The organism is Nocardia sp. NPDC019323, from assembly GCF_044389845.1.
In the GTDB taxonomy this organism is placed as follows: domain Bacteria; phylum Actinomycetota; class Actinomycetes; order Mycobacteriales; family Mycobacteriaceae; genus Nocardia; species Nocardia implantans.
Map to the genome: position 1 here is coordinate 115,343 of NZ_JBIRYN010000011.1, position 56,068 is coordinate 171,410.

Consider the following 56,068-nt stretch of genomic DNA (forward strand, 5'->3'; position numbering starts at 1 on the left):
CGCCGTCGGATCCGGACTGCGCAGCGCGTCGATGGTCGAGGGCGCGTCGGCCACGCTCACCGCGACGTCGGTGACCTCCCTGGTGGTGGTGACGTCGCTGTCGTGCCTGGCGTCCAGCACCGCGAGCACAACGCCGATCCCGATCATCAGCGCGAGCACGACCAACTGGAAGACGAACGCCTGCCCGGCGAGGGAGAGCCGACCGCGTCTCACAAGCTCTTCCTCCGCTGAACGTAATGCACCAAACAGTGACCGGGATCACCCGGCCGACCATCATTCTGCCTGGAAGGCGCGAGCCGCCTCGCGCCGGTACCTTTCGAAGGGAAATCCTCGCTATGAGCGACTCGACTCGAACGCGGCACGACCGCACCCATTGGCTGTATCTGGCCGTCATCGTGGCTGTGGTCGCCGGCGTCCTCGTCGGCTGGCTGGCGCCGGGCGTCGCGCAGTCGTTCGCTCCGCTGGGGACCATCTTCGTCAACCTCATCAAGATGATGATCGCTCCGGTCATCTTCTGCACCATCGTGCTCGGGATCGGCTCGGTGCGCGCCGCGGCCACCGTCGGCAAGGTCGGCGGGCTGGCCATCGGCTACTTCCTGGTCATGTCGACCATCGCGCTGGGAATCGGTCTCGTCGTCGGCAACCTGGTGCAACCGGGTACCGGACTGAATATCGCCACGTCGGCCAAAGCGGGTCACACGCTGGCCGATACCGCCCACAGCGCGGGCGGGACCTGGGAATTCATCCAGAACATCGTGCCGTCGACGCTACTGTCCTCGCTCACCACCGGCAACGTGCTGCAGGCGCTGTTCGTCGCGCTGCTGGTCGGATTCGCGGTGCAGGCCATGGGCGCGACGGGCGAGCCGATCCTGCGCGGCGTGGCGCTGCTGCAGAAACTCGTGTTCCGGATCCTGGTGATGATCCTGTGGCTGGCGCCGGTCGGCGCGTTCGGCGCGATCGCCAACGTGGTCGGCAAGACGGGTCTGGATGCCGTGGCGAAGCTGGGGACGCTGATGCTCGCGTTCTACCTCACCTGCGTGGTCTTCGTCTTCGGCGTGCTCGGCACGCTGCTGTGGGCCGTGTCCCGGGTGTCGATCTTCAAGCTGGTGCGCTACCTCGCGCGGGAGTACCTGCTGATCGTCGCGACCTCGTCGTCGGAATCGGCGCTGCCACGGCTGATCGCGAAGATGGACCACATGGGCGTCGAGCGCACCACCGTCGGCGTCGTGGTCCCGACGGGCTATTCATTCAATCTCGACGGCACCGCCATCTACCTGACCATGGCATCGCTGTTCATCGCGGAGGCGATGGGCAAGCCGCTGTCCATCGGGGAGCAACTCGGGCTGCTGGTGTTCATGATCGTCGCGTCCAAGGGCGCCGCCGGCGTCACCGGCGCCGGGCTGGCCACGCTGGCGGGCGGGTTGCAGAGTCATCGGCCCGAGTTGCTCGACGGCGTCGGCTTGATCGTCGGCATCGACCGCTTCATGTCCGAGGCGCGGGCGCTGACCAACTTCTCCGGCAACGCGGTCGCCACGGTGCTGATCGGCACCTGGACCAAGACCGTCGACGTGGACCGGGTGCGCGAGGTGCTCGATCGCGAACTTCCCTTCGACGAGCGGACCATGGTCGACGACGGCCACGGGACGCCGGCGCAGGCGCAGGAATCCGAGACCAAGGATCTGGTCGAGGCGTAGCGCGCGCACGACGAAGGGCTCGCGGGATCCGCGGGCCCTTCGTGATGTCCGGGGTCAGGCCGTCCATTTCTCCGGGTGCAGGTAATGCTGGGTGAGGGCGCTGGCATGGCCGTGCCCGAACCCGTGCTCGGTCTTCAGCCACTCGACCAGCTCCTTGTGCGAGCTCGAGCCGGTCTCGCGCATGGCGGCCTTCCATTCCTCGATGGAGCGGCCGTACTTGGCCTCGATGGAGGGGAAGTAGGACGCGGGGCCGTGCGGCTTGGTCGCCATTGGTCGATCTCCTTGCTCGTCGTGCGTTCGATGGTGCAGACGGGACGGATGCCGCGAAGTCATCGGATTGCCGGGAGAGTGACCGGGATCATGGTCGCCTGGAGTTGCCCGCACGGCCTGGCCACACTGCACCGGAACGGACGGCTGACCACGGAACCGCGAATTCGGCGCCTGACCCGGTGGTGGCGGAATGGCTCGCCGCCGTGGGCGCGGCGCGAGCCTGACGGCCGCGTCGGCGAGCCCGCCGCCGGTAGCGTGGGGGTATGGCTGATGTGGTGGTGGTCGGCTCCGGACCGAACGGCCTCGCCGCCGCGGTGATCCTGGCCCGCGCGGGGCTCGCCGTGGAGGTGTACGAGGCCGAGGCGACGGCAGGCGGTGGATCCCGTACGGCGGAACTGACTTTGCCCGGTTACCGGCACGACGTGTGCGCGGGCGCGCATCCGATGGCGGCGGCCGCGCCGCTGTTCCGCGCGTTCGACCTGACCGCGCACGGCGTGGAGTTGCTGGCCCCCGAGGTCTCCTACGCCCATCCGCTCGACGGCGGGGTGGCCGGGCTGGCCTGGCGAGACCTGGAACGGACGGTCGACGACCTCGGTCCCGACGGTCCGGCATGGCGCGAACTGTTCGCTCCGCTGGTGCGGCACTGGCCGGACGTGGTCGACCTCGCGATGTCGGATCTGCGCCGCATTCCGTCCGGGCTGGCGACCTCGATCCGTTTCGGCCTGCGCACCCTGGAGCAGGGCTCGCCGCTGTGGAACATCAGATTTCGTGACCAGGTCGCACCCGCCTTGCTGACCGGCATCGCCACGCACGCGATCATTCCCCCGCGCGCGATCACGGCCGCGGGCGCGGCGCTGCTGCTCGGCACGCTGGCCCACGTCGGAGGCTGGGTGATTCCGCGCGGCGGCAGTCAGGCGATCCCCGACGCGCTCATCGCCGAACTCGAACGTCTCGGCGGCCGGGTGCACACCGGTCATCGCGTCGACTCCATCGACGAGTTCGCCTGCGCCCGCGCCGTGCTGCTCGACCTCGCCCCGGCCGAACTACTGCGCATCGCCGGGCACCGGTTACCCGCGCGGTACGCGAAGCGGCTGCGGCGTTTCCGGTACGGCGGCGCCGCGTGCAAGATCGACTTCGCGCTCTCCGGGCCGGTGCCGTGGCGGGCCGACGGCTGCGAGCTCGCCGGAACGGTGCACGTGATCGGCACCCGCGCCGAGGCCATGGCCGCCGAGCACGCCGTGGCCATGGGAAAACACGCCGAACGGCCCTACGTGCTGTCCATCCAGCCCGGTGTGGTCGATCCAACGCGCGCGCCGGCGGGCGGCCACACCTTCTACACCTATGCCCACGTGCCCAACGGTTCCACCCGCGACGTGAGTGAGGAGGTGATCGGCCAAGTCGAGCGGTTCGCCCCGGGGTTCCGCGACCTGATCGTCGCGAAGAACGTGATCACAGCGGCGGAAATGCCCGCGCACAACGCCAACTACATCGGCGGCGACATCTCCGCGGGCGCGATGACGCTGCGCCAGTTCGCGTTCCGGCCCGCGCCACGCTGGAACCCCTATGCCACACCGATTCCCGGCGTCTATCTGTGCTCGTCCGCGACGCCGCCGGGTCCGGGAGTCCACGGCATGTGCGGGCTGCACGCCGCCCGGCACGCCCTGCACGACCGCTTCGACGTCCGCACCGACCCGCTCGATCTCCTGCGCGCCCCGGCGGTCCAGCACCGCTGAGCGCTGCCCGCGGTCGCCGGATCGTCAACTCTGGGCGGGCTGGGTGCGGTAGAGATCGGGTTCGAGGTAGATGACGCGCGCTGCGGGCACGGCGGTGCGAACGCGGGATTCGGCGTCGTCGATGGCGCCTGCGATCGCCGCGATGTCGAGGCCGGGAACGACGCCGACCTTCGCGGCCACGAGCAGTTCCTCGGGCCCGAGGTATTGCGTCTTGAGGTGGATCACCCGATCGATGCGGGTCTCGTCGATCAGGTTCGCGCGGATCAACCGGTTCTCCTGCGGCGTGGCGCCCTCGCCGATCAGCAGGCTCTGCATCTCCACGATCAGCACGATCGCGATGACGCCCAGCAGCCCGCCGATGGCCAGCGTGCCGATGCCGTCCCAGACCGGGTCGTCGGTGAGCATGGTCAGGCCGACGCCCGCGAACGCGAAGATCAGGCCGATCAGCGCGCCGGTGTCCTCCAGCAACACCACCGGCAGCTCGGGGCTGCGCGAATTGCGGATGAACCGCCACCAGCTCGCGTCCCCCTTCAGCGGCGCGGACTCGCGTATCGCCGTGGTGAAGCTGTAGGTCTCCAGCGCGATCGCGATCACGAGGATGACGACAGCCACGATCGGCGAACTCAGCTCCTCCGGATGCTGGATCTTGTGGATGCCCTCGTAGATGGCGTAACCCGACCCGAGGGTGAACAGCACCAGCGCCACGATGAACGAATAGAAGTAGCGGTTGCGCGCGTAGCCGAAGGGGTGCAGCTCGTCGGCTTCCTTCGCGGCGCGCCGCTGGCCCAGCAGCAACAGCCCCTGGTTGCCCGTGTCGGCCACGGAGTGCACGGCCTCGGCGAGCATCGACCCCGAGCCCGTGATCGCCGCACCGACGAACTTCGCCGCGGCGATCCCCGCGTTCGCGGTCAACGCCGCGACGATCGCCTTCTTGCCACCGCCAGCCGACATGGAAGCGTGTCCTCTCTGTTTTCGAGATACCAGCGAACAGACTAGGACACCCGGAAACCGGCGTTCCGGATCGGTCAGCCGATCGCGCCGACGGACGCGCAGAACAGCTGGACGGCACCGTCCACCGCCTGCGCGCGAATATCGGTGTCGGCGGCGGAGATCCACGCCGCCGCACCCCGGGTGAGCTCCAGCGACGAGTCGTTCCGCAACAGCCGCACCGTGCCCGCCGTGCACAGTACGATCGCCGGGCCCGCCGGGGTCAGCGGCACCCGCGCGGAACCGGCGACCAGATCGAAGCGGCGCAGCGCGAACTCCGACGTGGGCGTGCGATAGCGCACCGACCCGTCACCGGCGGGCTCGGGCAGCACCGCGGGCAAGTCGATCGGCTCGAAATCCAGCACGCGCAACAATTCCGGCACGTCGACGTGCTTGGGGGTGAGGCCGCCGCGCAGCACATTGTCGGAGTTGGCCATGATCTCCACGCCGACCCCGCGCAGGTAGGCGTGCAGATTCCCGGCCGCGAGGAACAATCCCTGGCCCGGCTCCAGGGTCACCCGGTTCAGCAGCAGCGCCGCAAGCACGCCCGCGTCGCCCGGGTAGGCCTCGGCCAATTCGAGCGTCGTGCGCGCCTCGGCCGTGAACTCGCGGGCGCCCTTGCCCGACAGATACCGCACGCAGCCGTCGAGCACCTCGGGCAGCAGCGTGGCCAGCACCTGCTGCGGCAGCGTGATCCACGTGGTGAACAGGGTGCGCAGGCCGGCCTTGTCCGGTTGCGCGGCAAGCAGTTCGCAGTAGGAGCGCAATCCGTCCACCGCCAGCGCGCGCAGCAACGCGACGGTGCGGTGCGGATCGCGGAAGCCGGCCAGCGCCTCCAGCCGGTCCAGCGCGACGATCAGCTCGGGTTTGTGGTTGTCGTCGCGGTAGTTGCGCAGTGGCGAGTTCAGCGGCACCTTCGCGCGGTTCTCCCGCTCGAAACCGGCCCGCGCCTGCTCCGTGCTCGGGTGGGCCTGCAGCGACAGCGGCTCCTCGGCGGCCAGGATCTTGAGCAGGAACGGCAGCTTCTCGCCGAATCGGGTTGCGACCCAGCCCAGTTCCCGGCTCGGGTCGGCGGCGATCAGTTCCTGCAGCGAGACGGCGTCGGTGCCGGCCTTCACGTACGCCGGATCGGCCGGGTGGGCGCCGAACCACAGTTCGGCCTCCGGATGCGCCGACGGCACCGGCCTGCCGCACAGCTGAGCGAGCGCGGTGCGCGAGCCCCAGGCATACGAGCGCAGCGCACCAACGAGTTCGTGCACTAGTAGCTTCCCCCGTACTGCTCCTGGCTGTCGGCCGGTGCGGTGCGCGAGCCGATCAGCCGCAGATAGGCGGCCGCCATCTCCAGTCGCAACGCGAGCACCGCGAGCTGTTCGAGTTCGGTGCCGTTGGCGGGCACGGCCTCTTCGGCATGGGTCTGCGCGGGCGCGGCCGGGTCGGTCATCTCCGTGTGCAGCAGGTCGACGTCGGCGTTCACCAGATCGGCGTCGACCATGCTCGCCGCCTCGCCGCCGAACACCGCGATGCGCCTGCGCGCGGCCGCCCGATCGCGATCGGCGCTGAGCACGAACACCCGGATGCGTTCCACGGGCGCGGGACCGTCCAGTTCCTCGTCGTGGAACAGCGGGTCGTAGCCGGGCGCGGATTCGCCCGCCGCCTCGGCCATCCTGGTCCGCGCGGCCACGGCTTCGGCCAGATCCACCGCGGTGGCGACCTTGCCCGCGGACTGCAGCAGTACCTCGGCGCCGTGCTCGGCCAGTTCGGCGGCGGCGGGCGAATCGCCCGCGAGCACCACGCCCCGCTGCTGCATCCGGGCGGCCAGCGTCTTGGCGGGGTTGTGGAAGACCTCGTTGTGCGGGCCGTCGCGCAGCGCCTCCGCGTCCAGCACGTCGGCCAGGTCGGCGAGTTCCGGGACCACGGCTCCGGTGCGCTGGGGGTCGACCGCGCGCAGGACCGCGATTCCGGCGGCCAGGAAGCGCAGCAGGCGGTTGTACCCGAGCACCTGCACCCGGGGTTCCAGCACGGCGGCGCGCCCTGCCGCGGCGGCGCGCAGCGGCCCCTCGTGCGGCGCGGCGACGACCACCTCGGCGCCGCGGCGCAGCGCCCGGTCGACGGCGTCGATCAGGCGCGGATCGCCCGCGTCATCGCCGGAGACCAGCACGACGTCCAGCGGCCCCACCCAAGGGGGCAAGGCGGCGGCGGGCACGACGGGCAGACCCGCCCGGTCGCCGAGCGCGGCCACGAGCAGTCCGGCGGCGCGTGCGGCACGCCCGGAACCGGAGACCAGCACCACGCTGCGCGGTCGCAGATCGGCCAATCGGGCCAGCGCGTCCTCACCGACGGCCGCCGCGGTGGCGCGGACCTGGGCGCCGCCGGAAGCGGCCGAGCGAAGGGCGCCGCCTGCGTCGGCGGCCTCGAGTGAAGCGGCATCGTCGAGGTCGAGCACCGGTGTTCCAGCGATCATCGGGCGTCCCACCTCCCCTCATCGCGCTGTGTCTTTTCCGCCCCCGCGCCCACCCGGTCCAGCTGCCACACCGAGACCGAGACGGACGAATCCAAGGCCTGTGATTCCACTATTCCAGTCAGGAGCGAACGATGCCCAGGATCTCGGTCACGAGTGCGTCTACTTCCTCCGCCGATCTGGCTTCGACGTTCAGCCGGAGCAACGGCTCGGTATTCGACGCGCGCAGGTTGAACCAGGCGTTGTCGGCCAATTGCACGGTCACCCCGTCCAGCCGGTCCACCGAATGCGCCCGGTCGGCGAAGGCGTCGACGACGGCCAGCGTCCGCTCCGCGGCGTCGGCCACGGTGGAGTTGATCTCCCCGGAAGCCGCGTAGGTGGCGTAGGACGCCATCAGCTCCGACACCGGCCGGTCCTTCTCACCCAGCGCGGCCAACACGTGCAACGCCGCCAGCATCCCGGAGTCGGCGCCCCAGAAGTCGCGGAAGTAGTAGTGCGCGGAGTGCTCGCCGCCGAACACCGCTCCGGTGGCGGCCATCTCCTGCTTGATGAACGAGTGCCCGACCCGCGTGCGCACCGGCGTTCCACCCAGCTCGTGCACCAGCTCCGGCACGGCGCGGGAGGTGATCAGATTGTGGATGATCACCGCGCCGGGCTCCTTGGCCAGTTCGCGCTCGGCCACCAGGGCGGTGATCGCCGAGGGGGACACCGGGTCGCCGTTCTCGTCCACGACGAAGCAGCGGTCGGCGTCGCCGTCGAACGCGAGGCCGATGTCCGCGCCGGACTCGCGCACCAGCTTCTGCAGGTCCACCAGGTTCGCCGGGTCCAGCGGGTTGGCCTCGTGGTTGGGGAAGGTGCCGTCCAGCTCGAAGTACAGCGGCACGATCGTCACCTGGGGCAGCGCGCCGAGCACCGCGGGCACGGTGTACCCGCCCATGCCGTTGCCCGCGTCCACCGCGATGGTGAGCGGGCGGATGCCGCCGAGATCGACCAGGCCGCGCAGGAAGTCGGCGTACTCGGTCAGCAGGTCGAGTTCGGTCGCGGTGCCGCGCTCGCCCGCGTACGCGGGCACGCCGTCGATCAGTTCGTTCTTGATGGTGGCCAGCCCGGTGTCCTGACCGACCGGAAGGGCCTTGGCGCGGCACAGTTTGATGCCGTTGTAGCGGGCCGGGTTGTGGCTGGCGGTGAACATGGCGCCGGGACAGTCCAGGCGGCCGGAGGCGAAGTACAGCTGGTCGGTCGAGGCCAGGCCGATGTGCACCACGTCGAGGCCCTGGCCGAGCGCGCCGTCGGCGAAGGCGGCCGACAGCTCGGGGGAGGAATCGCGCATGTCGTGCCCGATGACGATCCGGCGGGCGCCTTCGGCGCGCATCAGCCGCGCGAAGGACGCGCCGACGTCCCTGACGAATTCCGCGTCGATTTGGTCACCGACAACACCGCGAACGTCGTAGGCCTTGATCACCGCGTTCACGAATTCGGCAGAGCGGGCGACTGTCATGCCCAACACCCTAGTGGTTGCGCCGGACCGGTCCGACACCGTCCTGGTCCGATCAGGACGGCGGGTCGGGCAGCACGCGCAGATGGCCGCGGCGACCCGTGCGCGTGGTGCGCGGCGGCGGGGGAGCGTAGTCGCGATAGCCGCGCTGCTCGCGCTCGGGAGGGCGGCGGCGCAACCCCGCTTCCCGCACCGCCTCGGCGAGCGCGGTCAGATCATCGTCATCCGGTGTGCTGGAGGAGAACCCGCCTTCGTGGCGAACCAGTTCCCAGCCCTTCGGGGCGGTGATGCGTGAGCCGTGCGTTTCGCAGAGATCCCAGGAGTGCGGTTCGGCGACCGTCGCGAGTGGTCCGACGACTGCCGTCGAGTCGGAGTACACATAGGTGAGCGTCGCGACGGCCGGATTCTTGCAGCCTGGTCGGCAGCAACGACGCATGGGAATCACGCCGATGAGAGTAACCCCCCTGGCGCGTCGATGGGGACAGACACGCTTGAAGAATCTCGGTCCGTGCGTCGCGGAACGAGGGCAGCACGAGGTTCCGCGGGGCCACGACGTGCCCCGCGGTGAATCCGGACGTCACCCGGCGCCACGCGCGGGCGCCGATGTCCGCACGCGCGACGCCAGTGGTCGGTCATGGCATGCGCACCGGAGTACCCAGCCGGTGACCGCCTACACACGCTTGCCCCCAGCGCATTCGGGTGCCGCCGCCGCGCGGATGGGTGCGATTCACTCCGCTTCCGGATCGATCACGTCCGGATCGACGCCGAGGTAGGTCGCGACCTGCTGGACCAGCACTTCGCGCAGCAGATCGACGAGGTCGTCGGGGTCGCTGGCGCGCAACTCGAGCGGCTTGCGGAACAGCACCACCCTGGCCCTGGTCGCCGCGCCGTGCCGGTCGACGCCCGCCGGGATGAGCCGGGAGAGCGGAACCGGGCCGTCGGCGACGACCTCGTCCGGCCAGGTGACCGAATCGGGATGCAGCGGACGGATTTTCGGAACGTCGTCGACCGCGATGTCGAGCTTGGTGAGCCGGTCGTGCCAGCGGGAGTCCAAGGGGGCGAACGCCTCGAGCACCAGCCGGTCGAACTTCTGGCCTCTGGTCCGCCAGGCCGGCACGGTGGGTGGCAGCATCGGTCCGCGCACTCCGCGGCCGCGGCGGATCACCGACCGCGCGGTCGGCGGTCGACGCTTACGGGAACGTGCCATGAGAGAAAATCTAGGCCAGTCGGCTCCGGCCGTCCGCATCGAGGCGGTGGGAGATCTGTCGGCCGTGTCGCGCGTGCCCGGAGCGCCCCGGTGGACGGGCGGCTCCGGGCATCGCGGATGTCTGTCAGCCGATGCCGCGCTTGAGGCGGCGGCGCTCCCGCTCGGAGAGGCCGCCCCAGATGCCGAAGCGCTCATCGTGCGCGAGCGCGTATTCCAGGCACTCGTCGCGGACCTCGCAGCCCATGCAGATCCGCTTGGCCTCGCGGGTGGAGCCGCCCTTCTCGGGGAAGAACGCCTCCGGATCGGTCTGCGCGCACAGGGCGCGCTCCTGCCACTGCTCTTCGATGGATTCGAACATCTCGTCGAAGCCGGTCACGACCAGGCTGAGCCGAGGCGCCGTGACTCCGTCACCCCCCTCTTGGTCCTTCCAGCCGCCGTTATCTGCGCAGACGCCACGTGCTGCGCCTGCTGTGGAATCGGTCGGCGAGACCATCTCGTTGGCCATCGCTCCGCCTCCTCACTGTGTGTTAGCGCAGAATGATTCTTTCCGTCGGACCAACACGCGCACCGACGGCCATACCCCGCGACGTTGTCCCGCGGACGTCCCCGAGCTTGTCACACCGATGCGAACGTCTGTTCGAAAAGTCGTTCGCGCGTTGATCTCTCGCGCGAACCCGGAATGACATGACTGTGATTAGACACGCCGGACGCGTCGATGGTCAAGCCGCCGTCGCTATTCCGTTACTATCCGCAGCCGCATTCCGAGTCCCTCTTGTGATGTGCGATAGCAAATGTATAGCAAATTTGCCGCGAACGGGAGACTTCGCGTCAGCGCATAGGCTGTGCGGATGTGACTGGACAACAAGCGGACGCCACGCCCGCGAACGGACCCCGGATCGCCGTGCTGGTCGGCGGTGTCGGTGGCGCGCGTTTCCTTCAGGGCGTCCGGGAACTGCTGCCCGAGGCGGACGTCTCCGCGATCGTGAACGTCGGCGACGACGTCTGGATGCACGGGCTCAGGATCTGTCCCGACCTCGACACCTGCATGTATACGCTGGGCGGCGGCATAGACACCGAGCGCGGCTGGGGCCGGGTCGGCGAGACCTGGCACGCCAAGGAAGAGCTCGCGAAATATCACGCCCAGCCGGACTGGTTCGGCTTGGGGGACCGTGATATCGCCACGCATCTGATCCGCACCGAAATGTTGCGCGCCGGATACCGGCTCTCCACCGTCACCGAGGCGCTGTGCAACCGGTGGCAGCCCGGCGTGAAACTGATCCCGGCAACCGACGATCGCTGCGAAACGCATGTCGTGGTGTCCGATCCGGACAACCCTGGCGAACGGCGCGCGATCCATTTTCAAGAGTGGTGGGTTCGCTACCGCGCGAACATCGACACCCATGGATTCGCCACAATTGGCGCCGATGAAGCCAAACCTGCCCCAAATGTGATCGATATCATAGAATCCGCCGACGTGGTCCTGCTCGCGCCGTCCAACCCCGTCGTCAGCATCGGCGCCATCCTCGCCGTGCCCGGTATCAGGGGCGCGCTGCGCACCACCCCGGCGAAGGTGATCGGCGTGTCGGGAGTGATCGATGGCAAGCCGCTGCGCGGTATGGCCGACGAGTGCCTGTCGGTGATCGGGGTGGAGACGACGGCCGAGGCGATCGGCCGGTACTACGGCGCCCGCTCGGCCACGGGGATCCTGGACGGCTGGCTGATCCACAGCACCGACGCCGCCGATGTGCCGGGAGTCGAGGTGCGTAGCGTCCCGTTGTTGATGACCGACCCGCCGACCACCGCCGAGATGGTGCGTCAGGCGCTGGATCTCGCTGGAGTCGCCTTGTGAGCACACCGATCGACCACGCGGCAGGAGAACTGCGCATCCTGCCCGTCACCGGGCTGCCCGAATTCCGGCCCGGCGACGACATCGCCGAGCACATCGCCCGCTGCGCGCCCTGGCTGGCCGACGGCGACGTGCTCGTGGTCACCAGCAAGATCGTCGCCAAGGTCGAGGGACGCATCGTGGAAGCGCCGCTGGATCCGCAGGAGCGCGACGCGGTCCGGCGCAGTCTCGTCGACCAGGAGGCGGTGCGGGTGCTCGCGCGCAAGGGCCGCACCCTGATCACCGAGAACAAGCTCGGCATCGTGCAGGCCGCCTCCGGCGTGGACGGCTCGAACGTGGAGCGGGGCGAGCTGGTGCTGCTGCCCACCGACCCGGACGCCAGCGCCAAGGCGCTGCGCGCCGCGCTCGCCGACCGGCTGGGCGTGACGGTCGCGGTGGTCGTCACCGACACGATGGGCCGGGCCTGGCGCAACGGGCAGACCGACGCGGCCATCGGCGCCGCGGGCCTGCGGGTGCTGCACGATTACGCGGGCGCGGTCGACGGTCAGGGCAACGAGCTGTTCGTCACCCAGGTGGCCGTGGCCGACGAGCTGGCCGCCGCCGCGGACCTGGTCAAGGGCAAGCTCGGCGGCGTCCCGGTCGCCGTGGTGCGCGGGCTTCCGATCGTCGACGACGGATCCGGCGCCGCCGATCTGCTGCGCGGCGGCACCGACGACCTGTTCTGGCTCGGCACCGAGGAGGCCATCGAACGCGGGCGCAAGGAGGCCATCCTCCTGCGTCGCTCGGTCCGCCAGTTCTCCGACGCTCCGGTCGATCCCGAGCGGATCCGCTCGGCGGTGTCGGTCGCGCTGACCGCGCCCGCTCCGCACCACACCCGCCCGGTGCGGTTCGTGTGGCTGCGCACGCCGCAGCTGCGCACCCGGCTGCTCGAGGCGATGGCGGACAAGTGGCGCGCCGATCTGGCCGCCGACGGCCTGTCCCCGGAACGGATCGAGCGCCGGGTCGCGCGCGGCCGCATCCTGTTCGACGCGCCCGAGGTGATCATCCCGTTCTGCGTGCCCGACGGTGCGCACGACTATCCGGACGAGCGCAGGCGGGCCGATGAGCGCACCATGTTCACCGTCGCGGTGGGCGCGGCGGTGCAGGGCCTGCTGGTCGCCCTCGCCACCGAGGGCATCGGCAGCTGCTGGATCGGGTCGACGATCTTCGCGCCCGAGGTCACCCGGGACGTGCTCGGCGTGGCCGAGGACTGGAGTCCGCTTGGCGCCGTCGCCATCGGTCATCCGCTCGAGGAGCTGACCCCGCGGCAGCCGGCGAGTGCGGGCTCGGGGCTGGTCGAGCTGTGAAGCGCCGCGATTCGGCGGCGGTGGGGAAGCGGCTCCGGTGAGCGCGGAATCACTGCGCGCTTCGGCCACCGACCTGCTCGAGACGTGGCGCCCGGGCACGGATCCGGAGCGATCGCTGCGTGAGGCGATGCTGGCATTCCTCGGTTCGGCGCCGCGTGGTTGCCTGCGCGAGCACGCGCCGGGCCACATCACCGCCTCCGCGGTCGTGTTCTCCCACGACGGTCGCGAGGTGCTGCTCACTCTGCACCCGCGGGTCGGGCGCTGGATCCAGCTCGGCGGCCACTGCGAAGAGCGGGACGAGACGGTCGCGGACGCCGCGTTGCGCGAGGCCACCGAGGAGTCCGGCATCGCGGGCCTGCGGCTGGAACCGGGACTGTACGGCGCCCAAGCGCATCCCATCACCTGCTCCCTCGGCGTTCCGACCAGACACCTGGACCTCCTGTTCCGCATCACCGCCCCCGCGGGCGCGCTCCCGGTGCGAAGTCACGAATCCACCGACCTGCGCTGGTGGCCGGTGCACGCCTTGCCCGCCGACGCCGACGTGCTGTTGCGCTGAGTCGGCCACCCGACGAGCCCCGGCCGGAGTCCCCTCCGGCCGGGGCTTTCTCGTTCTCTCGCCGCGTGGTTTACAAATTGCCGCATTTGTCTAGACAAGCGACAAATGTCCGTCTATCGTCCACAAGTGAGGTAATGCACGTCACATGTGGCGTGCTCTTCGGGAATGGAGACGACGATGTCGACGCACGCCGACGCGTCCGCCCAGCCGGTCGAGGTACCGGCGTGGCGGGATCGCAAGCGCTATATGTGGCTGTGGGGTCTGTTCGCCCCGGCCGGCCTGTTCCTCATCGGCCTGCCGCTGATCTGGGGACTCAACGAGTTGGGCTGGCATCGCCTCGCGCAGGTGCCGTTCTGGCTCGGGCCGATCCTGGTCTACGTGCTGATCCCGATCGCGGACATCTTCTTCGGCCCGGACGGCGACAACCCGCCCGACGAGGTGATGGAGTACCTGGAGAACGACAAGTACTACCGCTACCTCACCTACCTGTACCTGCCCTTCCAATACGCCACGCTGGTGATGGCGGCCTACCTGATCACCGCCGACGACGTGAGCTGGCTCGGCATCGACGGCGGGCTGCACGTGGTGGACAAGATCGGACTGGCGATCACCGTCGGCATGATCGGCGGCATCGGCATCAACACCGCGCACGAGCTCGGCCACAAGAAGGTGGACCTGGAGCGCTGGCTGTCGCGGATCGCGCTGGCCCAGTCCTGCTACGGGCACTTCTACATCGAGCACAACCGCGGCCATCACGTGCGGGTCGCGACGCCGGAGGACCCGGCGAGTTCCCGTGTGGGCGAGACGTTCTGGGCCTTCTGGCCGCGCACCGTGTGGGGCAGCCTGAAGTCGTCCTGGCAGTTGGAGAAGGTGCGGCTGGACCGGCTCGGCAAGAAGCCGTGGAGCCTGCGCAACGAAGTGCTCAGCGCCTGGCTGATGTCGGCGGTGCTGTTCGCGGTCTTGATCGCGGTGTTCGGCATCGAGCTGCTGCCGTATCTGATCCTGCAGGCCGTGGTGGGCTTCAGCCTGCTGGAGGCGGTCAACTACCTGGAGCACTACGGCCTGGTGCGGCAGCGCACGGCGAGCGGCCGGTACGAGCGCCCCGCCCCGGTGCACAGCTGGAACAGCGACCACATCGTCACCAACATCTTCCTGTACCACCTGCAGCGGCACAGCGACCACCACGCCTACCCGACCCGGCGCTACCAGACGTTGCGCAGCTGGGACGGCGCCCCCAACCTGCCCAGCGGCTACGCCAGCATGATCCTGCTCGCCTACTTCCCGCCGCTGTGGCGTCGCGTCATGGACAAGCGCGTGCTCGCGCACTACGGCGGCGACATCACCCGGGCCAACATCGATCCCGGCAAGCGGGAGAAGGTGCTGGCGCGCTACGGCGCGCGGAAGGCTGCCGAAGGGGACGAGGCATGAGCGCGTATCGCTGCCCCGTCTGCGACTACGTCTTCGACGAGGCGAAAGGCGCTCCGCACGAGGGCTTCCCGCCGGGCACCCGGTGGGAGACGGTGCCGGATGATTGGTGCTGCCCGGATTGCGGCGTGCGGGAGAAGATCGATTTCGAGCCGATAGGGGCAAGGAAATGACCGAGTACAAGCTGTATCAGTGCATCCAGTGCGGCTTCGAATACGACGAAGCCGAGGGCTGGCCGGAGGACGGCATCGCGCCGGGCACCCGCTGGGACGACATCCCCGACGACTGGACCTGTCCGGACTGCGGCGCCGCCAAGGCGGATTTCTACATGGTCGAAATCGAACGGTCGTGAGATTTTGACTGCGGCGGGCGCCCGTGACAGTGTCGCGGGTATGCCGCGCACCGGAACCAGGATTTCCTACCAGGAGGCCGCGCGGGACCTGCTGCGGACGTCGGTGCTGGACGCGATGCGCGAGCTGCTCACCGAGCGGGACTGGTCCAAGATCACCCTCGGTGACGTCGCGGCCAGGGCGGGGGTGAGCAGGCAGACGCTGTACAACGAGTTCGGCTCCCGCGCAGGCCTCACCCAGGCCTACGCCCTGCGCCTGGCCGACTTCCTGGTCGATCATGTGGACGCCGCCATCAACGGCAATGTCGGTGACGTCCGCGCCGCGTTCCGCGACGGTATGGCGAACTTCTTCTTCGACGCGGCGTCCGACCCGCTGGTGCAGTCGTTGGTCGCGGGTGAGGTGAAGCTGGATCTGCTGCGCCTGATCACTCTGGACGCGGGACCGTTGCTGGAGCACGCGACCGAACGTCTCTCGCGCGCCTTCCAGCACAGCTGGGTGGCTTCGACGGCGGCCGAATCGGACGTCATCGCGCACGCGCTGGTGCGGATCGCCCTCAGCTACATCCCTACTCCGCCCGGCCCTGGCCGCGACGCGCCCGCGGAATTGAGCGCGCTGCTGAGTCCCTACGTCGAAGCGATCCTCGCCGCGCGCGTGCAAAGCTGAGCCCGAATGAGCAACCGGCTCGTGACTGGCGCACATGCAGCACATTGAAAACAGACTGTGCGGCTTGTAATAGCGATCACGTCTCAACCCACGGCTTGGTTGTAACAGACAACAAGTCAAGAAGTATTCTCAGGCGACGGTGTTCGGGTCTTCTTCGAGTGGGGCAAAAGTGCAAACGGTTGGCAAATCGATGGGATCGCCCGATCCCAAGCGCCATCTGTGGGTTCTCGGCTTGCTTCCGCCCGCGTCGGCATTGCTGCCGTCGCAGCTGGTGCTGCACACCGGCCTGGACGTCTTCTGGTGGATCGGCCCGATCATCGTGCTGATCGCCATTCCGCTGCTGGACTGGTCGATCGGCGTCGACGGCACCAATCCGAAGGACGAGGACTACGAGCGGCTCTCCAACGACCGGTACTACCGGTGGTGCACCTATCTGATGCTGCCCGTGCAGCTGATCGGCTTGGTGATCGCGAGCTACATGTGGGCCGGCGACGAGCTGAGCGTGGTCGACAAGCTCGGCCTCGCCGCCACCCTCGGATTCGTCAGCGGCATCGGCATCAACGCCGCCCACGAACTCGGGCACCGGGTCGAGCGAATGGAGCGCTGGCTGGCCAAGATCGCGCTCGCGCAGTCCGGTTACGGGCACTTCTTCGTCGAGCACAACCGCGGCCACCACGTGCGGGTGGCGACTCCCGAGGACCCGGCCAGCGCTCGTCTCGGCGAGTCGCTGTGGGAGTTCTTGCCGCGCAGCGTGTCTGGCAGTTTCCGCTCGGCCATCGCCCTGGAGCGGGAGCGCCTCGCGCGCAAGGGCACGGGCTGGTGGAGCGTGCACAACCACATCCTGCAGGCCTGGTCGATGACGCTCGTGCTGTTCGGCGGCCTGGTCGCGGCGTTCGGCTATCAGGTGCTGCCGTGGCTGCTGCTGCAAGCCGTGATCGGTTTCGGTCTGCTGGAGACGGTGAACTACGTCGAGCACTACGGCCTGCTGCGGGCCCGCCGCCCGGACGGCAGGTACGCCCGCTGCTCGCCGCGCGACAGCTGGAACAGCGACCATCTGGTCACCAACATCTTCCTGTTCCACTTGCAGCGGCACAGCGATCACCATGCCAACCCGGGCCGCCGCTACCAGACGCTGCGCACCTCCGAGCAGGCTCCGCAACTGCCCGCAGGCTACGCCGCCATGATCGTGCTCGCCGCCATTCCGCCGCTGTGGCGGCGGGTGATGGACGCCCGCGTCCTCGCCCACTACGGCGGCGACATCACCCTGGCGAACGTCCAGCCGCGGAAGCGGCGCCGCTTGCTGGCGGCTCGCGGCGTCCCGGCGGGAGCCGAGCCGGAGGCCGGTCCGCGTCTGGGAGGGACGGCCGCGTAGACCGGGCCGGGTCGTGAGCGACTAGCCTTGCCTCGGTACTTGCCGAACCAGGAGAGGCTGATGACCACCTCAGAACTTCCCGCACGCACGTCGTTGACCGCCGATGTCCGCAACGGCATCGACTACAAGGTGGCGGATCTGTCGCTGGCCGATTTCGGCCGCAAAGAGATCCGTCTGGCCGAACACGAGATGCCCGGTCTGATGGCGCTGCGCCGTGAGTACGCCGAGGTGCGGCCGCTGCAGGGCGCGCGCATCTCCGGCTCGCTGCACATGACCGTGCAGACCGCGGTGCTGATCGAGACCCTGACCAGCCTCGGCGCCGAGGTTCGCTGGGCCTCCTGCAACATCTTCTCCACCCAGGACCACGCGGCCGCCGCCGTGGTCGTCGGCCCCAACGGCACCGTCGACGAGCCGAATGGCACCCCGGTGTTCGCCTGGAAGGGCGAGACCCTGGAGGAGTACTGGTGGGCCGCCGAGCAGATGCTCACCTGGCCGGGCGAGCCGGCCAACATGATCCTCGACGACGGCGGCGACGCCACCATGCTCGTGCTGCGCGGCGCGCAGTTCGAGAAGGCCGGCGTGGTGCCGCCGGAGGACGAGAACCACTCGGCCGAGTACAAGGTGTTCCTGAACCTGCTGCGCGAGCGCTTCGAGTCCGACCGAGGCAAGTGGACGAAGATCGCCGAATCGGTGCGCGGCGTCACCGAGGAGACCACCACCGGCGTGCTGCGGCTCTACCAGTTCGCGGCGGCGGGCGAGCTGGTGTTCCCGGCGATCAACGTCAACGACTCGGTCACCAAGAGCAAGTTCGACAACAAGTACGGCACCCGCCACTCGCTGATCGACGGCATCAACCGCGGCACCGACGTGCTCATCGGCGGCAAGAAGGTATTGATCTGCGGCTACGGCGATGTCGGCAAGGGCTGCGCGGAATCGCTTGCCGGACAGGGCGCCCGGGTGCAGGTCACCGAGATCGACCCGATCAACGCGCTGCAGGCGCTGATGGACGGCTACGACGTGGTGACCGTGGAGAAGGCGATCGGCGATGCCGACATCGTCATCACCGCGACCGGCAACAAGGACATCATCACCCTCGAGCACATGAGGGCGATGAAGGACCAGGCCATCCTCGGCAACATCGGTCACTTCGACAACGAGATCGACATGGCCGCGCTGGAGCGTTCCGGCGCAACGAAATTGAACATCAAGCCGCAGGTCGACCTGTGGACGTTCAAGGAGACCGGCCGCTCGATCCTGGTGCTGTCGGAGGGTCGTCTGCTCAACCTCGGCAACGCGACCGGCCACCCGTCGTTCGTGATGTCCAACAGCTTCTCCAACCAGGTGATCGCGCAGATCGAGCTGTGGACGAAGCCGGAGGAGTACGACAACGAGGTCTACCGGCTGCCGAAGCACCTGGACGAGAAGGTCGCCCGCATCCACGTCGAGGCGCTCGGCGGCGAGCTGACCAAGCTCACCAAGGACCAGGCCGAGTACATCGGCGTCGATGTCGAGGGCCCGTACAAGCCGGAGCACTACCGCTACTGAGCCCGCGTAACCACCGGGGTCGCCGGCGCCTGAAGGTGTCGGCGACCTCCGGGGTCGCGTGCGGTGCCATGGCCGCCGTACGAGGACCGGCACGCGCGTTCCCGCAGCCCCTGCTCAGCCCGGCATACACGCTGGTGAGGTGGTGTCGGTTCCTGCTGCGAGGCGGGGTATTGTGCCAGGTCATGGGAGTGCTGATAGCGGTCGAGGGGCTCGACGGCGCCGGTAAGCGGACGCTGATCGAGCGGGTGGTCGCGGAGCTGCGCGGTCGCGGGCTGCGGGTCGCGACGATGGCCTTCCCGCGCTACCGCGTCTCGGTGCACGCCGACCTGGCCGCCGAGGCGCTGCGCGGCGCGCACGGCGACCTCGCGGGCTCGGTCAGCGGCATGGCGCTGCTGTTCGCGCTGGACCGCGCGGACGCCGCGGACGAGCTGTCGAAGCTGTTGGCCGACAACGACGTTGTGCTTCTCGACCGTTACGTCGCTTCCAACGCCGCCTATTCGGCCGCCCGCCTCGGGCAGTCGGCGGACGGTGAAATCGTGGACTGGGTGGGCGAATTGGAGTTCGGCAGATTCGCCCTTCCCGCTCCGGCGCTGCAAGTGTTGCTGGACGTTCCCGTCGAACTCGCGGCCGAGCGTGCCCGCAGGCGTGGCGAACTCGACGCCGAACGCGCGCTCGACGTCTACGAGCGCGACGGCGGTCTGCAGCACCGCACCGGCGCGGTGTACCGTGAGCTGGCCGAACGCGACTGGCGCGGACCGTGGTGGACATACCGATCCGAGGACGGTCCGGCTACGCTGGCCGCGCGCATCGCCGAAATCGTTGGTCGATAAGGTTGGCTGTGCCGCGGGTTCGCACCAGTGTTGGCGTGGCGGCCCGATCCTGGCCTGGGAGATGACAACATAGTAGTTATGAAGCCGAAGATTCTGGTCGTCGACGACGATATGGCACTCGCTGAGATGCTCACGATCGTCTTGCGCGGGGAAGGGTTCGACCCGCATGTGGTCGGCGACGGCACACAGGCCCTGGCGGCGGTTCGCGAGATCCGCCCCGATTTGGTGCTGCTGGACCTGATGCTGCCCGGCATGAACGGCATCGACGTGTGCCGTGTGCTGCGGGCCGATTCCGGGGTTCCGATCGTGATGCTCACGGCGAAGACCGACACGGTCGACGTCGTGCTCGGTCTGGAGTCCGGCGCCGACGATTACATCGTCAAGCCCTTCAAGCCGAAGGAGTTGGTGGCCCGGGTGCGGGCCCGCCTGCGCCGCACCGAGGAGGAGCCCGCCGAGCTGTTGTCGATCGCCGATATCGTGATCGATGTGCCCGCGCACAAGGTCAGCCGCGGCGGCGCGCAGATCTCGCTGACGCCGCTGGAGTTCGACCTGCTCGTCGCCCTGGCCCGCAAGCCGCGCCAGGTGTTCACCCGTGAGGTCCTGCTCGAGCAGGTCTGGGGCTACCGGCACGCCGCCGACACCCGCCTGGTGAACGTGCACGTGCAGCGGTTGCGGGCGAAGGTCGAGAAGGATCCGGAGAACCCGGAGATCGTGCTGACCGTCCGCGGTGTCGGTTACAAGGCCGGACCGCCGTGATCCATGGCGTCCTCGCGCGTCTGGAACGATCGCTGGCTCCGGTGGTGGCCTGGTTCCAAGCGGTCGGCATTGCCCTAGGCCACCTGTGGCGTCGTTCGCTGCAATTGCGCGTCATCGTGTCGACGCTGACGTTGTCGCTGATCGTCATCACGATCCTCGGTGTCGTGCTGACCAGCCAGATCACCGACCGGCTGCTGGACGCCAAGATCAACGCTGCGGTCGAGGAGATGGACCGCGCGCGCAACACGGTGGAGAGCCAGCTGGCCGGTGTGCACGACATCGGCGCGCAGCCGCAGCGGCTGGAGGAGGCCCGCAACGCGCTGTCCAACCGCGGCGGCAGCGGGCAGTCCACCGGCGCCGCGGGCAGCTTCGTCTCTGCGCTGAGCGTCATCGGCGGTATGCCGCCGCAGCAGATCCCGCGCGGCCCGATCCAGGAAGTGCCCGACGAGCTGCGCCGGTTCGTGCAGCGCAACCAGGTCAGCTACCAGTTCGCCACCGTCGAGGACGCGGATGGCTACAGCGGTCGCGCGCTGATCATCGGCAGCCCGAGCGCCGAGATCCCGACCCTGGAGATCTACCTGATCTTCCCGCTGGCCAACGAGGAGCGCAGCCTGTCGCTGATGCGCGGCACCATGCTGGTCGGCGGCATCGTGCTGCTGGTGCTGCTCGCCGCGATCACCGCGCTGGTGACCAGACAGGTGGTCCTCCCGATCCGTTCCGCCGCCCGGATCGCGGGCCGGTTCGCCGACGGCAGGCTCAAGGAACGCATGCTGGTGCGCGGCGAGGACGATATGGCCCGGCTGGCCCAGGCGTTCAACGAGATGGCCGAGAGCCTGTCCAACCAGATCACCCAGTTGGAGGAATTCGGCAATCTGCAGCGCCGGTTCACCTCCGACGTCAGCCACGAGTTGCGCACGCCGCTCACCACCGTGCGGATGGCCGCCGACCTGATCCACGGCAGCAGCGACGACCTCGATCCAGCCCTCGCCCGCAGCGCCGAGTTGCTGGTGAACGAACTCGACCGGTTCGAGGGCCTGCTCAACGACCTGCTGGAGATCAGCAGGCACGACGCGGGCGTCGCCGAACTCCAGGTCGAATCGCTGGATGTGCGGATGTGCGCGCGGGCCGCGATCTCGACCGTGCGGCACCTCGCCAAGGACGCCGGTGTCGAGATCGTCAGCGACATGCCGGAGGACCCCTTGGTCGCCGAGGTCGATCCGCGCCGGGTGGAGCGAGTGCTGCGCAATCTGCTCGCCAACGCGATCGACCACAGCGAGGGCAAGCCGGTGCTGATCCGGATGCGCGGCGACGCCGAGAGCAACGCGGTCGCGGTCGTCGTGCGGGACCAGGGCGTCGGCCTTCGGCCCGGCGAGGAGAAGCTGGTCTTCAACCGCTTCTGGCGTTCTGATCCGTCTCGCATGCGCCGCTCCGGCGGCACCGGCCTCGGTCTGTCGATCAGCGTGGAGGACGCGAACCTGCACGAGGGCAGGCTCGAAGCGTGGGGCGAGGTCGGGGTCGGCGCCAGCTTCCGGCTGACGCTGCCGCTGGTGCGTGGCAAGAAGCTCGGCCCGAGTCCGCTTCCGCTGGAGCCCGCGCGCAAATCCATGCATGTGGTGGAGCCGGAACCGCCGGTCGATCGTGAGGCGACCGAATCCGAAACGGCGCGACCGGCCGCCGCCGAGCCGGGTGCCGCGCAGGTGACGAACGCCGTGGGGCAAGGCGCGCAGGCGGACGCTGCCGATCCGGTCGGTGTGCCTCCGGCCGGCGTCGAGACCACCGAGCCGGACCCGGTGCGTTCGGAGATCGGGAGCGAGTCGGCCGGGACGGGCAGCGGTGAGCCGGACGCCGCGGAGGCGGAGGGCGGCGCAGCGGCGGAGCCGAGCGCGAGTAGTCGGCCCGCAGCGGCCGAAAGCACGGTGACGCCCACCGACAACGCGCAGGCCGAACAGCAGCCCGCGTCCGGGTCGAATGGCTCGCCCGCGTCGGAGTCGGCGCAGGCCGGGGGCGGCGGTGCGCGCGAACCGGGGGACGTACAGTCATGAGAATGCGTGTCGGATCTGCGCGGATGCGGCGGCTGACCGTGCTGACAGCGGCGGTTCTCGCGGTCGTGATGCCGCTCACCGCCTGTGCCAGCCTGCCCGAGTCGTCCGCGCCGGAGGCGCTGGGCACCATCAATCGCGAGCCCACGTCCGAGGGCCCGCCGCCCCCGGTCGCCAACCGTGATCCGGATCTGCTGCTGCGCGATTTCCTCCAGGCCACCGCCGATCCGGCCAACCGGCATCTGGCCGCCCGGCAGTACATGACGCCCGCGGCCTCCACCCAGTGGGACGACGCGGCGGGCACCGTCATCGTCGAGAAACCCGACACCCTGCGGGAATCGCGCTCCGGCGACAAGGCCAACTATCTGATCCGCGCGCGCAAGGTCGGCGAGCTGTCCGCGGACGGCGGTTACCGGCCCAACGACGACATCCCGTTCGTCGAGAACAAGATCGAGCTGACCAAGATCGACGGCGAGTGGCGCATCGATGAATTGCCCGACGGTGTGGTCATGGACTCCACCGCGTTCTTCAAGTCCTACCGCCGCTACACGCTGTACTTCATCGATCCGAGCGGCAATATGGCCGTGCCGGATCTGCGCTGGCTCGCGGTGCCCAAAGCGCAGCTGACCCAGCGGTTGATCAGTTCGCTGCTGGAGGGGCCGCAGCCCACGCTGTCGTCGGTGCTGCACAGTGAGTTGACGCCGCCGATCGCGCTGCGCGGGACGATCACCAAGGCCAACGGCGACCCCGACGGCGTCGGCATCGGGCTCGGCGGCGTGCGGATCGACTTCGCCGGCGCGTCGGCGCTGAATCCGCGCGAGCGCGAACTACTGGCCGCGCAGGTGGTGCTCACGTTGTCCAGCGCCGACATCCTCGGGCCGTACATGCTGCTCGCCGACGGCAAGCCGCTGGACGAGCGTTTCGCCGCCAACGGGTGGAACGTGGCGGACGTGCAGCAGTTCAATCCGGCCGCCGCCGCCCGCAACCCCATCGGGCTGCACGCGCTGCGCGGCGGCGGGCTGGTGCAGATCGCCGACAACGGCGGTATCACGCCCACGCCCGGCTACTTCGGCGGAGTGAACAATCTGCAGTCCGCGACGCTGTCTCCGGATGGTCAGTTCGTCGCCGCGGTGGCCGAAGCGGGACGACCGCCGGGCGTGCCGTCGCGGACGCTGATGGTCGGCACCTACGGCGGCAACGCTTTTCCGGTGGCCGAGGGCTTCACCATCACCCGGCCCTCGTGGACCGCGGACGGCAGCGCGGCATGGGCGGTGGTCGACGGTGACCGGGTGATCCGCGCGGTCAACGATCGCGGCACCGGAAACGTTTCGGTACAGAACGTCGACATCTCCGGATTGACGGCGGCCTCATCGGCCACGGCGCCCCGGCTACCGATCACCGAGCTGCGCATCTCCCGGACCGGGGTGCGGGCGGCGATGATCGCCGACGGACGGGTCTACGTGGCGGTCGTCGTGCCGCAGCCGGACGGGAAGCTGGCGCTGACCTCGGCGCTGCCCGTCGGTGTCGGGCTCAGCACGGCCGCGGTGTCGGTGGACTGGCTCGACGCGGACACGATCATCATCGCGCGCGAGGGCAATGTCGACCCGGTGAGCACCGTGTCGGTCGACGGCTCGGAGCCGACCCCGCTGACGTCGCAGAATCTCACGGCGCCGGTGCGCTCGGTGAGCGCGAGCCCGGACCACCAGTACGTCGCCGACTCGCGCGCGGTGCTGGAGCTGACCTCCGCGCCGGATCAAGGGCAGCCCTACTGGCGTGAGGTGCCGGGGCTGGGCGCGAACGCCATCCCCGTCCTGCCCGGCTGAGCGGCGACCGGTCGCGAGTACGAAGGAACTCGTGCTCGGCGCGATCGCACGGGAGGTTGCGGCAGCGGTTCGTGCGCGGCGTAAACGGCTTCGCCGCAAGGTATCAACGCTCTGCTAGGCGCAATGTCGTCTGCCTGATCGAGCGAATCTGTCGGAGCGCGGGCGCACACTCGGTCGATGCGAACCTTGCTCGATCTGGTCTTGCCCGCCGCATGCGCGGGCTGCGGGCGTTCCGGAGCCGATTGGTGCGCCGACTGCGCCGTCACGTTGGCCGGTCCGCCGGTACGCGTGTGGCCGCGCAGTGACCCGGGCGTTCCTTGCTGGGCGCTCGGGCCGTATGCCGGGCCCGCGCGCCGGGCAGTGCTCGCCGCCAAGGAAAGAGGACGGCGGGACCTGGCGCTGCCACTCGGCAAGGCGCTCGCGGGCGCGCTCGCCGAGTTGCGTTCGCCGCGCCTGCCCTTGGTGCTGGTGCCCGCGCCGAGCAGGCGCGTGGCCGCGCGGCGCAGGGGCGGCGACCCGGTGCTGCGCTCGGCCTCGGTAGCTACGCGGTGGCTGCCCAACTGCCGAGTGTTGCCTGTGTTGCGGCTGGGGCGCGGGGTGCGTGATTCGGTGGGCTTGACACCCATCGAGCGCGCTCGCAACCTGGAGGGGCGGGTGACCACGGCGCCCGGTCCCGCCGCGGAGTGGGGAATACCGGCGAATGCCGAGGTGGTGCTGGTCGACGACGTGCTGACCACCGGTGCGACGGCCCGCGAGTCGGTGCGCGCGCTACTGGGCGCCGGATTGCCGACACGTGGCGTTCTGGTTACTTGTGCTGCTTGACTCCGGGAAATTTGCGTGAACACTGGCGATCAGCCCGTCGGCGGACTAGCGTCGCGGACACACACCCGAACCGCAAGTTTGGAGGTGGCGCCTCGGACGTCTAGTGCCGAGCAATCGTCGTTCGGCACGGTTCAATCCCGCCGCACTGGAATCGGTCGGTGCGGCCAGATCCGGGAGGTACGCGTGACGACTTCTTCACGACCTTCAGTGAAAGATCCCGCTGCTTCGATGCTGGAGTCCAGCACCAAGGAAGCACTCGAGCAACCCACAGCGGAACGACCACGGGCGCCACGCGGCGACATCGTGGTGAAGGGTCGCAATGTAGAGGTGCCCGATCATTTTCGTATCTACGTCGCGGAAAAACTCTCCCGATTAGAACGCTTCGACCCGTCGATCTTCCTCTTCGACGTCGAGCTGTTCCACGAACGCAACCGGCGCCAGCGCAAGAACTGTCAGCGCGTCGAAATCACCGCGCGCGGAAAGGGTCCCGTTGTGCGGGCCGAGGCTTGCGCGGACAGCTTCTACGCCGCCTTCGAGTCGGTGACCGCGAAGCTGGAGAGCAGGCTGCGCCGCACCAAGGACCGGCGCCGGGTGCACTACGGCGACAAGACGCCGCTGTCGGTCGCCCAGGCCACTGCCGATCTGGTGGACGACTCCCTGTTCGAGCGGCTCGGTGAGTCGAGCGCCGCGCACGCGCACCAGGAGCAGGAGCGGGAGCCGGAGTACGACGCCGGTCCCGGCCACATCGTGCGCACGAAGGTGCACTCGGCGACGCCCATGACCGTCGACGACGCCCTGTACCAGATGGAACTCGTCGGCCACGATTTCTTCTTGTTCCAGGACAAGGAGACCGACCGGCCGTCGGTGGTCTACCGCCGCCATGCGTTCGACTACGGCCTGATCCGCCTGGCCTGACCACATCGAAACCGCACGTTCCCCCTTCTCCGGGCATTCGGCTCACCTACCGGATGTCCGGAGAATTTCGTCGGGGCGAGGTTACCGCCGCCGGTCGCGGAAGAACGTGCGGTGCAGCAGCGAATCGCGGCGCGGTGGGCGCATGGCGTGCAGCATCACCATGTCGGCGAACGTTTCCGCGTCGCGCTCGCGCATGGTTCCGTAGTCGGTGCGGCCGAGCACGTGGGCGATCGACTCTGGCGAGATCGAGGGCAGCAGGTCGGCGACCGCCGCCACCGTCGGGGTGCTGGTGGTCGGCTCACCGGGCCGGTGCTGCTCCGGGCCGTGCCCGAGCAGCATGTGCCCCAGTTCGTGCACGATGATGTGCTCGGCGTGCCATTCGGTGGTGTCGGCGCCGTAGACGATGACGTCGCTGTCCTGCTTCGCGATCCACAGACCGCTGCCCGTGCCGCAACCGGTGCCCGCCAGTAGGGCGGTGTCGATCGGCCACAGGCTGATGCTGCGACCGCGGTGCTCCGCGACGGCATCGAGATAGGCCTGCAGATTCCATGGGTGGGGTATCGGGAGGTCCCGGGTCAAGCTCCGGAACCGGGCCTGGATGGCCATGTGATCGGTCTCCTACAAAAGCTCAGTGGCCCATGTAGAGAAGCATGCTACCGACTCGGCGGCACCGACCCTTCCGTGCTCTGGATGATCTTGGCGAGCATGGCCCGATCGATGTTCGAACCGCGCAGCGCGATGCTGGCGACGTTCGCGTCGCGCATGGTGGCGAGCAGTTCGAGTTCGCGGTCGATCGCCTCCGCCGCGGGGCCGCGGGTGAGCAGGTAGTCGGCGGCGACGCCGAAGCTGCGCGCCACCGCGCCCAGGATGTCGGCATCCGCCGCGGCGCAGGCGTCGCGGTCGTCGAACTCGCCGTCGCGCAGGCGCGCGAGGTAACCGGGCGGCACCGGGCGGCCGAGGATCTCACCGGCCTGCCGGGCGACGGATTCGGTGCTGCGCTCCGGAGCGTCGCGCGGATGCACGACGGCGAACAACCGGTTGATCTTGCGGCTGAGGGTGAGTTCCGTGGAGTTCGGTCCCTGGTCGGTCATGGTTGCCTCGTCACTCGCCGTTTCCGAACGCGGGCGGGGCCATATTGGCCGCCAGCCAGCGTGCGCGGAACCGAGCTTCGGTCGCCGCATCGATATCCTCCGATCGGCCGGCCAGCCAGCGGCGGTACCGGCGTTCCTGTAGCTCGTCGGGATCGCTGGCCGCCGCGGGGACCGCGAGCAGGTGCGCGAAGGCCATCTCCACCAGCGGGTGCAATTGCCTGCCCGGTCCGCCGTTGCGTTCCAGCATGGCGGTCGCGTACCGCGCCGACAGCTTGGAGACCACTCGGTTGAGCTCCGCGATCGCGGCGACCACCTGAGGGTCGGTGGTGCGACCGTGTTCGACGGCGTCGTTGAGCCTGCCCGACGCCGCGAGCAGCCCGGTCAGGTCGGAGATCTCGAAGCGGATCGCGTCCGGACCGGCCACCACCGAGTCGCCCGCGCCGCGCGCGGCGTTCGCGGGTTCGTCGGCGGCGGGGACGCCGCCGGCATAGGTGCGTGCGGCGCTGCCCGGCAGCCATCGCAGCGGCGCGTCGAGCTTGTTCAGCGTCTGCATGCTGATGGTCGCCTCGCCGTCCTCGATCTTCCGGATGGTCGGCGCCGAAGGTCCCCCGAGGTCGCCGATCTGTAGCTGGGTGAGGCCGAGCTCGTCCCGGCGTTCTTTGATGATTCGCCCGAATCTCTTCTGCCGCGACAGCTCCGAAGGGCTATGCATAGTGGGTTCATGGTAAGCCGATGGGAGGTATCAGGCAAACCAATAGAAACTATTTGGAAAATCGGTCGAAAGTTTGTTACGGTTCTTTCCGTCGGATGACGGAGTGCATGCGACGGTTCCGGGACGGGCAGGGGCGTTCGCCGGGACGGACGTCTCGGTCCGGCGCGCAACGGCGCGCGGCGGACCGGTCAGCGGCGGTGGAGGGGATCGCCGCTGTGTCGGGGGTTCACCGTCGGCGAAGGGGGTCGACGGTGAACTTACTTTGCAGTAAGTTTGGTGGACGTAGGCTTTCGAAAGGAAATCGCATGGCCACCAAAGCCGCTCGCCGTGCCGTGATCGTGTCCGGTGCCCGCACGCCGTTCCTGCGCGCGTTCACCGGATACACCCGAATGGATTCCATCGCGCTCGCCGATGCCGCGGTCCGGGGACTGCTGGAGCGCACCGGGCTGCCCGGCACGCAAGTGGAGGCGATCGTCTGGGGCGGGGTCATCCTGCCCGGCGCGGCGCCGAACATCGCCCGCGAGATCGCGCTCGACCTGCGGCTGGATCCTGGCTGCGAGGGCTACACGGTGACCAGGGCCTGCGCCTCCGGCTTACAGGCCGTCACCTCGGCGGCGGCCGCGATCGAGCGCGGCGAATACGACATCATGATCGCGGGCGGCAGCGATTCCACCTCGAACGCCGAAGTCAAACTGCCGCAGAAGGTGGTACACGCGGCGGCTCCGCTGGCTCTGGGCAAGCCGAAGCCGAAGGACTACCTGTCCGCGGTCGCGCGCCTTGCGCCGTTCACCGACCTGCTGCCGAGCCGGCCCAAGATCGCCGAACGCACCACCGGCGAGGTCATGGGCGAGTCGGCCGAGAAAATGGCTCGCATCCACGGCGTGAGCCGCGCGGATCAGGACGAGTTCGCCGCACGCTCACATCACCGCGCGGCGGCCGCCATCGAGTCCGGCCGGTTCGACGACGAGGTGCTGCGGGTTCGCACCCCCGAAGACGTGGAGATCCTGCGCGACGGCTTGGTGCGCGGCGACACCAGCCTCGCCAAACTGGCCGCGCTGAAGCCGGTTTTCGCCGCCGACGGCAGCGTGACCGCGGGCAACGCCAGCCCCCTCACCGACGGCGCCGCCGCGGTGCTGCTGATGAGCGAGGAGAAAGCGCACGCCCTCGGATACCGGCCGCTGGCGGCGTTCCGGTCGTGGAGCTACGTGAGCGTCGACCCGGCCGATCAGGTGCTGATCGGGCCGGCCATCTCGATGCCACGCGCGCTGGAGAAGGCCGGAATGTCCTTGGGCGACGCCGATCTGGTCGATATCCACGAGGCCTTCGCCGCCCAGACTCTGGCGGTGCTGACCGCGCTGGCCAGCGACGAATGGGCCAAGACCCGGCTGGATCGCGACACGGCCGTCGGCGAGGTGGACATCGACAAGTTGAACGTGCACGGCGGCTCGATCTCGCTCGGCCACCCGTTCGGCGCCACCGGGGCGCGCATGGTGACCACCATGGCCAACGAACTCGCGCGCACGGGAAAGAACACGGCCTTGCTCGGTATCTGCGCCGCGGGCGGCATCGGCGCGTCGGCGGTGCTCGAACGGGTCTGAGGCGGCGCGTGCGCCCCTGTCCCGCCGGGGCCTCGGTCAGGCCTTGCCCCGCCGCTTGCGTCCCTCGTCGGCCAGGATGCGCAGACAGGTCTGGTGCTTGGTCTCGCCGGGGATGCCTTCCCGGCGCAGGCGCAGCGTCGCCTGTGCCAGATCGATGCCCAGCTCGCTCGACAGCCGAACAGCATCGACATTGGCCATTGCACAAACCTCCTGGAACGACGAAACCACGATGAAGAGCACTGCGTCAGAGGCAGTTTCGCCCTTGTCGTACCCAGTGGGGATCCGATTGAACCATGAACGATCCACACAGTTGGGTAACGATGCGCGACCGGGGCCGCCGCGCGGTCAGCCGCGATAGGTCTCGCGGTGCACCGCGTCCGTGAGCGGTCTGCCCGCGCGCCAGCCGAAGCGCTCCAGGTCGGGAACGCGCTGGAACTCGCGCACCGGCCCGACGCACAGCCAGGCCACGGTGCGGACGTTCCGCGGCAGGCCGATCAGATCGGAGAGGAAACCGGGATCGTAGAACGACACCCATCCCACGCCGATGCCTTCCGCGGTGGCGGCCAGCCACAGATTCTGGATGGCGAGAACCGCCGAGTAGACACCGGTTTCGGGCACCGTGGCCCGGCCGAGCACCTGCGGTCCGCCGCGATCGTGGTCATAGCAGACCACCACCCCGGTACCGCTCTCCAGAATGCCCTCGATCTTGATCGGCTCGAAGGTGGCGGCGCGCTCGGGCGGCAGCGCGTCGCGGAACTCGAGGCGCTTGCCTGCCACGTGATCGGCGAACTTGCGCAGCGTCGCCGGATCGCGGACCACCACGAAATCCCATGGCTGCGAATTGCCCACGCTCGGCGCCCGGTGCGCGGCGTCCAGCAGCCGCCACAGTGTCGCGTCCTCGACCAGTTCGCCGGTGAACTCCGCGCGTACGTCGCGGCGGCGCCGGATGGCCTCGTAGACACTCAGAACCTCAGCATGCACCGCCCGAGTCAATCAAACCCGGCGAACTCACCGCGCACGGCGTCGGCCGCGCGGGACGTGGAACTCAGCGCGCCGCGGCCACGCCGCGCCGGGCGAGCCTGCGCCGTCCGTTGGCCAGCGCGGTGCGCAGACCGCGGCGACGGCCGGTCACCGGGTCGATGGTGGCCGTGGTGCGGCCGCCGAACTTGCGCTCGGAGGCGGTCTCCGGCGCGTCGTCGGCGGTGGCCCGCAGGTACTTGTTCGGCAGCGACAGCTTGAGAATGGTGCGCCACGCCTTGAAGTACTGCACCGGCAGCGAGCCGGTGGTGTAGGGCAGGTCGTACTTGTCGGCCAGCTCGCGCACCCGCACGGCGATGTCGGCGTACCGGTTGCTCGGCAGGTCGGGGAACAGGTGGTGTTCGATCTGGTGGCTCAGATTGCCGGTCATGAAGTGCATGACCGGGCCGCCGGAGATGTTCGCGCTGCCGAGCATCTGGCGCAGATACCACTCGCCCTGCGTTTCGCCGTCGATGTCGGCCTTGGTGAACTTCTCCGCGCCGTCGGGGAAGTGCCCGCAGAAGATCACCGCGTTGGACCACACGTTGCGGATGGCGTTCGCGGCCAGGTTGGCCGTCAGCGTGGAGAAGAACGCGCGACCGGTGAGGGCGGGGAAGATCACGTAGTCCTTGAGGACCTGCTTGCCCATCTTGGTGAGCGCTTCGTCACGCCTGCGCTCGAAGTCGGCGCGCTCGGGGGTGCCCGGCTTGTACCGGCCCGCGACCAGCTTGCCCAGCTCCAGGTGCTGGATCGCGACGCCGTATTCGAAGAACAGCTGCAACACCAGGTTGTAGACCGGGTTGCCCAGGTTGAACGGCTTCCAGCGCTGGTCGCGGGTCACCCGCAGCAGGCCGTAGCCGATGTCGTCGTCCATGCCGAGCACATTGGTGTACTTGTGGTGCAGGTAGTTGTGGGTGTGCTTCCAGTGCTTGGCCGCGCCGGTGTTGTCCCATTCCCACGAACTGGAGTGGATCTCCGGATCGTTCATCCAGTCCCACTGCCCGTGCATGACGTTGTGCCCGATCTCCATGTTCTCGATGATCTTGGCGGTGCTGAGCAGGGCGACGCCCGCCAGCCACGCCGGGCGCTTGGGACTGGCGAAGAGCACCGCCCGGCCACCGATCTCGAGAGCGCGCTGCAACCGGATGACGTTGCGGATGTACTTCGCGTCGCGCGCGCCGCGCGAGGCTTCGATTTCCCGCCGGATCGCGTCGAATTCCGCGCCGAGTGCTTCCACGTCGGCCTCGGTGAGATGCGCGTATTCCTTGACATCCGAGATCGCCATACGGGTTACCTTACCGTAAGTTACGACAGCGTAGGTTCCGAGATCTGGCTTGGAGATGTGTCAAATACCCTATTGCGATACCGAGGCTCGACTGGTACGTTAGCGCACCCTTCGCTGGAAGCGAAAACGCCTGTCGCGCTTGGCTTTCTCGCGCAGCGCCGCTTGTTCGTGGCGGGCGCGCTCCTGGAGCGCGAGCTTGGCATCGCGCAGGACCTGCCGCTCGTGTTCGGCCTTCTCCTGCAGGGCCGCTTTGGCCTCGCGGAGCATCTCTTTCTCCTGCCGCGCCTTCTCGCGCAGCACGATCTTCGCCTCGTGCAGCGCCGAACGCAGACCGCGCCGCTTGCCGGTCTCCGGATCGACGCGCAGCCAGTGGGTGGACTCCGTGCCGCGTGACGGCAGCGTGATGCCGGCGAACTTGCGTTCCGACGAGGTCTCCGGCGCGTTGTCGGCGGTGGCCTTGAGGAAGCGGTCCGGCAGCGCCAGCTTGTGGATCGTGCGGAAGGCCAGCAGATACTGCTTGCCCAGCGACCCGGTGGTGTAAGGCAGGTCGTACTTGTCGCACAGCTCGCGCACGCGCACCGCGATCTCCGGATACCGATTGCTCGGCAGATCGGGGAACAGGTGGTGCTCGATCTGGTAGCAGAGGTTGCCGCTCATGAACGCCATGGCGGGCCCGGCCTTGAAGTTCGCGCTGCCGAGCATCTGGCGCAGATACCACTCGCCGCTGGTCTCGTTCTCCAACTGCTCGATGGTGAACTTCTCCGCGCCGTCGGGGAAGTGGCCGCAAAAGATCACCGCGTACGCCCACAGGTTGCGCACCAGGTTCGCCGTCGCGTTGGCCTTCAACGTGTGCTTGAACGCAGGACCGGTGAGCGCGGGGTGGATGAGAAAGTCCTTGGCCACCTGACGGCAGATCTTGCGCGCGAATGCCCTGTTCGGCTCCGAGGTCAGGTGCCAGCGCGGCGTGTTCGACAGCTCCTTCTCGATGCTCCAGTCGTGCAGCGCGATGCCCCACTCGAAGGTCGCGGCCAGCAGCAGATTCGCCAGCGGCTGCACCAGGTGGATCGGCCGCCACTGCTCGTCGCGGGTCATCCGCAGGATGCCGAACCCGAGATCCTCGTCCTTGCCCAGGACGTTGGTATAGGTGTGGTGGGAGTAGTTGTGCGCCCGGCGCCACTGCGCGGAGGGACCCGTCATGTCCCACTCCCAGGAGCTGGAGTGGATCTCCGGGTCGTTCATCCAGTCCCATTGCCCGTGGCTGACGTTGTGCCCGAGCTCCATGTTCTCGATGATCTTGGCCACCGACAGCAACGCGGTGCCGGTCAACCAGGCCCAGCGGTTGCGGCTGCCGAACAGCACTACCCTGGCGGCTACCTCGAGACCGCGTTGCGCTGCGATCGCGCGCCGGATGTATTTCGCGTCGCGCTCGCCACGGGACAGCTCCACCGAACGCCGGATGGAATCGAGTTCCTGGCCCAGTGTCTCGATATCGGTCGCCGTGAGGTGGGCGAAGGTCTTGATGTCGGTGATGGCCACCGGGGTCCTTTCCCTACTCGATACACCTCGAGGGTACCTGGCGGACTACACGTCCAGGGTGCAGTCGCCCGCCGCGGCCGAGATGCAGGTCTGCACCTTGTCGCCTTCGCGGCGCTCCTCACCGTTGCGCAGGTCGCGCGCGTGCCCGGAACTCAAGGTGACCACGCAGGTCTGGCAGATGCCCATCCGGCAGCCGAACGGCATCTGAACGCCCGCCGACTCGCCTGCCTCGAGCAGGCTGGTCGCGCCGTCGGCGGCGACGGTGCGGCCGGTCTTGCCGAAGGTGACCGTGCCGCCTTCGCCGACCGCGGAGCGCTCGATCTCGAACCGCTCCACGTGCAGCCGGTCCGACAGGCCTGCCTCGCGCCAGTGCTGCTCGATCTCGTCGAGCATCCCGGCCGGGCCGCAGGCCCAGGTCTGGCGCTCGCGCCAGTCCGGGAACTCGGTGTCGAGATCGGCGAGGGCGAACTTGCCCCGCTCTGCGGTGAGATGCAGCCGGGTGTCGAAGCCCGCATTGCGCTCGTGCAGCTCGGCCAGTTCCGCACCGAACATCACGTCGTCGGCGGTGCGGGCCGAATGCAGGTGCGCCACGTCGGTGAACACCTCGCGACGGTCCATCGCGCGCAGCATGGACATCACGGGGGTGATGCCGCTGCCCGCGGTGAGGAACAGCACTTTCCGCGGCGGCGGGTACGGCAGCACGAAGCCGCCTTGCGGCGCGGCCAGCCGGACGATGGTGCCGACCGGAACGCCGCTGACCAGATGGCTGGACAGGAAGCCCTCCGGCATCGCCTTCACGGCGATGGAGATCAGCCGCTTGCCGCCGTGGCCGGGGTCGGACCAATCCGGCGGGCAGGTCAGCGAGTACGAGCGCCAATGCCAGCGGCCGTCGACCAGGATGCCGATGCCGATGTACTGGCCGGGCTGGTATTTGAAGTCGAAACCCCAGCCCGGCTGGATCACCAGCGTCGCGGAGTCGGCGGTCTCCTTGCGCACCTCGACGATGCGCCCGCGCAGCTCGCGCGCCGACCACAGCGGGTTGGCCAGGTGCAGGTAGTCGTCGGGCAGCAACGGTGTGGTCACCCGCGCCACGGCGCCGCGCAGCACGTTCAGCTTGCCGCCGCGCTCCGCGACACTCGCGGCAGGCGCCTCCAGCCACGCGCGGACACTTCGCACGGAGAAGCTCCCAATTTTCGAACCCATCGCTGCCGTTGGTCTCCCTGTCGTCGGATGCGCGGGCCGCCGACTCGCCGATCGGAGGCCCTCGCCAGCAAGGTTACGGCATCGTAGGTTACGGCGGTGGGCCAGTGGCGCGCCCACCGTCGCGATTCACAGCAGCTCGAGCAGAAACGGCAGCTCCTGGGCCGCGTACCAGGCCAATTGATGGTCCTCGGCGTCGCCGAGGACGAACTCCGCGTCGGTGTCGCCGAGATCGGCGGCGTCCACCACGTCGACGGCCTTGGCCACCTGAGGTTCGGCGTCGGCCAGGTCGACGTGCACGGAGGCGATCTGCTGGTAGCCGATCGGGCCCGCCAGCCGGACCACCGCGTCGTCGAGGTCGGGTCGCAGCTTCGCGCCGGTCACGTCGGCGGCGATGACCGCACGGCGGTAGACCGGGCTGCCGCCCGCGACCGGCGCGTCCTCGTCGCCGGCCTCCTGCGAGACCGCATCGCGTTCGGCGGCGAGCAGTCGCAGTGAAGCGCGCGCGGCCTCGTTCATGGCGACTTCCCCGAGTTCCTCGTCGTCGCCGGAGGCGTAGGCCTCGCGCAGCGTGGGCGTCACCGCGAACGCGGTCCCGCCGACGGCAGCCAGTTCCCGGTTGTCGACCAGCTCGCGCAGCATCGGCACCGTAGCCGGGATGTAGACCCGCAGCTTCTTCTGATCAGACGCAGGCACCGAGCATCTCCTCCATGGAATCGCGCACCGCCGTGGCGAGCACGCCGATGTCGGCCATCGCGTCGCGGTCGGCGTTGAGACCGTAGAAGACACGTCCGTCGTAGGACGTGATCCCGATGCTCGACGCCTGATTGCGCAGCAGTGGCGACACCGGGTACATCTCCAGCATCCGCGCGCCGCCGATGTACATCGGCGCTTGCGGACCCGGCGCGTTGGTGATCACCAGATTGAACGTGTGTTCTGCGAACGTACTCGCCGCGCGCACACTCATCGCATGCAGGCTGGCCGGAGCGAAACCGGCCAGGTGCACGAGCGTCCGCGCGCGGACGCCGCGCCGCTGACGTCCGTTGAGCTCGGTGGCGTGCGCGATGTGCGACAACCGCATCACCGGGTTCGGTTCGCCGACCGGCAGATCGATCAGGAACGACGACACCTCGCTCGCCGAGTGCGTCTGGTCGCCGTCGTTCCCCTCGACGTACACCGACATCGGCACCACCGCCCGCAGCGTGGTGGACTCGGTCAGCGCTTCCCCGCGCGAGAGCAGCCAGTTGCGCAGCGCGCCGGTGACCACCGCGAGGATGGCGTCGTTGGTCGAGCAATCGAACCGCCTGCGGATCGTGCGGTAGTCCGCCAGGTCGGTGCGCACCACGTCGAAGCGCCGATTTCGCGAGGTACGTGTGTTCAGGGGGCTGGCGGGCGCTCCGGTCGCCGCGGTGCGCACCGCGCCGATGACCGACTCGACCGCCTTGCCCGCCGTCCCGAGCACCGCGAACGCGCCCGCGCTGGCGTCCCTGGCCACCTCGACGGCCTTGCGCGGCTGTGCGGCGAGATGGGCGAGCGCGCCCACCAGCAGTTCCATCTCGCCGGGCTCGCGCGGGGCGATCCAGTCGTCGCAGGCCAGTTCGCGGGGCGCAGGCCCGGCGTCGAGGATCACGTGCCCGATCTCGAGCGCGGTGTCCCCGTCCACCAGGGCGGCATGCGTCTTGGTGAAGATGGCGCAGCGGCCGTCGGACAACCGTTCGATCAGGTACATCTCCCACAGCGGACGGGCTGGATCCAAGGGGTGGGAGACGAGCCGGGCGACCAGATCGTGCAGCTGCTCGTCGGTGCCCGGACCGGGCAGAGCCGAACGCCGGACGTGGTAGGTGATGTCGAACCGGCTGTCCTCGACCCATACCGGCCGCCCGAGCGACAGCGGGATCTCCCGCACTTTGCGCCGGTATCTGGGCACCAGCGAGAGCCTGCTCTCGACCAGATCGACCAGCCGGTCGTAGTCCAGGATCGCCTCGCCCGCGCCGTCGCCGATTTCGGTGTTCCGCACGATCGCGAGAGAGCCGATATGGATCGGATTGCTGCTCGACTCGAGCCGGTAGAAGGCCGTGTCCTGCGGCGATAGTCTCGTGATCACGCTGCCCGGTACTCCTTTTCCCGATGCCGCCCCCGCTTCATTGTGCTGCCGCATCGACCATCGGCCCGGCCGTTGCGCCATTTCTGATGAATTCCGTACACGTTTTTCCGCGCCGGAGTTCCATGACACGCTGGCCCGACTCGAGTTCTGCGAACCGATTCGATCACAGGGCAGACCGAGGCGCAGGGCGAAGATCCGCTCGAGCCCGGCCGCGCTACCGCAAGCGGCCCAGACCCCCGGCCAGCCCGAAGCCGCACCCCACGCCGTGTCTGCCCTACAAGTCGATGGAGCATGCTCGTGTGGGAGCCGCGTGGATGTCATCGCGCTCACACGAAGGCGACAAGCGGCGCCGTTCACACAACTCTCGCCGCGTCCGGACGGTCTACCGGCGTGGACCCCGAGTGATCCACCTCTCGGCCCGGCCCGAACCGAGCGCGTACTTCCGCCGAACCGGCCGTGCCCGCCATGCCGTCGAACTGTCCCGCCCCGACGTCGCCCACGCCGCCGACGCACTCCTGCGAGCCGACCCACTCGGATGTAGCAGCCATCACCGCGGGCAGGTGGCGGACCAGGGTCATCATCAGTCGCGGCGGCGTGATCCCTCCCGCGAAACCGCTCAGCCATACCGCGCACCCACGTCCAGGGTGCCGCATACTCCGAGGTCATGCCGCTGTCAGCACACGCAACCACCCAGCTCGACCACGTCTTTCGAGCGAAGCGAGACCGAGCATCCGCCGTTCGCGGCCCGGCTCGCGTCCGAGTGACCGCCGCGTCCGCGACGAAGTCGCCAGCGGCGGTCACTCGGACGCGAGCCAAGAGGGGGCCGCGAACACGCAGCGCCGCAGGCGCTGCGAATTCAACAGAGCATTACCATGGGGCATGCAGCGGATTCCGCGCAACCGCGTGGGCCGCACCGGCCCGGGGGCCGACGACAGATTTGACACACCGACCAGAGGACTGACGAGACCCGTGCCTGCGCTGACACTGACGAGGTTGCTACGGATTGGTGAGGGTCGCATTGTCAAGCGGCTCTCGCATTTCGCCGACCAAGTCCTCGCCCTCGAACCGGAGTACGAAGACCTCAGCGACGCGGAGCTACGGGCCAAGACCGACGAGTTCCGCGAGCGGTACGCCGAGATGGTCGAGGACGGCGAGCCCGATCCGCTCGGCCAGTTGATGGCCGAGGCGTTCGCGGTCGCACGGGAGGCGTCCTGGCGCGTGCTCAGCCAGAAGCACTACAAGGTGCAGGTCATGGGCGGCGCGGCGCTGCACACCGGCAACATCGCCGAGATGAAGACCGGTGAGGGCAAGACCCTGACCTGTGTGCTGCCCGCGTACCTGAACGCGATCAGCGGTGACGGCGTGCACGTCGTGACGGTGAACGACTACCTGGCCAAGCGCGACGCGGAGTGGATGGGCCGCGTGCACCGCTTCCTCGGCCTCGAGGTCGGCGTCATCCTGTCCGGCATGAGCCCCGCCCAGCGGCGGGTGGCCTACAACGCCGACATCACCTACGGCACGAACAACGAGTTCGGCTTCGACTACCTGCGCGACAACATGACGCACTCGCTGGACGACCTGGTGCAGCGCGGGCACAACTTCGCCATCGTCGACGAGGTCGACTCCATCCTCATCGACGAGGCGCGCACCCCGCTGATCATCTCCGGTCCCGCCGACGCGTCGTCGAAGTGGTACGCCGAGTTCGCGCGCATCGCGCCGCTGCTGAAGAAGGACGTGCACTACGAGGTCGACATCAAGAAGCGCACGATCGGCGTGCACGAGGCCGGCGTCGAGTTCGTCGAAGACCAGCTCGGCATCGACAACCTCTACGAGGCCGCCAACTCGCCGCTGGTGAGCTACCTGAACAACGCCATCAAGGCCAAGGAGCTCTACACCCGCGACAAGGACTACATCGTCCGCGACGGCGAGGTGATCATCGTCGACGAGTTCACCGGCCGCATCCTGGTCGGGCGCCGCTACAACGAGGGCATGCACCAGGCGATCGAGGCCAAGGAAGGGGTGGAGATCCAGCCGGAGAACCAGACCCTGGCCACGATCACCCTGCAGAACTACTTCCGCCTCTACGACAAGCTCTCCGGCATGACCGGCACCGCCGAGACCGAGGCGGCCGAGCTGCACCAGATCTACAACCTCGGCGTGGTCCCGATCCCGACCAACAAGCCGATGATCCGCGCCGACCAGTCCGACCTGATCTACAAGACGGAGGAGGCCAAGTTCTCCGCCGTGGTCGACGACGTCACCGAGCGGCACGAGAAGGGCCAGCCGGTGCTGATCGGCACCACCAGCGTCGAGCGCTCGGAGTACCTGTCCAAGCAGTTCACCAAGCGCGGCATTCCGCACAACGTGCTGAACGCGAAGTTCCACGAGAAGGAAGCCGAGATCATCGCCGAGGCCGGCAGGCCGGGCGCGGTGACCGTCGCCACGAACATGGCCGGCCGCGGTACCGACATCGTGCTCGGCGGCAACCCGGACATCATCGCCGACATCCTGCTGCGCAAGCAGGGTCTGGACCCGGTCGAGACGCCGGAGGAGTACGAGCGCGCCTGGCTGCCGACGCTGGACCAGGTCAAGGCCCAGACCGCCGAGGACGCCGACGCGGTGCGCGACGCCGGCGGCCTCTACGTGCTCGGCACCGAGCGGCACGAGTCGCGCCGCATCGACAACCAGCTGCGCGGCCGTTCCGGCCGTCAGGGCGACCCGGGTGAGTCCCGCTTCTACCTGTCGCTGGGCGACGAGCTGATGCGCCGGTTCAACGGCGCGGCGCTGGAAGCGATCATGACCCGGCTGAATCTGCCCGACGACGTGCCGATCGAGGCGAAGATGGTCTCCAAGGCCATCAAGAGCGCGCAGACGCAGGTCGAGCAGCAGAACTTCGAGATCCGCAAGAACGTGCTCAAGTACGACGAGGTGATGAACCAGCAGCGCACCGTCATCTACGGCGAGCGCAACCGGATCCTGCGCGGCGAGGACATGGAGGGCCAGGTCCAGAGCATGATCACCGACGTGATCACCGCTTACGTGGACGGCGCCACCGCCGAGGGCTACGTCGAGGACTGGGATCTGGACAAGCTGTGGACGGCGCTGAAGACGCTGTACCCGGTGAGCCTGGACTACCGGGACCTGACCGGCGAAACCGACATCGGCGAGGCCGGCGAGCTCACCCGCGAGGAACTGCTGGAGGCGCTGCTGGACGACGCGCACGCCGCCTACGAGCGCCGCGAAGCCGAGATCGACGGTCTCGCGGGCGAGGGCAGCATGCGCAATCTGGAACGGCAGGTGCTGCTGTCGGTGCTCGACCGCAAGTGGCGGGAACATCTCTACGAGATGGACTACCTCAAGGAGGGCATCGGCCTGCGCGCGATGGCCCAGCGTGACCCGCTGGTGGAGTACCAGCGCGAGGGCTTCGACATGTTCACCGCGATGCTCGACGGTCTCAAGGAGGAGTCGGTCGGCTTCCTGTTCAACCTGCAGGTCGAGGTGCAGCAACCGCAGCCGGAAGGCGTCGCCGTCGGTACCGGTCTTCGTTCGCCGGTCGGAGCCATGACCGCCCCGCGTCCGCTGCCCACCGAGGAGGCGCAGGTCGCCAACGGGCACGGCGCGCCGGCGGCGCTGCGCGCCAGGGGTATCGATGACACCGCTCCGCGCGGTTTCAGCTACTCCGGCCCTGACGAGGGCGGCCGCGCCGCGGTGCACAGCGACGCCGAGGAGTACGGCGTGGACGGTGGCCCGCAGCAGACCCGGCGCGAGCGCCGCGAGGCCGCCCGCGCGGAGGCGAAGGGCCGCCGCGGCCCGAAGTCCCGCCGCCGCCACTGATCCGCTGAACTACGAAGGCGCTCAGAGCTTCTCTGGGCGCCTTCGTCGTTCTCGGATGATTCGGAGGGTCAGATGCTGTTCCACGGACAGTACGCATCGATCGCGGCGTCCAAGAAGATGTAGGGATACTCGACGGCGTCGCGAGAACTCTCGGCGAGTGTGATGTGATTGCGGGCCGAATTGCCGTGCGCGTCGAGCCAGTTGCACTCCGAATGCGCCAGCGCTATCGCCGCGTCTTGGACGTCGTAATCGGCTCCGGCGTAATAGCTTTCGCGTAGGAACTTCCGGTCCGCGGCGCTGCGGGCAGGTCCAGAGCTTCCTCCCGCCGATCCGGAACTGCCCGACGCCGATCCGGAACTGCCGGACGCCGAGCCGGAACCGGGTGCGGCGAGGGCGGTCTGGCTGCCGCCGAGCAGCAGTGCGGCCGCCGTGGTGGCGACGAGAAATGTGTTGTACATGGTGGCTTTCGCGCGGGCAGAGCTGTCCATAGGTCCTCGAGACAAGGGATAGGCGGATTGCCTTCGGAGGGCATGGACAACGCTCCGAGCCCTCGGCGGCAGGGCCCGAACGTTAGCGGGACCCGCTGTGCGGTAGAGGCTTTCGACCGATCACGAGGGGTCGTTCGGGAGCTCCGGCTGCTTCCGGTCCGGACGCGCCGGGGCCAGCGCGCATCGAGGCCGGAAACGGCGGCGCGAACCGGGCGGTCCCGCACCGTCGCGGTAGACCGAGACGATCACCAGGGGTCGTTGGACATGAGGGCGACGAGCAGACGGCGGATGGCGACCACCCGGTGTTCCTTGCCCGGCAGCTGGTCCAGCGCGCATTCCGGATCGGCGGGCGGGCCGAGATGGGTGCAGCCCCGCGGGCAGTCCTCGATGGCGTCGGCGAGGTCGGTGAACGCGGCGATCACGTCGTCCGGGGTGATGTGCGCCAGGCCGAACGATCGCACGCCGGGTGTGTCGATGACCCAGCCGCCTCCGGGCAGGGGGAGCGCCACCGACTGGGTGGAGGTGTGCTTGCCCTTGCCAACGCCGGACACCTCGCCCACGGCCCGCTCCGCTTCCGGGACAAGACGATTGACCAGCGTCGACTTGCCGACGCCGGAGTGGCCGATCAGCGCGGTGAGGTGATCGGTGAGCAGGTCGAGGACCGGATCGAGCGGATCGTCGATGCCGCCGTAGACGATGGTGAGATCGAGATCCTCGAACGTGGCCGCGAATTCGGAATCGGCCGCCAGATCGTGCTTGGTCAAGCACAGAACCGGTTGCAGCCCACCGGCATAGGCGGCGACCATGGCGCGCTCCACGAAACCGGTGCGCGGGGGCGGGTCGGCGAGCGCGACCACGATGAACAGCCGCTCCGCGTTGCCGACCACGATGCGCTCGAACGGATCGGTGTCGTCGGCGGTGCGGCGCAGCACCGTCCTGCGGTCGGCGACCCGGACGATACGCGCGAGGGTGTCCGGTCGCCCGGACAGGTCGCCGACCACGTCCACCTGGTCGCCGACCACGATCGGCGTGCGGCCCAGCTCCCTGGCGCGCATCGCGACGATGCGGCGATCCGGATCACCGCCGAGGACGCATCCCCACCGGCCCCGATCGACCGACACCACCATGGCCGACTGGGCGTCGTTGTGCTGCGGCCGGGTCTTCGTGCGGGGACGGGAACTGCGCCCCGGACGAACCCGGACGTCGGATTCGTCGTAGCTGGCCGCTGATCGTCGTCCCCGGTTCAGTGCGCCGCTCCCTCGTCGGATAGCGCGGGCTCGAGCATCTGCTCCCACAAGGCGACGAAATTCGGCAGGGTCTTGGCCGTGGTCCCGATGTCCTCGATCTCCACGCCGGGCACCCGAAGGCCGAGAATGGCTCCCGCCGTGGCCATCCGGTGGTCGGCGTAGGAATGCCATTTGCCGCCGTGCAGGTCGGCGGGCACAATCTCCAGTCCGTCCTCGGTCTCGGTCACCTTGCCGCCGAGGCGGTTGATCTCGGTGGACAGCGCGGCCAGCCGGTCGGTCTCGTGCCCACGCAGATGGGAGATGCCGCGCAGCACGGACGGCGAGTCGGCCAGCGCGGCCAGCGCCGCGACGGTGGGCGTCAGCTCGCCCACGTCGTGCAGGTCGATATCGATGCCCGCGAGCCGGTCGGGGCCGTGCACGGTGAGCACGCCGTCGAAGATCCGCGCTTCCGCGCCCATGCGCACCAGGATCTCGCGGATGACGTCACCCGGCTGGGTGGTCAGCCGCGGCCAGTGCGGGATGCTGACCGTTCCGCCCGTGATCGCGGCCGCGGCCAGGAACGGGGTGGCGTTGGACAGGTCCGGCTCCACCTCCCAGTCCACCGCGCGGATCGGCCCGTGCTCGACGGTCCAGGTCTGCGCCTTGAAGCTGTCCGCGGGCGCCTGCACCCGCACGTCGGCGCGGCGCAGCATCTCCACGGTCATCTCGATGTGCGGCATGGACGGCAGCGCCTTGCCGTCGTGGTGCACCACCAAGCCCTCGTCGAAGCGCGCGGCCGACAGCAGCAGACCCGAGACGAACTGCGACGAGCCGGACGCGTCGATCGTCACGGTGCCGCCGCGCAGCGCGCCGGTGCCGTGCACGGTGAACGGCAAGGCGTCGCCGTCGATATCGGCGCCGAGCGAGCGCAGCGCGTCCAGGATGGTGCGCAGCGGCCGGATCCTGGCCTGCTCGTCACCGTCGAAGGCCACATCGCCCGACGCCAAGGCGGCGACCGGCGGCAAGAAGCGCATCACCGTGCCCGCGAGCCCGCAGTCGACCGTGCCGCCGCCCAGCGGGGCCGGAGTGACGGTCAACGTGTCGCCCTCACCCTCGATGCCGACGCCGAGCGCGCACAGCGCGGCGATCATCAGGTTCGTGTCCCGGCTGCGCAGCGCACCGGTGATGGTGGAGGGACCGTCGGCAAGGGCGGCCAGGATGAGCGCCCGGTTCGTGATCGATTTCGACCCGGGCAGGGTCACGGTCGCGTGTACGGGGACCTCGACATGGGGCGCTGGCCAAAAGTTCACCAGTCCATCATCACACGGTGCTGATTGGCAGCGCCTTCGGCGCTGCGTGTTCGCGGCCCTCTCATGGCTCGCGTTTGCGCGACCGCCGCTTGCTCCTTCGTCGCGTACGCGGCGGCCACGCAAACGCGAGCCGGGCCGCGAACGCGCATGCTTGGTCTCGCTTCGCTCGAAAGACGTGGTTGCGGTGCGCTGGGCGCGTCGGTGTCCGAGCTTGCTATCGAGTGCATGCGGTTTGTGGTGGGCGGTGCCGGATCGGGTCCGACTGCCGTTGTCGTTTGTCGCCTGCGGTGCTGCGTGTTCGCGGCCTCTTGGTGGGCTCGCTGGCCGCGAGCGGGGTGTTCGGTCTCGCTGCGCTCGGAAGGCGTGGTTGCAGTGCGGTGCGTCGGTATCGACCCCTACTGGTGCATGGTTTGTAGTGGTTCGGCTCGGCTGCCGCTTGTTCTTGTCACCACGCGGCGGCGGATGGCGCATGCTCGGTCTCGCTCCGACCCGGCGGGTCGGCCGAAGTTGTTGCGGTGGAAAACACACCGGATCGGGGATGCACGCGAGCTGTGCCGGTCGAGTGCCCCGGTTGTCATCGGGGGCGCGGACGACGCGCGGCCGACTTCGTCCGGTCTCATAGCGCCTCGCAGGCGCGTTCACCTGGCGGATGCTCGGTTGGTCTCACCTATGGCGCGGGGCCGGGCGCTCGATGGGGTCGAGTGCCCGGCCCCGGCCGTCGGGTTCTTACTTGTGCCGTCCGTGCAGGAACGGGACGAGCTTGCGCAGCAGCTTCATCGTGGAGTCGGTGCGGCTGTAGCTCAGCAACGCCATGCCGGGAACGGTGAAGCGCTGCACCGCGATCGAGTGCGGGCGGGTGAACTCGCGCAGGCCCGGTTCGCCGTGGATGCGGCCGATGCCGGAATCGCCGACGCCGCCGAAGGGTAGGCCGGGGATGGCGGCGAAGGCGAGCACGGAGTTCACCGAGGTGGCGCCGACGCGCAGCTTGCGTGCGATGTCCAGGCCGTTCTTCTTCGAGTAGACCGCGGAGGACAGGCCGTACTTGGAGTTGTTGGCCAGTTTCACCGCTTCGTCGACGCTGTCGACGGTGCGGATGGTGATGGTCGGGCCGAAGGTCTCCTCGGCCACCGCCTCGGAGTTCTCGTCCACGTCGACCAGCACGACGGGTTCGATGAACGGCGCCTTGACCGATTCGGGGCCGCCGAGCACCGCGGTGCCGCCGTTCTTCAGCGCGTCATCGATGTGGCGGCGCACGATGTCGATCTGGCTCGGCATGGTCATCGGGCCGTAGGCGGCCTTGTCGTCGGAGCCGGGCTTGATGTCGGTGAGGATGCGCTTGACCTCCGCGACGAACTCCTCGCGCACCGAACGGTCGACGTAGACCCGCTCGACGCCGGCGCAGGTCTGGCCGCTGTTGGCGGTGGCGCCCCAGGCGACCGCGTCGGCCGCGGCCTTGATGTCGGCGTCGGGGGCGACGATCACCGCGTCCTTGCCGCCGCACTCGAGCAGCACGGGGGTGAGCCGCTCGGCGGCGGCGGCCATGATCCGCTTACCGGTGGCGGTGGAGCCGGTGAACGCGATCTTGTCGATGTCCGAGCGGACCAGCGCCGCGCCGGTGGCGCCATACCCGTTGATCGTGATGAAGACGCCCTCTGGCAGTTCGCGATTGGCTTCGGCGAACGCGTCGGCGAGGAAGTTGCCGATGCTCGTGGAGTACTCGCTCGGCTTGAACACGACGGTGTTGCCCGCGGCCAGCGCGTAGGCGATGGAGCCGTTGGGCGTGTAGACCGGGTAGTTCCACGGACCGATCACGCCGACGACGCCGAGCGGGCGCTGCTCGAGCCGGGCGCTGAAGTTCGACATCAACGCGCCGGGGGAGACCTTCTTCGGGCCGAGCACCTTCTTGGCGTTCTTGGCCGCCCAGGAGATGTGCTCGAGGGCGAGCATCAATTCCAGGAAGGCGTCGTCGACCGGCTTGCCGTTCTCGGCGTGGATCAGCGCGCAGAATTCCTCCGATTTCTGCACCAGCCTGCTCGACCAGCGCAGCAGATGCGTGCGCCGCTGGTCGAAACTCAGCGCGCCCCACGTGGCGGCGGCTGCGCGCGCCTTGGCGACCGCGGCGGCGACCGCCGCGTCGTCGGCGATGACGTGCGTGCCGATCACCTCGCCTGTCGCCGGATTGACCGACGTCAGTGCCGTGTCGTGATCGGCGGGTTTGGTGTCGGTGGATGTCACAGTGGTTCTCCTCTTGCCGTCTGCGGTGGACGGTCGATGCGCGGGTCCGAGTGGACGGGCGACCCGTCCTTCCGATGAGAGAATGCTATGCCACAACTCTCAACAGGTCATCAGCTATGCACCAATTCTTCCCGACGCTGTCGGTGGCAAGTGGGACTATCGGGATATGTGCGGACGATATGCGACCACGACCAACCCCGGCAGGCTCGCGGTCGAATTGGATGCGATCGATGAGACCGGCGCGGCCGACCAGGGTTCGTTCACCAATTACAACGTCGCTCCGACCACCCAGGTGCTCACCGTGGTCGAGCGGCACGACCAAGGCCGCGAAGACGATGACCCCAAACTGCGTATCCGGCGCATGCGCTGGGGACTGATCCCGGTGTGGACGAAAGCGGCCGAGCCAGGCGTCCCGGTCAAAGGCAAACCGCTGTTCAACGCCCGCGCCGACAAGGCCGCCACCACGCCTTCCTTCCGTGACGCGGTGAAATACCGGCGCTGCCTGGTGCCGATGGACGGCTGGTACGAGTGGGTCGTCGAGCCGAACGGCGACAAGGGCGGAAAAGGCAAGGTCGCCAAGCACCCGTACTACATGGCCAACGCGGACGGTTCCCGGCTCTACATGGCAGGTCTGTGGTCGGTCTGGCGCGACCGTTCGCAGCCGGAGAGCGCCCCGCTGCTGTCGTGCACCATCCTCACCACCGACGCGGTCGGCGACCTCACCCGCATCCACGACCGTATGCCGCTGCCCATGCCCCGCGAACACTGGGACGCCTGGCTGGACCCCGATCACCCGGCTCCCGCGAGCCTGCTGGAGACCCCTTCCGAGGAGGTCGTCGCCGGAATCGTGCCCCGCCCGGTGCCCGCCCTGGTCAACAGCGTCCGCAACAACGGCCCGGAACTACTCGCCCCAGTGGATGAACAGAAGGAAGCCGAGCAGATCAGCCTGCTGTAAAGGTTCACTGACCAACGCCCGGACTCCCGCGCAACTGCAAACAACGGTCCTGTTCGTGCGGAGTGACGCGCAATCGGATATCGGCCCGACTCGGATCTCCACCGTGAAGACTTGCGTGCGCGATGGGCGATCGAAGGCCGCGCTATGCACCGCGCTCACGTCTCGCAGCGACCGCCCCTGCACAAACGGCATCGACCCAGCTCCGGCCTAGAGATAGCGAGACCGAGCATCCGCCGTTCGCGGCCCGGCTCGCGTTCGACCGGTCGACGCGTAGGCGACGAAGGAGCAAGCGTCGGCCGGTCGAACGCGAGCCATAAGGGGGCCGCGAACACGCAGCGCCGCAGGCGCTGCAAAAATTACAGACTGCACTTCACGCTGGGTGAAGCGATATTCAGCCCGCACTTGATGATTCCGGCGACCAGGTCGATCAGCTTGGTGGTGACAGTGCCGCTCAGCTTCTCGGCTTTCCCGGCCTTGTCGTCACTCTTCGAACCCTGACCGTCGAAGTCGAACACGGAATCGCTGACCTGCGTGACCTGCGGGCTGTCCGGTGCGGCGGCTGCCTCGGGGGCGAGAAGCGTTACCGAACCGAGAGCCACGATGAGAGTTCCGAACAACGCGACGATCACGGTGCGCAAACGCTGCTGCGTAGACATTCGCATCACATCCTCGAGTCGGTTCGATCTGGCCTGTTCAGTAACGCACAGATCGCGGCGATCGTGGCCGAATTACGCGGATGTCACGGGCGCGGTCACCGCGCCGGTCAGCCGGACCAGGTCGGCGGGCGCCAGTTCGATCTCCAGTCCGCGCCGTCCTGCGCTGCACAGCATCCGGTCCCAGGTCAGCGCCGATTCGTCGATCACGGTGGGCAGCCGCTTGCGTTGACCGAGCGGGGAGATGCCGCCGAGGACGTACCCGGTCGTCTTCTCCGCCCGCGTCTTGTCCGCCATGCTCGCCTTGGACGCGCCGAGCGCGGCCGCCGCGGCCTTGAGCGACAACGTGTTCGGCACCGGGAGCACGGCCACCGCGAGCGAGCCGGTGGCGAGTTCGATGACCAAGGTTTTGAAGATCTGCCCGGCCGCGACCCCCAGTTCGGCGCCGAGCGCGTCGACCGCCTCGGTGCCGTAGGAGTCGGAGCGCGGATCGTGCTGGTAGGTGTGCACCCGGTGGGCCACCTTCGCCTGGGTCAACGCGCGGATCGCCGGAGTCGAGCCTGCTGCCATGAGCCACACCCTAACGACGGCCGCAGCCGGGCCCGCAACGGGATTTCGCGCGAATTCGCCGGGCGCCCGCGGGCCGGTGGGAACACCGGACGGCTCGAGCATGTTGTAGCCGGTACACCGCGCTCGGAATGCTTTCCACCGGTGAGCAGGCCCTATGGAGACGACAAGGAGATGCCTGTGCCCGTGCTGCTCGACGACCGTCCGGTGGGGACCGAGGTGTCCCGGACCGACGGCGGATTCTCCTTCGATGTGCCGATGCCGGTAGATTTGGCAGGTACGGCGATCGAAGGGACAGGTGTGACGAGCGACGATGACGTGGCGGCCGACGATGTCGCCGCCGTCGACGATGCCGAGCTGGCACAGCGGTTCGAACGGGACGCGCTCCCGCTGCTCGACCAGCTCTACGGCGCCGCGCTGCGCATGACCAGGAACCCGGCGGATGCCGAGGACCTGGTCCAGGAGACCTACGTGAAGGCCTACCAGGGCTTCAAGTCGTTCCGGGAGGGCACCAACCTGCGTGCCTGGCTGTACCGGATCCTGACCAACACCTACATCAACTCCTACCGCAAGAAGCAGCGCCAGCCCGCGCAGTATCCGACCGACGAGATCACCGACTGGCAGCTGGCCGCGACCGCGGAGCACACCTCGCAGGGCCTGCGGTCGGCCGAGGTCGAGGCGCTGGACGCGTTGCCGGACGACGACATCAAGGCCGCGCTGCAGGAACTTCCGGAGGAGTTCCGCATGGCGGTGTACTACGCCGACGTCGAGGGTTTCCCGTACAAGGAGATCGCCGACATCATGGGCACGCCCATCGGCACGGTGATGTCCCGGCTGCACCGCGGCCGGAAACAGCTCAAGGGTCTGCTCGCCGATGTCGCGCGGGAGCGCGGATTCAACCGTTCGGGGGAACGCCAGGAGGTCAAGCAGTGAGTACCGAGCGGGACCCCGACATGGAACTCGACTGCACGGCGGTGCTCGCCGACGTGTGGTTGATGCTGGATGGGGAGTGCGACGACGCGACTCGGGAACGGTTGCAGCACCACATGGAGCACTGCAGCCCTTGTATCGAGGCCTACGGCATCGAAGAGAAGATCAAGAGCCTGCTCAGCCGCAAGTGCGGCGGCGATCGCGCGCCCGCGTCGCTGCGTGAACGCCTGACCGTCGAGCTGCGCCGGACGTTCGTGACCAAGGAGACTTCGGTCGAGACCTCCGACTAGTCCGATCGGTGAGACACGAGCGGCACGCCTTCCTGCTGGAAGTGCGTGCCGCTTCGTGCTTGCGGGCCGAGCGTCGCTCAGGCGTTGGGCCGCTTGCCGTGGTTGGCTGCGTTCCCCTTGCGGCTACGCTTCTTACGTCCGCGCTTACCCATGAGTAGTCTCCCTTCTGGTTGAAGGCCATTCTTTCACGTGTGGTTGGCTGTACCGTCAGCGGATGCAGGCCAACGAGGATATGGGGTGTCATGGCTGAGGAAGTGCTCGCCGAACTGGTGTCGGTCGTCTACCAGGTGGTCGCCAAGGAGGGCGACGAGGTGAAGGAAGGCGACACCCTGGTGATCCTCGAGTCGATGAAGATGGAGATCCCTGTGGTCGCGGAGTCCAGCGGCACGGTGACCTCGATCGGCGTGAAGGAAGGCGACGCGATCAAGGCGGGCCACCTGATCGCGGTCATCTCCTGATCGATTGCGGCGGTAGATCTGCATGGCGACACTGAGCGAGCTGCTGGCCGAGCACACCGACCTCCCCGGCGTCGCCGTGGATCATCTGCAGCGAGTGGTGGGTGATTGGCAGCTGCTGTCCGATCTGTCCTTCGCCGATCTGCTGCTGTGGGTCGGCGCCGGACCGGTGACCGAGGGCGCGGACATCGTCTGCGTCGCGCAGTGCCGTCCCACCACCGCTCCCACCGTGCACCAGGAGGACCTGGTGGGCACGGTCGCCCTGCGGGCAGACCATCCGCAGGTGTTCGACGCCCTGGTCAGCGGCGAGATCGTGCGATCAGACAGCGAGGTCGAGGCGTCGGGCGTCTACCACCCGCATCCGGTGCACGCGATCCGCGAGGCCATCCCGGTCCGCTGCGGCGACGACGTGATCGCGGTACTGAGCCGGGACACCGACATGCAACGTTCCCGGGTGCGCAGTCAGCTGGAGAGCGCCTACGTGGCGTGCGCCGACGACCTGTGCCAGATGATCGCCGACGGCACCTTCCCGACCACGGAGGATCGCGCCGCCACCCATTCCAGCCCGCGCGCGGGAGACGGGTTCATCCGCCTCGACACCGAGGGCATCGTCGTCTACGCCAGCCCCAACGCCTTGTCGGCCTATCACCGGATGGGTCTGCAAGCCGACCTGGCAGGTCAGGATCTCGCCGTCACCACCCGCTCGCTGATCACCGACCCGTTCGACGCCCAAGAGGTGGTCGGCGACATCCAAGCCGCTCTGGCCGGGCGCACCGGGCGGCGGATGGAGGTCGAGGCGCGCGGAGCCACCGTGCTGCTGCGCACCCTCGTGCTGCGCCCGCACGGTGAGCTGGCAGGCGCCGCGGTGCTGGTGCGCGACGTCACCGAGGTGAAGCGGCGCGATCGCGCGCTGCTGAGCAAGGACGCCACCATCCGGGAGATCCACCACCGGGTCAAGAACAACCTGCAGACCGTCGCCGCGCTGCTGCGCCTGCAAGCCCGCCGCACCGAGAACGAGGAGGCGCAGGTCGCGCTCACCGAATCGGTGCGCAGGGTCACCTCCATCGCCTCGGTGCACGAGATGCTGTCGATGTCGGTGGACGAAGAGGTCGATCTGGACGAGGTCGTCGACCGGCTGCTGCCGATCATGGCCGACGTGGCCACGGTGCACACCGCGCGCATCAAAGTGCGCCGCGCCGGCTCCCTCGGCGTCTTCTCCGCCGAGCGCGCGACCCCGTTGGTGATGGTGCTCACCGAACTGGTGCAGAACGCCATCGAGCACGCCTTCGATTCCGGCGAAAACGGCACGGTGACAATCCGTTCCGAGCGTTCGGCCCGCTGGCTGGACGTGATCATCAGCGACGACGGCCGCGGTCTGCCGCCCGGATTCAGCCTGGAATCCTCCGATCGGCTCGGCCTCCAGATCGTGCGCACCCTGGTGACCGCCGAACTCGGCGGTTCCATCGGCCTGCACCCCGGCGCCGACATCGGCACCGATGCCGTCCTGCGCGTCCCGCTGGGGCGTCGTTCCGGCCGCTGAGCGGCCCGTTCGGTACGCGAGGGGTACAGCGCGGTAGCTCCACGTCGAAAGCGAGCGGCGGCGTTTCCGCCGCCGCGATATCGGTCGCGTCGGCCCTCGCCGCGCGCTGTTGCTCGGATGTCGCGGGCGGGCCGCTACCGAGGTGTCGTTCGCGGCTTGCCGCGCGGTGACTTCGTGAATGTCCGCATCGAGTGGAATGCGAGGTGTCGCATGGATTGGCGACCGTGCGAAGCCGCTTGGAAACCAACCACTTTCCCACAGGTTCCGCTGGATCGCGAGTCGAACCGCGGCGGTGTCGCGCGGTAATCCGCGCTGCCGATATTGCCGTCCGAGGCAACCGCATTGATCGGCTTCCGGATTCGTCGCGAAGCGAGACCGATCATTTCCAGTTCGCGGACGAGCGTACAAAAACAACACAGCCCGGCACCGTCGGGTGCCGGGCTGAAATGCGTTACCGGGCCGGGCTGAATGGCCCGGTAAGGCCGGTCGTCTCTGGTCAGACGACGGTGCGGGTGCGGGTGCGCGCGTTGCGACGCTTGAGCGCCCGGCGCTCGTCTTCGCTCATACCACCCCACACGCCGGCGTCTTGTCCGGACTTCAGGGCCCAGGACAGGCAGTCGGCGGTTACGGGGCAGCGAGCGCAGACCAGCTTGGCATCGGCAATCTGTGCGAGCGCCGGACCACTGTTACCCACGGGGAAAAACAGCTCGGGGTCCTCATCGCGACAGATGGCCTTGTGGCGCCAGTCCATTCCTCTGCTCCTTTGCTGGGCGCCGCGCAGGGCGCCGATGGTTTGTGGATCGTTCACTTGTGCGACTCGAATGTTTCCGCACGGTTGCTTGTGAATGCTTTCACGAACACCGTAGATGTCAATAGGCACGCGGTGCACCGTGGGGAAGCTCACGCTCTGAAGGCCCCCGCGTTGGGAAGCCTGCCCGGTCCTTTGTACTCGCTCTACCGGCTTTTCGCAGCACTACCCGCGATGTTTTTCGCGGTGTTTCGCCCGTCAGCGCGGTCGCGGCGCGACGACGGCGAGCACGTCGGGCACGGCAGTGAAATCCACCACGTTGCGCTTGCCGATGAAGTCGCCATCGATTTGCAGGCCGATCGGTTCTTTGGCCTCGATTCGTACGGCGGGAACGTCGTCTTCGCGAAATAAATTGCGGGACTTGGGATTCCCGTTGGCCGCGAGGAGGTGTCGCGCGAGCAGGAGCGTGGGGAGGACGGCCATCGAGCGCACCGCGAACACTCCGAGCCCGGTTTCGAACCGGGTGCCAGGGTTGGTGTGCACCGGCGTGGCGTTGAGATATGTCCAGGGTGTGGTGTTGGTAACGAAGGCGTAATGCACCCCGTCCACGGGATCGCGGCCGGGAATTTCGACCTGAACGCCGGGTTCCTTCCGTTTCGCGCGGAAGAATTGTCGCACTGTTGTTCGAACATAGCGGCCCGGAGTGGCGGCGCGGCCACGGGCGCGGCTGGCGTCGATCGCCTCGCACACGTCGGCGTCGAGTCCGACGCCGGCGCTGAAGCAGAACCAGCGGTCGTCGGCCAGCCCCAGACCGATCCGGCGATCGGCGTCCAGTGTGAGCAGGTCGATGAGCTGGTTGGTCGCGGTCACCGGGTCGGGGGAGATGCCGAGCGCCCTGGCGAAGACATTGGCCGAGCCGCCAGGGATCACGCCGAGGCGCGGCAACCAGGCTTGACCGTCGTCGAGGACGGGCAGCGGCAGGAAGCCGTTGATGGTCTCGTTGACCGTCCCGTCGCCGCCGTGCACGACGATCAGGTCCATTTCGTTGGTGGCTGCCCATTGGGCCAGTTCGGCGGCGTGGCCGCGGTGCTGGGTGTGCGCAACGGTCAACTGGGTGCGGCTCTCCAACGCGTGCGCCAGGAGGTCCCGGGTCGCCGGTGTGGTCGAGGTGGCATTCGGGTTCACGATCAGCAGCGTCCGCACGGATGGCAGCCTAGTTGGCGGCCGGCCGGCTCCCGAAAAGCGGCGAGCGATGCGCCGGACGCCGCTGCACGGGCGTACGCCGGGACGATGACGCGGACCGGCGGGGTCGTAGGCTTGCCGCGTGAACGAGCGTCAGCAAGGGAAGCGAGGACACCGTGCGCTGCGGCGCGCGACGGAGCCGGATGCGGGCGGGGCGCGATCGTGAGCGACAAGAGCGCGGCCGCGGGGACGGTGCCGACGACGGTGCGGGCGGCCGGGGGACTGGTGACGCTGGAGGGCGTCGTCGCCGTGGGAGTCGCGATCGTGCTGGTGGTGCGGGGGCTGCTCGGGCACGACCAGTCCACGACCAGCGGCTACGGCACCGCGGCCTGGTTCGGCGTCCTCGGCGGCGCGGTGCTGGCCGCGGGTATCGGGCTCCTGCTGGGGAAGCGCTGGGGCCGCGCCATCGCCGTCATCGCGCAGCTGCTGCTGCTCCCGGTCACCTGGTCGCTGCTCACCGACTCGCATCAGCCGGTCTACGGCACGGTGCTCGGGGTGGTCGCGGTCGCCGCGCTGGTGCTGCTGTTCGCGCCGCCGTCCACGCGCTGGATGGCGCAGGACTACGGGGTCGAACCGGATTAGTTCCCCGTCGCCGTGCGCAACGCCGCCCGGCAGAGGTGGTCGGCGTGCCTGGTGGTCTCCGGCAGCCGGTAGCGCGGGGTCAGCGCAAGCACCTGTGCGCAGGCGGTGTCGAGGTCGATGCGATGACCCACGGAGACGAACACCGGCTTGACGCCCGCTCTGGTGCGCAATGCCCGCCCGACCACCGCTCCGTCGATGGTGATGTCGGTGGCCGCACCGCGTTCGGGACCCGGTTCGGCATATTCGCCCCACACGGTCTTCGCCACGCCGATCGTCGGCACGCCGGTGAGCAGGCCGAGGTGGCAGGCGAGGCCGAAGCGGCGCGGATGGGCGAGTCCTTGCCCGTCGCAGACCAGGAGATCGGGTGCGGTGCCGAGCTTTTCGAGCGCGGCGAGCGTGGCCGGGATCTCCCGGAAAGCCAGCAGGCCGGGCACGTACGGGAAGGCGGCGGCGCCGTGCGCGACCGCTGAGGCGACCGGCCGCAGGGTGTCGGCCGCCAGGACGACGACGGCCGCGGTCACAGTCCCGGTGTCGGCGTAGGCCGAATCGAGCCCCGCGACCGTGCGGAATCGCGCACCCGGAGGGGTGACCGGACAGATCAGCGGCCGCAGTTCGTCCTGTAGTGCCGTGGCCTTTTCGGCGGTGGTGGGCCAGGACGTGAGATCGAGCGGCGGGAGCCAGGACATCCGCGCTACCGCGCGTCGGCGGCCAGCTTGCCGAGCGCATCGCCGGCCAGCCGGTAGCCCAGCCATTCGTCCTGGGCGACGGCGCCGATCGATTCGTAGAATTCGATCGAGGGCTTGTTCCAGGTCAGCACCGCCCACGACACGCGACTGTAGCCCTGGTCGACCGCTTCCTTCGCCAGGGCCGTGAGCAGCGCTTTGCCGTAGCCCTTACCCCTGGTCTCCGGCCGAACGTAGAGGTCCTCCAGATAGATGCCGTGCACGCCGTCCCAGGTGGAGAAGTTGAGGAACCAGATGGCGCAGCCGAGCAGACCGGACTCGTCCGCCACCACATGCGCGAACAACTTCGGCTCCGGCCCGAACAGCGCCGAGCGCAACTGCTCGGCGGTGACCGTGCACTCGTGGCGTGCCTTCTCGTATTCGGCCAGGTCGTAGATCAGATCGACCAGTCCGGGCACGTCGGAGGGCACGGCGCGGCGCAGCACGGCGGAGCCGAGGTCGACGGCGGTGGGATCGGTGTCGGGTCGGGTCACTGTGACGCTCCGTTGGGTACCAAGTTGTGCGCGCGGATCGCGCGCGCGTCGTGTTCGTAGCCGAGCACGGTCAGCCCGCCGGTCGACATGGCGAATCGGCGGCCCTCCCTGATCTCGAACTCGGCCCAGCGGGCGATCAGCGCCCGGGAGAAGTGGCCGTGCCCCACCAGCACGATATCCCGCTCCGGCAGCGCGGCTGTCACGCCGGCCAGCACGCGGTCGGCGCGTTCGCGCACCTGCTGTGCGGTCTCGCCGTCCGGGACCGGGCCGGTCCAGATGGTCCACCCCGGCACGGACTCGCGGATCTGCGGCGTGGTCAGGCCCTCGTAGGCGCCGTAGTCCCATTCGGCGAGGTCGTCGTCGACGACGGCTCCGGTGAGCCCGGCCAGCTCCGCGGTGTGCATCGCCCGTAGTCGTGGGCTGGTGCGCACCAACGGATTCCGGAGCTCCAGTGTGGCGAGCAAGCCGCCTGCCGCCCTGGCCTGTTCTTCCCCGCGCTCGGTGAGCGGGAGATCGGTGCGACCGGTGTGCCTTCGCTGCGTGGACCAGCTGGTCTCGCCGTGCCGGAGCAGCACAACGCGGGCATCGTCGAGTGCGGACATGCCTCCATGATGGTCCACGGTTGATCATGCGGCGGCACGGTGGTCTCCCGCGACGGTGACGAAGCGGGCTACGACCCGACCGGCTCCCCGAGTTCCAGCACTACCAGCGGCAGCGGCCGCGAGACCTTGGCCTGGTAGTCGGCGAGCAACGGATTGTTCGCGATCACCCACGCGGCGAACTCGTCGTATTCGGCGCCCTCCAGCGCCCGCGCCGTGCCCCGATAGGTGGTGGGCCCCAGCTCGATGGTGACGCTGGAATGGGCTTTGACGTTGTGATACCAGGCCGGGTATCGGTCCTCGATGAACGAACTCACGTACATCGTTTCGCCGCGGCGCAACAGGCCGAGCGGAACGACGTGCGGTTTGCCGCTCTTGGCGCCGGTGGTCGTGAGCAGCAACAGTTCACCACCCGCGTAGGCGCCGCCGACCTTGCCCGCGTTGTCGCGGAACTCTTCGATCACGCCGTCGTTCCAACGCGCCATCTCCTCCTCGGAGTGCTCCTGGTTCCACGGTGCGTCGG

The 56,068-nt window shown here is 68.7% G+C and carries 57 protein-coding genes (2 of these 57 cut by a window edge); 25 read left to right on the forward strand and 32 right to left on the reverse strand.

Features of this window, described 5'->3' with window-relative positions; translation table 11 throughout:
* A protein-coding gene (locus ACH49X_RS29825; RefSeq protein ID WP_397071454.1) for an ATP-binding protein crosses the window boundary here: on the reverse strand, positions 1–213 show its 5' end (the start). The gene continues 1,359 nt to the left of window position 1, outside the view; only the first 213 of its 1,572 coding nucleotides appear in the window; its start codon is at positions 211–213; its stop codon lies beyond the left edge, outside the window.
* A gap of 122 nt (positions 214–335) precedes the next feature.
* On the opposite strand from ACH49X_RS29825, the gene ACH49X_RS29830 reads away from it, so the two are divergent.
* Positions 336–1,694, forward strand: coding sequence for a cation:dicarboxylate symporter family transporter (locus tag ACH49X_RS29830; protein WP_195082042.1), 1,359 nt, complete (start codon positions 336–338; stop codon positions 1,692–1,694).
* 54 nt (positions 1,695–1,748) lie between these two features.
* Here the strand turns inward: ACH49X_RS29830 and ACH49X_RS29835 are convergent, their stop codons facing one another.
* Positions 1,749–1,964, reverse strand: coding sequence for a DUF4287 domain-containing protein (locus tag ACH49X_RS29835; protein ID WP_195082041.1), 216 nt, complete (start codon positions 1,962–1,964; stop codon positions 1,749–1,751).
* Positions 1,965–2,227: 263 nt separating this feature from the next.
* Here ACH49X_RS29835 and ACH49X_RS29840 point away from each other — a divergent pair, with 263 nt between their 5' ends.
* The gene (locus ACH49X_RS29840) at positions 2,228–3,697 is read left to right on the forward strand and encodes an NAD(P)/FAD-dependent oxidoreductase (protein WP_195082040.1); all 1,470 of its coding nucleotides are present in this window, start codon (positions 2,228–2,230) and stop codon (positions 3,695–3,697) included.
* Between the two features lie 24 nt (positions 3,698–3,721).
* Here ACH49X_RS29840 and ACH49X_RS29845 read toward each other — a convergent pair whose 3' ends face one another.
* From ACH49X_RS29845 to ACH49X_RS29875, 7 genes are all read right to left on the reverse strand, one after another.
* Positions 3,722–4,648, reverse strand: coding sequence for a cation diffusion facilitator family transporter (locus tag ACH49X_RS29845; protein ID WP_195082039.1), 927 nt, complete (start codon positions 4,646–4,648; stop codon positions 3,722–3,724).
* A gap of 74 nt (positions 4,649–4,722) precedes the next feature.
* Entirely contained in the window at positions 4,723–5,943 is a 1,221-nt protein-coding gene (manA, locus tag ACH49X_RS29850) for a mannose-6-phosphate isomerase, class I (protein ID WP_195082038.1), read from the reverse strand.
* The gene (locus ACH49X_RS29855; protein WP_195082037.1) at positions 5,943–7,145 is read right to left on the reverse strand and encodes a tobH protein; all 1,203 of its coding nucleotides are present in this window, start codon (positions 7,143–7,145) and stop codon (positions 5,943–5,945) included. Before ACH49X_RS29855 ends, manA begins: the two co-directional genes overlap by 1 nt.
* 118 nt (positions 7,146–7,263) lie before the next feature.
* Positions 7,264–8,640: a phosphomannomutase/phosphoglucomutase gene (locus ACH49X_RS29860; RefSeq protein ID WP_195082036.1), complete on the reverse strand. Its 1,377-nt coding sequence runs from the start codon at positions 8,638–8,640 to the stop codon at positions 7,264–7,266.
* Between the two features lie 52 nt (positions 8,641–8,692).
* Positions 8,693–9,073: a DUF3499 domain-containing protein gene (locus ACH49X_RS29865; protein ID WP_039800382.1), complete on the reverse strand. Its 381-nt coding sequence runs from the start codon at positions 9,071–9,073 to the stop codon at positions 8,693–8,695.
* A 291-nt stretch (positions 9,074–9,364) separates the two neighbouring features.
* A complete protein-coding gene (locus tag ACH49X_RS29870; protein WP_168434228.1) occupies positions 9,365–9,844 on the reverse strand; it encodes a metallopeptidase family protein in 480 nt (159 codons plus the stop codon).
* A 124-nt stretch (positions 9,845–9,968) separates the two neighbouring features.
* Entirely contained in the window at positions 9,969–10,202 is a 234-nt protein-coding gene (locus tag ACH49X_RS29875; protein WP_029901515.1) for a WhiB family transcriptional regulator, read from the reverse strand.
* Between the two features lie 492 nt (positions 10,203–10,694).
* Between ACH49X_RS29875 and cofD the strand changes: the two genes are divergently transcribed.
* The 15 genes from cofD (at position 10,695) to hpf (ending at position 26,132) form a co-directional block, all read left to right on the forward strand.
* Entirely contained in the window at positions 10,695–11,693 is a 999-nt protein-coding gene (cofD, locus tag ACH49X_RS29880; protein WP_397071459.1) for a 2-phospho-L-lactate transferase, read from the forward strand.
* Positions 11,690–13,036: a coenzyme F420-0:L-glutamate ligase gene (locus tag ACH49X_RS29885; protein WP_357207839.1), complete on the forward strand. Its 1,347-nt coding sequence runs from the start codon at positions 11,690–11,692 to the stop codon at positions 13,034–13,036. Before cofD ends, ACH49X_RS29885 begins: the two co-directional genes overlap by 4 nt.
* Positions 13,037–13,073: 37 nt before the next feature.
* On the forward strand, positions 13,074–13,592 hold the full coding sequence (locus tag ACH49X_RS29890) for an NUDIX domain-containing protein (protein WP_357112839.1): 519 nt from the start codon (positions 13,074–13,076) through the stop codon (positions 13,590–13,592).
* Positions 13,593–13,769: 177 nt separating this feature from the next.
* A complete protein-coding gene (locus ACH49X_RS29895; RefSeq protein ID WP_195082033.1) occupies positions 13,770–15,020 on the forward strand; it encodes an alkane 1-monooxygenase in 1,251 nt (416 codons plus the stop codon).
* Positions 15,017–15,190 (forward strand): rubredoxin, encoded by a 174-nt coding sequence (locus ACH49X_RS29900; RefSeq protein WP_195082032.1) that lies wholly within the window; start codon positions 15,017–15,019, stop codon positions 15,188–15,190. The genes ACH49X_RS29895 and ACH49X_RS29900 overlap by 4 nt, the downstream gene beginning before the upstream one ends.
* On the forward strand, positions 15,187–15,369 hold the full coding sequence (locus tag ACH49X_RS29905) for a rubredoxin (protein WP_043730863.1): 183 nt from the start codon (positions 15,187–15,189) through the stop codon (positions 15,367–15,369). Before ACH49X_RS29900 ends, ACH49X_RS29905 begins: the two co-directional genes overlap by 4 nt.
* A gap of 40 nt (positions 15,370–15,409) precedes the next feature.
* Entirely contained in the window at positions 15,410–16,030 is a 621-nt protein-coding gene (locus ACH49X_RS29910; RefSeq protein WP_195082031.1) for a TetR/AcrR family transcriptional regulator, read from the forward strand.
* A 190-nt stretch (positions 16,031–16,220) separates the two neighbouring features.
* Positions 16,221–17,402, forward strand: a complete 1,182-nt coding sequence (locus ACH49X_RS29915; protein ID WP_195082030.1) for an alkane 1-monooxygenase — start codon at positions 16,221–16,223, stop codon at positions 17,400–17,402.
* 60 nt (positions 17,403–17,462) lie between these two features.
* Positions 17,463–18,947 (forward strand): adenosylhomocysteinase, encoded by a 1,485-nt coding sequence (gene ahcY, locus ACH49X_RS29920; protein ID WP_357207842.1) that lies wholly within the window; start codon positions 17,463–17,465, stop codon positions 18,945–18,947.
* Between the two features lie 182 nt (positions 18,948–19,129).
* Positions 19,130–19,777 carry a dTMP kinase gene (locus ACH49X_RS29925; protein WP_195082028.1) on the forward strand — a complete coding sequence of 216 codons (648 nt, stop codon included), beginning with the start codon at positions 19,130–19,132 and terminating at the stop codon, positions 19,775–19,777.
* A 78-nt stretch (positions 19,778–19,855) separates the two neighbouring features.
* On the forward strand, positions 19,856–20,533 hold the full coding sequence (mtrA, locus tag ACH49X_RS29930; protein WP_039800350.1) for an MtrAB system response regulator MtrA: 678 nt from the start codon (positions 19,856–19,858) through the stop codon (positions 20,531–20,533).
* Positions 20,530–22,575, forward strand: a complete 2,046-nt coding sequence (gene mtrB, locus ACH49X_RS29935) for an MtrAB system histidine kinase MtrB (RefSeq protein ID WP_397071465.1) — start codon at positions 20,530–20,532, stop codon at positions 22,573–22,575. Before mtrA ends, mtrB begins: the two co-directional genes overlap by 4 nt.
* Positions 22,572–24,395: an MtrAB system accessory lipoprotein LpqB gene (gene lpqB / locus ACH49X_RS29940; protein WP_357207844.1), complete on the forward strand. Its 1,824-nt coding sequence runs from the start codon at positions 22,572–22,574 to the stop codon at positions 24,393–24,395. Before mtrB ends, lpqB begins: the two co-directional genes overlap by 4 nt.
* Positions 24,396–24,572: 177 nt before the next feature.
* Positions 24,573–25,217 carry a ComF family protein gene (locus ACH49X_RS29945; protein WP_357207846.1) on the forward strand — a complete coding sequence of 215 codons (645 nt, stop codon included), beginning with the start codon at positions 24,573–24,575 and terminating at the stop codon, positions 25,215–25,217.
* Positions 25,218–25,445: 228 nt separating this feature from the next.
* Positions 25,446–26,132, forward strand: a complete 687-nt coding sequence (gene hpf / locus ACH49X_RS29950) for a ribosome hibernation-promoting factor, HPF/YfiA family (RefSeq protein WP_195082025.1) — start codon at positions 25,446–25,448, stop codon at positions 26,130–26,132.
* Between the two features lie 81 nt (positions 26,133–26,213).
* Here the strand turns inward: hpf and ACH49X_RS29955 are convergent, their stop codons facing one another.
* The 3 genes from ACH49X_RS29955 to ACH49X_RS29965 are packed head-to-tail and all read right to left on the reverse strand — an operon-like array spanning position 26,214 to position 27,935.
* Positions 26,214–26,738, reverse strand: coding sequence for a hypothetical protein (locus tag ACH49X_RS29955; protein ID WP_195082024.1), 525 nt, complete (start codon positions 26,736–26,738; stop codon positions 26,214–26,216).
* A 47-nt stretch (positions 26,739–26,785) separates the two neighbouring features.
* The gene (locus tag ACH49X_RS29960) at positions 26,786–27,223 is read right to left on the reverse strand and encodes a hypothetical protein (protein WP_195082023.1); all 438 of its coding nucleotides are present in this window, start codon (positions 27,221–27,223) and stop codon (positions 26,786–26,788) included.
* A 10-nt stretch (positions 27,224–27,233) separates the two neighbouring features.
* Positions 27,234–27,935: a multiprotein-bridging factor 1 family protein gene (locus tag ACH49X_RS29965; protein ID WP_195082022.1), complete on the reverse strand. Its 702-nt coding sequence runs from the start codon at positions 27,933–27,935 to the stop codon at positions 27,234–27,236.
* Between the two features lie 305 nt (positions 27,936–28,240).
* On the opposite strand from ACH49X_RS29965, the gene ACH49X_RS29970 reads away from it, so the two are divergent.
* On the forward strand, positions 28,241–29,533 hold the full coding sequence (locus ACH49X_RS29970; RefSeq protein WP_195082021.1) for an acetyl-CoA C-acyltransferase: 1,293 nt from the start codon (positions 28,241–28,243) through the stop codon (positions 29,531–29,533).
* Between the two features lie 36 nt (positions 29,534–29,569).
* Here the strand turns inward: ACH49X_RS29970 and ACH49X_RS29975 are convergent, their stop codons facing one another.
* From ACH49X_RS29975 to ACH49X_RS30005, 7 genes are all read right to left on the reverse strand, one after another.
* Entirely contained in the window at positions 29,570–29,731 is a 162-nt protein-coding gene (locus tag ACH49X_RS29975; protein ID WP_157111850.1) for a hypothetical protein, read from the reverse strand.
* A gap of 147 nt (positions 29,732–29,878) precedes the next feature.
* A complete protein-coding gene (gene bluB / locus ACH49X_RS29980; RefSeq protein WP_195082146.1) occupies positions 29,879–30,499 on the reverse strand; it encodes a 5,6-dimethylbenzimidazole synthase in 621 nt (206 codons plus the stop codon).
* Between the two features lie 79 nt (positions 30,500–30,578).
* Positions 30,579–31,835 carry a fatty acid desaturase gene (locus ACH49X_RS29985; protein ID WP_195082020.1) on the reverse strand — a complete coding sequence of 419 codons (1,257 nt, stop codon included), beginning with the start codon at positions 31,833–31,835 and terminating at the stop codon, positions 30,579–30,581.
* A 99-nt stretch (positions 31,836–31,934) separates the two neighbouring features.
* Positions 31,935–33,371, reverse strand: a complete 1,437-nt coding sequence (locus ACH49X_RS29990) for a fatty acid desaturase (RefSeq protein WP_195082019.1) — start codon at positions 33,369–33,371, stop codon at positions 31,935–31,937.
* 45 nt (positions 33,372–33,416) lie between these two features.
* Positions 33,417–34,574 carry a ferredoxin reductase gene (locus tag ACH49X_RS29995; RefSeq protein WP_195082018.1) on the reverse strand — a complete coding sequence of 386 codons (1,158 nt, stop codon included), beginning with the start codon at positions 34,572–34,574 and terminating at the stop codon, positions 33,417–33,419.
* A gap of 126 nt (positions 34,575–34,700) precedes the next feature.
* Positions 34,701–35,213, reverse strand: coding sequence for a DUF6912 family protein (locus tag ACH49X_RS30000; protein WP_397071490.1), 513 nt, complete (start codon positions 35,211–35,213; stop codon positions 34,701–34,703).
* A gap of 40 nt (positions 35,214–35,253) precedes the next feature.
* Positions 35,254–36,675 carry a wax ester/triacylglycerol synthase family O-acyltransferase gene (locus tag ACH49X_RS30005; protein ID WP_357207848.1) on the reverse strand — a complete coding sequence of 474 codons (1,422 nt, stop codon included), beginning with the start codon at positions 36,673–36,675 and terminating at the stop codon, positions 35,254–35,256.
* Positions 36,676–37,644: 969 nt separating this feature from the next.
* Between ACH49X_RS30005 and secA the strand changes: the two genes are divergently transcribed.
* Positions 37,645–40,509, forward strand: a complete 2,865-nt coding sequence (gene secA / locus ACH49X_RS30010; protein WP_195082016.1) for a preprotein translocase subunit SecA — start codon at positions 37,645–37,647, stop codon at positions 40,507–40,509.
* A 68-nt stretch (positions 40,510–40,577) separates the two neighbouring features.
* Here secA and ACH49X_RS30015 read toward each other — a convergent pair whose 3' ends face one another.
* The 4 genes from ACH49X_RS30015 to ACH49X_RS30030 all read right to left on the reverse strand — a co-directional run bounded on the left by ACH49X_RS30015 (position 40,578) and on the right by ACH49X_RS30030 (position 45,768).
* Entirely contained in the window at positions 40,578–40,997 is a 420-nt protein-coding gene (locus ACH49X_RS30015; RefSeq protein WP_067810555.1) for a DUF732 domain-containing protein, read from the reverse strand.
* Between the two features lie 245 nt (positions 40,998–41,242).
* Complete coding sequence (gene rsgA, locus ACH49X_RS30020; protein WP_397071473.1) at positions 41,243–42,124, reverse strand: ribosome small subunit-dependent GTPase A; 882 nt, start codon at positions 42,122–42,124, stop codon at positions 41,243–41,245.
* A gap of 116 nt (positions 42,125–42,240) precedes the next feature.
* Positions 42,241–43,533 carry a 3-phosphoshikimate 1-carboxyvinyltransferase gene (gene aroA / locus ACH49X_RS30025; RefSeq protein ID WP_195082015.1) on the reverse strand — a complete coding sequence of 431 codons (1,293 nt, stop codon included), beginning with the start codon at positions 43,531–43,533 and terminating at the stop codon, positions 42,241–42,243.
* 726 nt (positions 43,534–44,259) lie between these two features.
* The gene (locus ACH49X_RS30030) at positions 44,260–45,768 is read right to left on the reverse strand and encodes an aldehyde dehydrogenase family protein (RefSeq protein WP_195082014.1); all 1,509 of its coding nucleotides are present in this window, start codon (positions 45,766–45,768) and stop codon (positions 44,260–44,262) included.
* A 166-nt stretch (positions 45,769–45,934) separates the two neighbouring features.
* On the opposite strand from ACH49X_RS30030, the gene ACH49X_RS30035 reads away from it, so the two are divergent.
* Positions 45,935–46,723: an SOS response-associated peptidase gene (locus ACH49X_RS30035; RefSeq protein WP_195082013.1), complete on the forward strand. Its 789-nt coding sequence runs from the start codon at positions 45,935–45,937 to the stop codon at positions 46,721–46,723.
* A 356-nt stretch (positions 46,724–47,079) separates the two neighbouring features.
* Here the strand turns inward: ACH49X_RS30035 and ACH49X_RS30040 are convergent, their stop codons facing one another.
* Positions 47,080–47,361: a hypothetical protein gene (locus ACH49X_RS30040; protein ID WP_357207851.1), complete on the reverse strand. Its 282-nt coding sequence runs from the start codon at positions 47,359–47,361 to the stop codon at positions 47,080–47,082.
* Between the two features lie 90 nt (positions 47,362–47,451).
* The gene (gene ybaK, locus ACH49X_RS30045) at positions 47,452–47,946 is read right to left on the reverse strand and encodes a Cys-tRNA(Pro) deacylase (RefSeq protein WP_357112899.1); all 495 of its coding nucleotides are present in this window, start codon (positions 47,944–47,946) and stop codon (positions 47,452–47,454) included.
* 297 nt (positions 47,947–48,243) lie between these two features.
* Between ybaK and ACH49X_RS30050 the strand changes: the two genes are divergently transcribed.
* Positions 48,244–48,876, forward strand: coding sequence for a sigma-70 family RNA polymerase sigma factor (locus tag ACH49X_RS30050; RefSeq protein ID WP_051021205.1), 633 nt, complete (start codon positions 48,244–48,246; stop codon positions 48,874–48,876).
* Positions 48,877–48,896: 20 nt separating this feature from the next.
* Entirely contained in the window at positions 48,897–49,163 is a 267-nt protein-coding gene (rsrA, locus tag ACH49X_RS30055) for a mycothiol system anti-sigma-R factor (RefSeq protein ID WP_195082143.1), read from the forward strand.
* Between the two features lie 77 nt (positions 49,164–49,240).
* Here rsrA and ACH49X_RS30060 read toward each other — a convergent pair whose 3' ends face one another.
* Complete coding sequence (locus ACH49X_RS30060) at positions 49,241–49,315, reverse strand: 50S ribosomal protein bL37 (protein ID WP_022597109.1); 75 nt, start codon at positions 49,313–49,315, stop codon at positions 49,241–49,243.
* A gap of 90 nt (positions 49,316–49,405) precedes the next feature.
* On the opposite strand from ACH49X_RS30060, the gene ACH49X_RS30065 reads away from it, so the two are divergent.
* A complete protein-coding gene (locus ACH49X_RS30065) occupies positions 49,406–49,621 on the forward strand; it encodes a biotin/lipoyl-binding carrier protein (RefSeq protein WP_067810563.1) in 216 nt (71 codons plus the stop codon).
* Positions 49,622–49,643: 22 nt separating this feature from the next.
* A complete protein-coding gene (locus ACH49X_RS30070) occupies positions 49,644–51,158 on the forward strand; it encodes a histidine kinase N-terminal domain-containing protein (RefSeq protein ID WP_357112902.1) in 1,515 nt (504 codons plus the stop codon).
* 496 nt (positions 51,159–51,654) lie between these two features.
* Here ACH49X_RS30070 and ACH49X_RS30075 read toward each other — a convergent pair whose 3' ends face one another.
* Positions 51,655–51,909: a WhiB family transcriptional regulator gene (locus tag ACH49X_RS30075; RefSeq protein ID WP_011211115.1), complete on the reverse strand. Its 255-nt coding sequence runs from the start codon at positions 51,907–51,909 to the stop codon at positions 51,655–51,657.
* A gap of 255 nt (positions 51,910–52,164) precedes the next feature.
* The gene (locus ACH49X_RS30080; protein WP_195082010.1) at positions 52,165–53,109 is read right to left on the reverse strand and encodes a diacylglycerol kinase family protein; all 945 of its coding nucleotides are present in this window, start codon (positions 53,107–53,109) and stop codon (positions 52,165–52,167) included.
* Between the two features lie 198 nt (positions 53,110–53,307).
* On the opposite strand from ACH49X_RS30080, the gene ACH49X_RS30085 reads away from it, so the two are divergent.
* Positions 53,308–53,730 carry a hypothetical protein gene (locus ACH49X_RS30085; protein WP_397071493.1) on the forward strand — a complete coding sequence of 141 codons (423 nt, stop codon included), beginning with the start codon at positions 53,308–53,310 and terminating at the stop codon, positions 53,728–53,730.
* Here ACH49X_RS30085 and ACH49X_RS30090 read toward each other — a convergent pair.
* The 4 genes from ACH49X_RS30090 to ACH49X_RS30105 form a co-directional block, all read right to left on the reverse strand.
* Positions 53,727–54,416, reverse strand: coding sequence for an endonuclease V (locus ACH49X_RS30090; protein WP_357207854.1), 690 nt, complete (start codon positions 54,414–54,416; stop codon positions 53,727–53,729). The genes ACH49X_RS30085 and ACH49X_RS30090 overlap by 4 nt on opposite strands.
* A 5-nt stretch (positions 54,417–54,421) precedes the next feature.
* Positions 54,422–54,898, reverse strand: coding sequence for a GNAT family N-acetyltransferase (locus tag ACH49X_RS30095; RefSeq protein WP_357207867.1), 477 nt, complete (start codon positions 54,896–54,898; stop codon positions 54,422–54,424).
* Positions 54,899–54,942: 44 nt separating this feature from the next.
* A complete protein-coding gene (locus ACH49X_RS30100; protein WP_195082008.1) occupies positions 54,943–55,548 on the reverse strand; it encodes an acid phosphatase in 606 nt (201 codons plus the stop codon).
* A gap of 68 nt (positions 55,549–55,616) precedes the next feature.
* Positions 55,617–56,068 carry the 3' portion of a nitroreductase/quinone reductase family protein gene (locus tag ACH49X_RS30105; RefSeq protein WP_357112912.1) on the reverse strand. The gene runs 61 nt beyond the window's last position, so only the last 452 of its 513 coding nucleotides appear in the window; its start codon lies off the right edge, out of view; it ends in the stop codon at positions 55,617–55,619.

Coding starts and splice junctions, on each gene's coding strand:
- ACH49X_RS29830 (WP_195082042.1), top strand. CDS start 336: ATGAGCGACTCGACTCGAACGCGGCACGACCGCACCCATTGGCTGTAT.
- ACH49X_RS29835 (WP_195082041.1), bottom strand. CDS start 1,964: ATGGCGACCAAGCCGCACGGCCCCGCGTCCTACTTCCCCTCCATCGAG.
- ACH49X_RS29840 (WP_195082040.1), top strand. CDS start 2,228: ATGGCTGATGTGGTGGTGGTCGGCTCCGGACCGAACGGCCTCGCCGCC.
- ACH49X_RS29845 (WP_195082039.1), bottom strand. CDS start 4,648: ATGTCGGCTGGCGGTGGCAAGAAGGCGATCGTCGCGGCGTTGACCGCG.
- ACH49X_RS29855 (WP_195082037.1), bottom strand. CDS start 7,145: ATGATCGCTGGAACACCGGTGCTCGACCTCGACGATGCCGCTTCACTC.
- ACH49X_RS29860 (WP_195082036.1), bottom strand. CDS start 8,640: ATGACAGTCGCCCGCTCTGCCGAATTCGTGAACGCGGTGATCAAGGCC.
- ACH49X_RS29865 (WP_039800382.1), bottom strand. CDS start 9,073: ATGCGTCGTTGCTGCCGACCAGGCTGCAAGAATCCGGCCGTCGCGACG.
- ACH49X_RS29870 (WP_168434228.1), bottom strand. CDS start 9,844: ATGGCACGTTCCCGTAAGCGTCGACCGCCGACCGCGCGGTCGGTGATC.
- ACH49X_RS29875 (WP_029901515.1), bottom strand. CDS start 10,202: ATGTTCGAATCCATCGAAGAGCAGTGGCAGGAGCGCGCCCTGTGCGCG.
- ACH49X_RS29895 (WP_195082033.1), top strand. CDS start 13,770: ATGTCGACGCACGCCGACGCGTCCGCCCAGCCGGTCGAGGTACCGGCG.
- ACH49X_RS29900 (WP_195082032.1), top strand. CDS start 15,017: ATGAGCGCGTATCGCTGCCCCGTCTGCGACTACGTCTTCGACGAGGCG.
- ACH49X_RS29905 (WP_043730863.1), top strand. CDS start 15,187: ATGACCGAGTACAAGCTGTATCAGTGCATCCAGTGCGGCTTCGAATAC.
- ACH49X_RS29910 (WP_195082031.1), top strand. CDS start 15,410: ATGCCGCGCACCGGAACCAGGATTTCCTACCAGGAGGCCGCGCGGGAC.
- ACH49X_RS29915 (WP_195082030.1), top strand. CDS start 16,221: ATGGGATCGCCCGATCCCAAGCGCCATCTGTGGGTTCTCGGCTTGCTT.
- ahcY (WP_357207842.1), top strand. CDS start 17,463: ATGACCACCTCAGAACTTCCCGCACGCACGTCGTTGACCGCCGATGTC.
- ACH49X_RS29925 (WP_195082028.1), top strand. CDS start 19,130: ATGGGAGTGCTGATAGCGGTCGAGGGGCTCGACGGCGCCGGTAAGCGG.
- mtrA (WP_039800350.1), top strand. CDS start 19,856: ATGAAGCCGAAGATTCTGGTCGTCGACGACGATATGGCACTCGCTGAG.
- lpqB (WP_357207844.1), top strand. CDS start 22,572: ATGAGAATGCGTGTCGGATCTGCGCGGATGCGGCGGCTGACCGTGCTG.
- ACH49X_RS29945 (WP_357207846.1), top strand. CDS start 24,573: ATGCGAACCTTGCTCGATCTGGTCTTGCCCGCCGCATGCGCGGGCTGC.
- hpf (WP_195082025.1), top strand. CDS start 25,446: ATGCTGGAGTCCAGCACCAAGGAAGCACTCGAGCAACCCACAGCGGAA.
- ACH49X_RS29955 (WP_195082024.1), bottom strand. CDS start 26,738: ATGGCCATCCAGGCCCGGTTCCGGAGCTTGACCCGGGACCTCCCGATA.
- ACH49X_RS29960 (WP_195082023.1), bottom strand. CDS start 27,223: ATGACCGACCAGGGACCGAACTCCACGGAACTCACCCTCAGCCGCAAG.
- ACH49X_RS29965 (WP_195082022.1), bottom strand. CDS start 27,935: ATGCATAGCCCTTCGGAGCTGTCGCGGCAGAAGAGATTCGGGCGAATC.
- ACH49X_RS29970 (WP_195082021.1), top strand. CDS start 28,241: ATGGCCACCAAAGCCGCTCGCCGTGCCGTGATCGTGTCCGGTGCCCGC.
- ACH49X_RS29975 (WP_157111850.1), bottom strand. CDS start 29,731: ATGGCCAATGTCGATGCTGTTCGGCTGTCGAGCGAGCTGGGCATCGAT.
- ACH49X_RS29985 (WP_195082020.1), bottom strand. CDS start 31,835: ATGGCGATCTCGGATGTCAAGGAATACGCGCATCTCACCGAGGCCGAC.
- ACH49X_RS29995 (WP_195082018.1), bottom strand. CDS start 34,574: ATGGGTTCGAAAATTGGGAGCTTCTCCGTGCGAAGTGTCCGCGCGTGG.
- ACH49X_RS30000 (WP_397071490.1), bottom strand. CDS start 35,213: ATGCTGCGCGAGCTGGTCGACAACCGGGAACTGGCTGCCGTCGGCGGG.
- ACH49X_RS30015 (WP_067810555.1), bottom strand. CDS start 40,997: ATGGACAGCTCTGCCCGCGCGAAAGCCACCATGTACAACACATTTCTC.
- rsgA (WP_397071473.1), bottom strand. CDS start 42,124: ATGGTGGTGTCGGTCGATCGGGGCCGGTGGGGATGCGTCCTCGGCGGT.
- ACH49X_RS30035 (WP_195082013.1), top strand. CDS start 45,935: ATGTGCGGACGATATGCGACCACGACCAACCCCGGCAGGCTCGCGGTC.
- ybaK (WP_357112899.1), bottom strand. CDS start 47,946: ATGGCAGCAGGCTCGACTCCGGCGATCCGCGCGTTGACCCAGGCGAAG.
- rsrA (WP_195082143.1), top strand. CDS start 48,897: ATGGAACTCGACTGCACGGCGGTGCTCGCCGACGTGTGGTTGATGCTG.
- ACH49X_RS30065 (WP_067810563.1), top strand. CDS start 49,406: ATGGCTGAGGAAGTGCTCGCCGAACTGGTGTCGGTCGTCTACCAGGTG.
- ACH49X_RS30070 (WP_357112902.1), top strand. CDS start 49,644: ATGGCGACACTGAGCGAGCTGCTGGCCGAGCACACCGACCTCCCCGGC.
- ACH49X_RS30075 (WP_011211115.1), bottom strand. CDS start 51,909: ATGGACTGGCGCCACAAGGCCATCTGTCGCGATGAGGACCCCGAGCTG.
- ACH49X_RS30090 (WP_357207854.1), bottom strand. CDS start 54,416: ATGTCCTGGCTCCCGCCGCTCGATCTCACGTCCTGGCCCACCACCGCC.
- ACH49X_RS30100 (WP_195082008.1), bottom strand. CDS start 55,548: ATGTCCGCACTCGACGATGCCCGCGTTGTGCTGCTCCGGCACGGCGAG.